Raw genomic sequence first — 57,671 nt, forward strand, 5'->3', positions numbered from 1 at the left:
ATGGGGAATGCAGGAGAAAATTCTTTTCCGCGGACGACGGAGCTGATGGAAGGGATTGATTATCTCATCCGGCAGGCAGTCAGAATGGGTAGACCGATTGCGATAAATATCAGTTTTGGGAATAATTATGGGTCACATGAACCTTATAATTAAGGGAAAACATAAGAAAACACTGATATTTCCTGTGTTTTCAGGCAATTCAGTGTTTTACTCGGATTCATGTTTGGTTGTTGTTTGAGTCTTATAATACTCGGTCAGGATCATGTTAATCTGCTGGGAACGTGTACGATAGTTCGCTTTTGCATCCTTATCAATCTCAGCAACCAGTTCTTTGGACAAAGTAGTATAGACCTGAATATTGTTGGAACTGATAGCCATGTGGCACCTCCGATTCAATTTAATAGAATTATTCTATCATACTTCTTCGGGAGGGGCAATGTGAACTGAAAATTGAAGAATTATTGTTACTGTAAAATTGGAACGGTCGTAAAGAAAATCTATGAATAGAGAACGATAAGAAAGGTAGAACAGACAATGAAGAAAACAATTTTTGAAGAGATGGGCGGTACTTATATCAGACATGGGGATTATCTTATCCCTGCTCTTACCTTACCGAAGGAAGAAGAACAAAGGGTTGTCGGTGTATGGGGACAAAGACATTTGCGGTATTTGAAGGAATACCGCAGATTGCTATATCTGAATATGCTTACAAGCGGCAGGCTGAATGGTTATTTGGCTGATATAGAAGAACAGGCACAGGAACGCTTTGAAAGACTTGTAGAACAGATGAAACAGGCACAAGGCATTACAGAACAGCTAAAGGTGGAAAATGTCTTGGAATGGATAGGAAGAATGAACAATATACAAGTATGTGCGAGGGAGATTGTGGATAAAGAGATAATTTATCAAGAATGAAATGTAAGATAAATAGTGTATAAAATGTAGCAGGGCATCATAAGATAAAATTGTAATTGCATTTTCCACATAGTTCGTGTAAAATGTAATTAGAAAAGCTGTGCATCAGCGGTGGGTTGACACCTAAAATCTGATACGTTTTCCGAACGAAGGTGTCGGAGGTTGGCAGGCAACGGAAAAACCTGATATTTTCCAGACGAAGGTGCTGGAGGTTGGCAGACAACGGAAAAATCAACCATGAGAAGGGAATGTTTAGTGCTGCGGCGTGAACATTCCCTTCTCTAAATTTTATGGGATAAGGATTAAGTTATGGACAAAAGACGTGCAATTCAGATTATGACAAAAGCGGCACAACTATATAAAGAACATCTTGAGGATCAGAAGGTTTTGTTCCTATATGGCTTACCGAAAGAGGTGAATAAGCAATTACAGGAAAGTAATAAGATTTTGTCATCTGTACAGGGATATGAAGTTGTTTTCCATAGATACAATTTTTTACATTTGACAGGAGTTCGATTGAATAAAAAAGAGACAGCTTCTGCAATTCATTTTTACCAGAAATGCCTGGATAAGCGATTAACAGAAAATGATTTTGTTTTTGCAAAAGATGGCTCTACGGGGCAAAAATTGGATATATTGGAACGTATGATGCTTATTAAGAAAAACGTAACAATGATAGGAGAATTTACAGATCGAGGACCGAAATTATATACAGAAAAAGCTGCCGGGAATATATGTGGTTGTATTGGCTTCGTAAAAGATAAAAATACGAAATTAAATGTACCGAACACATTGCTGAAAAAGGACATCAGAGATGTAACAGCACAGCCTACATATAAAGTATTTGCTGTAATATCAAAACACTATACAGATGAGAAATATACAAATCTTGTGAAGATGGACAAAAGTATTGATTTGAAAGAGTGTTGTTTCTCAGAAACAATAGAAAATATGATAGATAGAGAAAATCTATAATGAAATATAAAGAAACCATGCTACTGCTTTTTGTAACAGTATCATGGTTTTATTGTTTGTCGTCTATATTTTAAGTTGATTATTACTTTACAAAATTGGCAATGTTATAATTATCATTGATTTTAGAAGAAGGGAGTATCGAGGGAAATTAGTGGAACTGGTTTTGCAAGCATAGCGTTTGGATATCCAAACGCACTTTGGGAGCCCCCCAAACCCCATTTGTTGGCTTTACAAAGTAGGAATTTTTTGCTCAAGATAAAAAGAGAGTGCGTAAGCGGAAAGAAATCAAATTATGCTTACGCACTTTGTGCCTCACTTTTGCTCGGTGGTTAGCAGTTTGTGAATTATTGGGATGAAGCAATATAACTGTTTTGAGAAAACGGGATATTTTTTATATTAGTAGTTTAAACATTATAGTTCTGTGTTGTGCGATTTTTGCCTGGATTGAACAGGATGTTTTTTTTGCAATTCCTGTTTCCTCTGATATTCAAGTTCCCAGGTACGATGAGAGAAGCTATAGGGATCTTCCATATTGAGATCATCCACTTCATGGGTTGCGATATCACGATAGTGATAGTCATAATATTCACCAAAAGTACCTTTGAGCTGCTCAATCAGTTTCTCTCGGAAAGTAGGTCGTATCTGGATTCTGGCATCCAGTAATTCTGTATATTGCTCTGGTTTAGGCCGGAGTTTTTCCTCTTGGAAAGCGACAGCATCTTTTTCAAGCTGCTCTTTGAGAGCCATATCCTGAGAATCGAGAATATCCAGATTCTTATCCATCTGGTCGTATTTTCTGGAAAGGCTCGCCATATCTTTCTCTGTGGAGCATTCAGCCTGAAACAGCAGCTGTTCTTTGGCAGATTTCAGTTCCTCGATTTCTTCTGTTACGGTTGTAAGCTGCTGGTTTAACTTTATATGCTGGAAAGGATTTAGAATACTGGTTTTACTTTTTTGCACATTTAGTTCTTTCTTTTCAGTAACTTTCGCTTTGAGCTTTTTCTTAATGGTATCATATTTATTTAGGATAGGACGAAAATGCTGCATCCAGTCATGGATCACTTCTTTTTGCATTTCATTATGAAGTAAATGATATTGTGTAAAAATCATATGATTGCGGATTGCTTCTAATGTTTCTGCAATTACCGGAATAGATTTTTCGACAGCTTGAACCAATTTTTTTATCTGTGTTTTTAATTCCCGTAGTATTCTGTTATCCGCACGAACCCGACGGTTGATTTCACACCGGTCTGCTATCATGCCTTTCTTTTCCATATTCTGGGCAATGTAGCCTTCGTGGATGGTTGGCTGTTCAGTGATTCCCTGAGCTGCAAAACTGCGGTGATCAATGGCGGCATTTATCTGATTAAGGGCAAGCATTTTATTTACGGCATCTGCCCAGTTTGCTCTCCAGAGGCAGAGCTGTTCCTCACTGTTCCATTGTTCGGAAATCGGGTTTTGTCTGCCATACCGGGTGCTTTTTGGATGTTTGTCGATACGTTCATAACCTTTCTCCTGTGCTGCCGAGGGAGTCAGATATACTTTCTTTTTCCCAGCTTTATAACGATACTGTTTTTCCCAGCCCTCTTTCTGAGCATCCTTAAATTCAGAAGCAGTAAATCCCTTTTCCTCTCCATCTTTGATGCATAGATATTCTTTTTCGGTTTTATACTGCCATGTTCCGTTTTCGTTTAATGGACGGACAGTAAGTAGAATGTGTGCATGGGGATTGTGACCATCTGTATCGTGAATGGCGAAATCGGCACACATTCCCATATCTACAAAATTCTTTTGAATAAAATTCTGAAGAAGAGAAATATTGCTGTCTTTATCCAACTCAATAGGGAGTGCGACAACAAATTCTCTTGCCAGTCGGCTGTCTTTTGTTTTTTCAGCAGCTTCTACAGCATTCCAGAGTTGCTCCCGGTTTTTCCATTTAGGCGGAGCCATAGGGGGAAGCATTACTTCCTGATAGATCAGTCCATGTTTTCGGGTGTAGTCATGCTGGATGCCATCGTAATCATTGTATATGCGGCTACAGCTCATATAAGCAGATGCAGCGACAGCAGACCGCCCGGAACCACGGCTGACGACCTTGGCTTGCATATGATAAATTGCCATATCTGGCACCTCCTTTCGATGTTGCCTGCAACAGCGGATAGCCCTCGGCAGAGCGCACGAGCCCCGTAGGGGATACCACCGCCCGATTTATCGGGTGGTGAGTAAGTGCGCCCTTCGGGAGTAGAACTTGTGTATTTACATTCCTCTTAGCCGGAGCATCAGCTCCCGCTTTAGGGTATCTAAATCCATTTCTTTAATATGTGGAGCAATGCTTTCCAGAATCGCTCCTTCTTGAATCAATCTGCGTGTTCTGGCATTACGTTCCTTTTTACGGTTTCTTGCTTCGATTTCTTCCAGTCTGTGTTTTGCCTGTAAAAGCACTTTTTCTTCTGGTGTCATAATTCTTTTATTTGCCATATCTGGCACCTCCTTTTTATGCCCGTATCCGGGCGATTTAGTTTTAAAATCTTGTGGTTTAGTACTATAGTTTTAGATAACTGACAGTGGCATGTCTCTGGTGATAAATAAGAAAAGAAAGTAGTACTACTGTCAGTGAAAAATAGTTATTGTGCGATGCTGCTTTGTTTCAACTCTGGTTTGAAGTGTGATTATCTAACAGAATTTTTTTCGTTTTTTTTAAATTAGCTGTTGCATTGTCCTGACGGATATTCCGGTTATTGATACGGATGGGAACACATCTCTCCAGAATCCGGTCATAAATTCGCTTGTGTGCGATATCAGCGGCGTTATTCAGCTCTGATAAAGTGAGATTGGTTGTTATGATCAGGGGCTTTTTACTGCGGTAACGGCTGTCAATCACATTGAATACCTGTTCCAGTGCAAAGTCAGAGTTCCGTTCAATTCCGAGGTCATCAATGATCAGAAGGCTGTAGCGGTTTAAGCTGTGGATGAACTGATTCCTGTCTTCAAAATGCATTCCGGTAAGGGTATTCAGAATCCGGGAAAAGTTGGTCATCAGTACCGGGACGCCTTTTTCCAGAAGGGCATTGGCAATGCAGCCTGCAAAGAAAGATTTTCCAGTACCGACATCGCCCCAGATGAGAAGTCCGGAAGCGTTTGCTTTCATCTCTTCCCAGTTACTTACATAATTGTGTGCAAGTTTCATTTCCGGATTGCTGCCGTTATCTTTGGCAAAGGTGTAGTCATAAAGTGATTTGTCCTGTAAGCCGCTGGTTTTGAGATGCTCTATTTCCATTTGCTTTTCATGAAGTTTTCTCTGGGCTTCCTCCTGTTCAAAGATCTCCTGCTGGCACTTACAGCGGATGGAAGGAATAAGAACCTTTCCCTGTAATTCATGCCTGCACTGTCTTGGCGTATTGCATTTGGAACAGTAGATCAGGTGATTTGTTTCGTTAAAATATTCATCAGACTGAAGCTCTCTGTTTGGTGTGATAGCTGTTGGTTTTTCTGTAAATGTTGTCATAATGTTTCGTATTCCTCACTTTCATAATTTCGTTGCCGGGAAACAGGATGATCCTGTCTTGCCCAACGGATGATGGTAGCTGCATGGTTTTGGTATTGCTTTCCGGTAGAAGCCATATAACCGGATAAGCGTTCCATATAGTCCTGCCAGTCAGGGATTGTCTGCCGGATATTTTCCAGCTCCGTCTCTGACAGAAAAACATTTTGAAATGTTCCATAGGGTGAGCGTGGCTCTTTACTCCCTCTTATTGTTAAATGGTTCTTTTTTATCTCTTTCTTATTACTGGACAGTTTTCTGTCTGTATCAGGGAAAGAATCCTGTCTGTCAATAGGACAGTTTTCTGTCTGTCTTGAGGAAAGAATTCTGTCTGTATTGCTGAGGGTTTCTTTCGGGATTTTTACATAGATCCGATTAGGGTGTCCGGGTCCCTGCCGTTTTCGGAAGATAAGCTCTTGTTTTTCCAGTACTGCCAGAGCAGTTTTCACCGTCATCTGGCTTTTGTGGAGAACTTCTGCCAGTGCTTCAATCGTAAAGTAGAGGAACACATGACCATTTGTATCTGACCAGCCCTCATTTTTCTGGGAAAGCCTTGCACGGTCGAGCAGGATCATATAAAGCATTTTGGCAGTTTCGTTTATTTCCATGTCCAGAAGAAAACGGGGAAACATCATATAAGATGGCAGGCTTGTGTCTGCTGTCAGAAAGTCCGTCATGTGTTCACCTCCAATCACAATGGTTTATTCTCCAAGAAAATCCCAGTCTATATCACGATCCGGCTGTTCTTTTTCAGGAGCTGGAAAGGGCATCCTGATGGGGGATTCCCTTTCCAACATGCCTGCAGTCAGCCCGGACAGAAAAATCGGCAATGACTGTTTCAGGCTGTGTTCTACTGCTTCTACAATCTGTTTCACAAAAAGTTCTTCCCGTTCCCTTGTTTCCAGATAGGGATCAGCCTGAGTGCGGTAGTAGCGGTCAAAATAATCGACCAGTGCAAGGGAGATTACCTGGCTGTAAGATTTAAAATTCTGTCTGTCCATCGTCTGTAAATATTCCCAGGCTCTCCGCTGCTGGTCTTTGTCCAGATTAAATCGCAGGTTTGTGTTGCGGATATGGTTCTGCATGGCTTATCCCCTCCTTTTCAGGCTCATATAAGCCAGAGATTCATAACCTTTGGCAGTGGCACAGATATCATCAAGGATGGTAACTCGTGATTTGTCATACGCTCCAAAGTTACGGATCAGGCATCCACCGCCTCCGACCACATACAGGCGCATCAGGCCAGGATTGTATTCATATTTGCGGAGCGTGGCAAAAATATCTGTGACATACTGTCTGGCAACAGCAGTAATACAATCCAGATAAGACGCTGAAATGTCAGCGGTTCCAAACCGCAGAATCTGCTCTACGGTAGATTCTTCAATCTTTACTCCGAAGTTGTCCAGAACAGCGTTTTTAGCGGCAATCATGCATTGGTTTACGCCAAACTTTTCTGTCCAGCACCGGCTTTCCTGTGCTTTCTTATTATTGATATACAGAATGTTCATGGTTCCGTTGCCGATATCTGCAAGAAGATTTGTCCCCTTGAAATCTCCAAGTCGGTTTACGATAGCCGGATATCCCTGCGGGTAAAGGCTGCATCCCACAAAACGGAGATGATACTCTTTGCTGTTAAATCGGTAATGGACTTCTGGATTCTGGAGCAGATAGGAACGGAAATCTTCTCTCTGGTTTCTGATCCATGTCAGAGGAAGCCCGGCAGCCAGATGAACGTCTGCTTCACGGATGGAAAAGACATTCAGTTCCCTTGCAATCGCCATGAGAGTTAGAAGATAATATTCTTCGTCCATAGCTTTATCTGGGATAAATTCTTTGTGTCCTTCGCCAATCCGGTAGTAAATGCCGTTATATTCCAGAATATTCCCGGTGAAGATGGGTTCTGTTTCATAGGCTTTGATTCCGGTTGGTGTGACGGTATTTGCTGTTTTCATGTTGCCGTAGCCGTGATCTACAGCAATGATTTTTGTGTTTCTGAGTTCTCGCATAAAAAACACCTCCATTTTCGTATTGATTAATTCAGCAGGCTGTACCGGTGTGGTACTGCTTTGCTGTGAGATAAGCATACGAAAGTTGGAGGAAAAAGACATTGAGGGAAAATTGAGTTGGAATTGAAAAATAGGATATAATTTTGTAAAATAGAGCAATTTCTTTAGTTTTTTATAGCCCTGCATTTTTTTGTTATAAACGTTCATTAAATGTTGACATGTTATTATATAAATGATAAAATTGTACAATAAAATGTGGAAAGTTGGATGGAATTTATTGAATTATAATAAAACTAATCGTACTTAACTGGCGGCTTATGTATTTGTAGAACTTAGAATAATAGAAAATTTAAAATATTATCAATTTTTACAGCTGTTGCAATGCTTTCAGTAGGAACAACAGTTTTTGCAAGTCCTTAACTGTTGTTTGATAAGGAGTGTAGTTTTATACAAATAGTGATATTATTGCAAAAAACTAGGATTTTATAAAAATAAAAAAATCAAGTCTATAGCTGTTTGAAGTGAGGAGAAAAGCGTATGAGAAATGTGTTGGCAACGGACATAAAAAACAATATTCGAAGCATTCGCTTTATTTTGGGGATTTTTCTAATCGTTTCGGCTACCCTGATGTCTGAGCATGAGATGTTGCAGAAGATCATAAATGCAGGCGGATCTGCAGAAGGACCAGGCTGGTTCGTAGCATACACCTATTGTATGAACAGCGTTAATATGCTTCTGTTTGTTCCCATTGCCGTTGCTTTTGCGGGTGGAGAGAATACGGAGGCTGAGCTGCACAGTCGTTTTTTTCTGTTCAGTTATATCCGTTCAGGGAGAAAACAGTATCTCGTAGGAAAAGCAGCAGGATTGTTGGTCTCCGGAGGTTTGACAGCTTTTTTAGCCATGGTGTTCCTTCTTGTAATCTGTATACTGAGGTTCGGTCAGTATCCTTCTCTGATTGACGGAAATTATGAGATGGCAGTGCTTGTGGGCAGAACGGCGGTAAGCTTTCTGAGATTGTTTTTAAATGGCGCTTTTTGGGCGCTAATTGGCGGTACGTCGGCTGTCATAACAAAAAATCGCTATATGTCCTATGCCGTTCCTTTTATTCTTTATTATGTCCTGACCGTATTTCAGGAGCGTTACTATCAAAAAGCATTCTTTCTGAGTCCCCGCTATTGGGCGGCGTCTATTTACTACAATGATATCTTCTGCATTGCTATATTAGCGGTTGGAAGTTTTTTAACGGCACTGATCTTTATGTGCGCAATAGAAAGAAGGTTGCGGTATGCGTGATATTAAACAGGCTTTTTGGATTGCAGGCCAGAATTTCTATGGATGGAAAAAAAGTCCGAGGATCTGGATGACCTTTATTTTGGCAGCTATATTATGTCTGATGCTGTCGGATCAGATTATTTCCCATGCGATAAAATATGAGACAATCCTTCAGGTATTCGAGCCGTTTATTTGGACATATGGGGATGCATCCTCTGTTATGCTGTCCTCCCTGCTTTTAATCCTGCTCTTTGCGGACATGCCATTTATCAGTCAGGCAACTCCGTATTGGCTTGTACGCACAAAACGGAAGATATGGCTTGCGGGTCAGATTATCTATGTGATCCTGGCGACTGTGATCTATAATATTTTTTTGGCTGTGATGCTTGGAATTATGGGAGCTCCCTTTTCCTTTACGGGAAATGTGTGGAGCGAAACAGCGGCAATGTTGGGCTATGGCGGTGGGGAGAGCATAACCGTTCCTGTTTCCATAAAAACAATGGAAAGCTCAACTCCTTATATGTGCGCAGCAATAGTGTTTGGACTTGTACTTTTATATACTCTTTTTATCGCAGTTCTCATGTTGTTTTTAAATCTGGCTGCGGGAAATATGGCAGGGGTGATCGGTGCTTTTGCAGTCAGTCTGTATGGGCTCCTGCTGAACCCAGATGTTTTCCGGAAACTGTTTCATTTTACAGAAAGTCAGGAATATAGGGCGAACGTGTTCTGCGGCTGGCTGTCTCCGTTGAACCAAGCTACCTTTCCCATGCACAGCTTTGGTTATGATTACCTGCCAGGGATCGGGATGAGCATGTTCATATTTGCAATATTAATCATAGCGCTGATCGGCTTGTCAGCCGTCCGAATTAAGGGCTATAATTTCTCTTTTACGCAGACAAACGAATAAATGGAGGGCAAAATGGAATATGCAATCAGGTTGAAGGGACTGACAAAATCCTTTCAAAAAGAAAAAGTATTAAAGAACATTACCCATGATTTTGAAAAAGGGAAGATTCATGGGATTATGGGGTTTAACGGTTCAGGGAAAACCGTAATGTTTAAATGCATCTGTGGATTTTTACAACCTGAGAGCGGCACAGTGCTCGTAGGGGGAAAACAGATCGGAAAGGAGCTGGACTTTCCAGATTCCGTAGGCATTATCATTGAAAACCCTGGCTTCTTTCTGGATCTCAGCGGTTTTGCGAATTTAAAGAGACTGGCGTCTCTGAAACACCGTATTTCCGATGACGATGTGAGGGCGACGATGCGTGCCCTAGGGCTTGATCCTCTGTCTAAAAAGAAGGTAGGACAGTATTCTCTTGGAATGCGTGAACGTCTTGGTATCGCACAGGCAATCATGGAAGATCCGGAGCTTTTGATATTGGACGAGCCTTTTAATGGTCTGGACAAGCAGGGGGCAGGAGAGGTCTGCGAGCTTTTGCGGGGATTAAAGGAACGAGGGAAGACTATTCTTATCGCAGCACATAACATGCTGGAGATCGAATGGCTCTGCGATACGATCTGTGAGATGGATGCAGGTGTCCTGACGCAGATAAAATAAAAATACGGGGGAAAGAATATGGGAAAGGTATTAATTAAATGCATTCAAACACCAATGCAGAAATATTTTTATGATCGTTCTTTGGATTCTGTAGTTATGGTGAATGATGAAGAATATCAGATATTAAAAACTGTGGAAAAGACAAAATTGGTTCCTGATGGAGTGTTAAGACGGTTTGTGAAAAGCGGATTATTGCGTGAGACTGCGATAGAAGAAATTGAGCATCCTGAGACAGAAAACTTACATTTGTTGGCAGAACATTATATGTGCAATCTGATTTTGCAGGTAACTCAGCAGTGTAATTTGAGATGCAAATATTGTGCATATTCTGGAAACTACTATAATCGTTCCCATACGTCAAATAGGATGGATTTCGAGACAGCCAAAAAAGCAATAGACTTTTATTTGAAAAGAAGCGAAAAAGCGGATCAACTTGCATTATCATTTTATGGGGGTGAGCCTCTTCTGGAATTTGAATTGATTAAGAAATGTGTTTCCTATATTTTACAACGTAAAGGGGATAAAAAAATTCTTTTTACTATGACGACTAATGGGACTTTAATGACAGAAGATGTCATAGAATTTTTGGTAAAATATGAGTTTAATCTTATGATTAGCCTTGATGGTGATAAGAAAAGTCACGATATAAATCGAAGATTTAAAACAGGAAAAGGTTCATTTGACATTATTTTAGAAAATTTGAGTAGACTGAAAGCTTACAATGAAGAGTACTATTCAAAAGTTTTGTTTAATTGTGTTATTAGTTCTTCATCAGATCTTGAAAATATATATCGATTTTATTCGGAAGAAGAGCTGTTTGAAGCAGGGACAGTGAATTTCAATTATGTAAATCCAGTTGGTTTAAAAGATGAGACATTGTCGCGCATAACACAAAAAAATTTCAGAGTACATCGACTAGCATATATAAAGATGATTTTATCTGTATTAGAGAAGCGAAAATGGGATGCACAAAGTCGATTGTTGCGAAGAGAACTGCAAGATATTGAGTTATTATATGAACAGCTACATAGTCATGTTGCTGAAGGCAAAAAAACACATCATGGTGGTCCATGCATTCCTGCAGTTAGAAGACTATTTGTGGATACAAAAGGTGAATTTTTTCCATGTGAAAGAGTTTCGGAAGAAGATTCAGAAATGTGCATCGGAAGTTTGGATTCGGGATTTGATTTTGATAAAATGAGTTTCCTACTTAACCATGGTAAGATGATTAAAGAAAAATGTTTAGGATGTTGGAATTTGAGAATGTGTGCATATTGTTTGGCGCAAATTCCAAAAGATAATCAGATATTAACAGAAAATATGTTGCTACAGCAATGTGAAAACTCAAAAGAAAGTACACTTTTATTGCTATATAAATTGTGTATACTTGTTGAGTTTGGATATAAAGGAAATGAAAATTTGCAAGTATTAAAATAAAGGAGTGCATATGGAAAAATTAGTTGTGTTTCCATTAAATAATGACACAGAAATACTTATCAAGGGATTGAAAGAAAACAAATTATATCAGGTGGTTGCGGTATCCAGCTATATAGAAGATAGGAGTAGGCTTGAACTATTACAAAAGAAGAGTTCGATATATTGTAGTACAGAATTTGAAGAATGTCTTACTCGAGCTGATGCTATTGTTTTTTCAGAAAATACAATGGGATATAGTTATGACGGATACCAAAAAAGAGTGCAAATGGCATTAGACTCAGGGAAAAAGATTTATGCTGGTTTAGCACTGCTAGATAAGATTCAAATTGACAGAGATAAAGTATGTATATTACAGGAAAGTGAATTGTCAGATGAAGTTGTTTCGCCAAATAAAAAAGAAATAGATATTCCGGTAATATCAGTCATGGGATTGGGCGAAAATTGCGATAAATTCCAATTGCAAGTGAAGATTAAAAAGGTGATTGAAAAACAGGGGTATCGTGTACTGGCACTTTGCTCTAACGTTCTCGGTGGATTTTTAGGAATGGAAAATCTTCCTGGCTTTCTATATTCAAAATTCATGTCTTATCCAGAAAAGATTATTGCTTTAAATCATTGGATACATACAAAAGTAAAACAACAGGAGTACGATGTGATTCTTGTGGGTTGCCCTGGTGGTGTTTCGGAATTTGAAAAATATGAAACAAATTATTTTGGCGAGTTACCTCTGATTATTTCAAACGCATTGGATGTAGATATAGGCTTTTTGGCTTTGTATAGGTATACTGATTTGAATTATACTGTATTAAAAAATATAAGCGATTTTGTTCTAAGAAAATATAATACACCAGTGAAAGAATATATTCTTTCACGACAATTTTATAAGGCGGATCATGAATGGAAAAAGATACGGTATTATACCATGGAGGATATGAATGAAAAACCAGCGATACCTGAAAATTCTGAATATCAAGTCCTTGATATATTTGATGATACTAAAATTGAAAAAGAAATTTTGAAAATTTTGGAAGAACTTGCAAATAATATTTTTGTAATATAAGTGAGGAGATAGGATGGAAGAGCTAATTAAAAATGTGATATTGAAATACACAATGATAAAAGTAGAAAATTCAGAACAGAATCTATTGGATTTGCCTGTAGTAGAAGAGTGCTGGATATATGTGATAATGGAATTAGAGAATACATATAATTTGCCGATTATAAAATTGCTGGATGATATAAAAGTGGATGAGTTTAATTTGCAAACAATATGCGATAAATTAAATCACATACGAAAAGTAGCATTTTGAATTAGTTTATTCTATATCCGGAAATTATAATATGAAATATCATATATCTGTTTCTCTTGGCACCAATGAAGCGGAAATATTGATATTATTTTAACAGAAAGGAGGAGAACCGTATGAAGAAACTCAACAAAAATATGAAGAAAAACAGGAACACGATTGAGTCTTTTGGGTGCGTTTGTGGATGTGGTTGCCCATGTTCATATTGTGCTGCGACTTGGTTATCTCAGCATAATGCGGATGCTTCAAGAGTGGTTATTAGTAATGACAATAGCGTAATGTACTAACAAGTTATAGTTACTAGTACATAGAACAGACTGCCTTATACATTAAAATAAATAAGGTAGTCTGTTTCTAAAAAATATACGAAAACGTTAATAGTGTCAGGAAGGTATTTATAAGTTAAAGAGTTTATAATTGAAGTTTCGTGAAAAAGCGACAATTCTATAAGATATATGGAGAAAAAATGAAAAAAAGTGTTCTAGCAATTATGGTAGGTGCGTTGTGTATTATTCTTTCCAGCTGTCAGGAAACACCAGAGGAGAGTTCGGTAGTCAGCAAAGTGGATGGGATTAGCGAGGCGGCTGTCTGTGAACCTCTTAAAAAAGGAGAAAAGAGAGAGACAAATGTTCCAACGCATTGGAAATTTGAAGAAAAGAAAAGCAACGACCGTGTGGTTATCCAGGCAGATATTAAGTTGGGCGAACAAAGCATTGGCAATCTTCCAGTCATAGAGATGCAAAATCACGAGTTAACGCAGGAAGAACTGAATGGATTGATTGATTATTTTACGGACGGTGAGGAACTATATATGCCACAGATGGTGACAAAGGATGCGTATCAGGAAGTGTTAGACAGGATTTCCAGCAAGGAAGGAAGTTACTTGCAATCAGCATATTCTACATCGATTGCAGGGATTCAAAACGCAACCCGAGAGGGGATGGAGCTTGCACCGGATGAAGCGTCTGCACCGGAAAAGATGGAGATAAAATTTCAAAAAAAAACAGAGGATCACGGTGTGGAAGCGGCACGGAGTTGGATGAGTACTGAATTGGAAAACACAGATACAGAGGATTATTTTACTGCAGATGTGGGCGAGGACAGGAAGGCATATATAGAAGCAGAGCGGTATAATCAGGAAATTGACAATGACAGTAGTTTTCTCTGGATGGAGGGTTCTAATTTTATAGAAGAAGAAACAATAGAAACTGAGGAAATGCAGAGTGAGTATTACAGTAGCTTTGGCATGGATACCAACGGCTATACAGAGAAATTTCATGAACTGGCAGATGCGTATCGAAAGTGCATGGACAAGATCACCTTTACAGAGGAAGATGGAAAGGAACAGGCAGAACAAGTTTTAGAGGATTTAGGTATCGATGGAATGGGCCTTGTAGATTCTGATCGTACCGTGTGGTTCCCGAATGGCGCATGTTCAGAGCGCAATGGTCTGGGACTTGGTAGTGATGCTTTGTGGCAGGGAGATCTGGATAGAGGATTACCGGGATATCTGTATTGTTTTTCGAAAAGTGTAGAGGGTATTACTTCAGTTCCTGATGGCGTGGTTGCGGAAGAAACAGTGGATAGTTATGTGCCTCCGTTCCAGGTAGAAACAATCTCTATTCTGATAACAGAGGAAGGAATTAAATATTTTAAATGGGATGGGATATCGGAAGAAGTCTGTACGGTGACGGAAAATACAAAGCTTCTGCCTTTTGAAAAAATACAGGCAAAGCTGACAGATCAGATTTTTTATTGGTATTCCGGAAAAGGCCAGTCTGCCAACGACACTACCGCACTGGAGTATGATGTGGTAAACGCAAAATTGCAGTATACTTATACCACAGCCTATCAGGAGCCGAAACACGCATGGTTGGTTCCAGCATGGATTTTTACTGTCAGGGAAAGTATTGGTGGAAATTCTCTACAGGAGCTTTCTTATGTGATCAATGCTTATGATGGCAGTGTGATTGGAGAAGCATATTAGGGTTCAGCGACACTTGAATTTTTATTGACCATAGAATTACAAGGTTTATCATGAGAATAATAAATATGCGATATTTGGCTTGGATATATAACAGGTAAGAATAGGAATAGTGCAAATGATTAAGCTCGCATTGATTGATAACGGTATACCTTATCATATGAGAAATAACAGGAATCAAAGGATTGTTCATAAATCTTTTTTGGCTTCTAAATGCGATCCAAGTGAGTATAAAGACGATAAATCATTCCATGGCGCTGTATGCGTCGGAATTATCACAAGCATATGTAGTGATATAGAATTATGGGACTTGAATGTGACTGACTCTGCAGGAACAACACAGATCACAGTTTTGCTGGAAGCTTTGGAATGGTGTATTCAAAATAAAATAAAGTTAATTCACATGAGTCTTGGAACAATCAATTATTTTGATATTAAACCCTTATGGATTCAAATAAAAAGATTACTTGATGCTGATGCGATTATAGTAGCAGCATATCATAACAGAAATATAAAGACTTATCCAGCTGCATATCCAGGTGTTTTTGGTGTCAGGCAGGATCGTTATGGTCTTTTGGGAAATGGTCAAATTCTGTTTCAAGAACAAAAAGGTTATAATATTGAGAATTCTATTATAGCAAATTTTTCGTGGAATGGGATCGTAAATCAAGCCAATAGTTATGCGGCTCCTGTTGTCACTGGACATATTGCTACATATTTAAACAGAAAGCCCACAGCAGGATTTGATGATGTTATGGACTTTTTGATGACTATAGCAACGCATAAATCTGATTATCCGGATATACTAGAAAATGTAATAAGGGATAAAACCAATATAGAGATACCGGTAATTGCCGGTATTGATTTAGATTACGAGGAAATGATACAGCTAAAAGTGATGTTTAGTCAGAACGGTTATTACGCAATAAATCTGCAGAAAAATCCTTTAGATGAAAATGTAATTCCTTTAGAATATTATGACGATTCCAATGAGTCATTGAACGATATCCTTTATACAGTATATATAGCTTATGAACCTGATATTATTCTTTTGAATCAAGAGGAAGAAATATTTGAAAGTAGTAAGGCATCAGATATAGATATGTATATTGTGCGTAAAAATAATATGTATGAATTGTATGCAGAAGATCGAATAGGAATAACTTACAATATAGAGGATATATATGAGCTTGTTTGTCAATATTTTGCTTAACGAATAGTGAGGATGGCAATTGGATATGAGAGAAAATGGGAAAACATGGTATCGAATTTGTAAAATGTTGTGTGAATATAAAAAGTATTTTCCAGGGATTATCTGTTGCCTTTTGGGTTCATCATTCATAACGTTTATACACCCACTGCTTATAAGACAAATAACAGATTGTGGTATATTGCAGAAAAACATGAAATACATTCTTTTATTTTCTGTTATATTAATAATAATTTCTTTAACCCAGCAAGAGTTAAATATAATCCAAACAAAATTATTTTCAAATGTACATAATCAGTTTACACATTCTCTCTATAAAAAGACTTACTGGAAAATCAATAGGATGAAAATACAGTATTTTGCTGAAAGAGGAAGTGCAGAGATTATAAATACAATTGGTATGGATATTGATAATGTGTCATCTGTTGTGGATCAGATTACTCAGTTTTCTATATCATCAATTCTCCAAATAATAGGAGGAGTAGTTGGGCTGTCCTTATTAGACTGGAAATTAGCAATATTGATAGAAGCAATTATTCCACTGAAATTTATAATAGTGTCCTATTGTGCAAACAAGAAACGGGAAGTGTTTGAACAGTGGATTGAGGATAAACGAAAGTTTATGAGTTGGTTTGCCGAGTGTATAAATGGAATTCATGAAATGAAGCTCTGGAATCTGTTTCAGGTAAAAAAATCTCAATTTGAAGGTCTGCAAAAAGATTTGATGGATTCATATAAAAAGAACGCAATGCTAGATGAATATAGTACTGTCAGTGTTGTAGTAATAGACACGGTTGTAAATGCGTTATTATATATATTAAGTGGGCTTTTTATAATAAAAGGAGAATTCACTATAGGCGGAGCATTTGCTTTTATTACATATAGTGCATATGTTGTAAATCCAATTTCAGCATTGATAAACATTAAATATTATTTTGCGCAAATTGAGCCATCGGCAAAACGTCTTTTTGAGTTATGGGGACAACCGGAAGAATTGGAAATGAAATTATGTGAAATGAAACCTGAGAAAATTTATCAAGATAGGGATATGGTTTTTGAAGTAAAAAATCTTGTCTTTGGTTATGAACCAGGACACCCTATTTTAAATGGTATTTCACTATGTGTAAAAAAAGGGGAACGAATTGCGATCGTAGGAGAAAATGGAAGTGGCAAATCAACACTTTTGAACCTTTTGGCGGGATTCTACCGGCCACAAAAAGGAATAATAAAATTGTATGGAGCTCCTGTGGAATTGATGGATATACAAGATATGAGAAATAGAATTGCGGTTATAAGCCAAAGACCATATCTATTCCAAGGGACTATAGAGGAGAATGTTAATATCGATGGAAAGGCGTCAAGAGATGCAGTTGTTGAAGCATGTAGAAAAAGTGGTGCTTTAGGTTTTATTGAAAAATTGGATCATGGATTTGGACAAAAAATTGGACAAGATGGTGCAAAACTTTCTGGAGGAGAAAGACAAAAGATAGCTGTAGCTAGGGCTCTGCTGAAAAATGCAGACATTTTACTTATGGATGAGGCTACAGAAGGATTTGATGTTGAATCAAATGAAGCTTTACGTGAGTTATTACATAGTGAATTAAAAAATAAGACTATCGTTTTTATTACGCATAAGTATAAAGAACTGGAAAGTGTTGATAAAGTATATCGCCTTTCAAAAGGAATTTTAGAATTGGTGCGGAGTTAGAGATATAAATTTCTAATAGAACTGAGCCACTATGCATTTGACATATTGTATCAAACAGTAGGTTGATGACGAGATGATTGTAATGTATCGCAGATTGAACAAGCAGAGGAGCATATTTACAAGTTCTCAGGCATTGATGAAGGCAATATACCTAGACTATAAAAAATTTGAGATAGGAGGAGCGAAAAGTGTCAAAAAAAGAAAAGTGATCCTTATGTAAACGCTCCATGTCTAAGAAAAAATGGAAATGGACAAGCGCCTAGTCTTGGAGTGTATCTCAAAACTAGGCGTTTACATTATTGAGGCAATATATTTTACAAGTGTTTGTAGGAACCGTTAGTGCTTGGTGAGAAGAATACTTTTTGCCAGAGCAATTCCAGCTTGTGGATACAATTCTTGAATTGCTTGATATTTTTCTTCAATCAATTCGGGTTCGTCTGCCCATATATCCTCATAAATTTTCAAGGCTTTTTTAAAATGGGTTTTCGCTTGCGAAATATTTGCAGTGATCAGGCAGATACTTCCAAGGGATTCCTGTACCTGGGCATAATCCAAACAGTGGTTTGAATTATATTCTTTGATAATCTGTGCTAATTTCTGAAGAGCAGACAGGGCAAGGTCAGGTTCTTGTATTTCAATTAAGAGGACAGCATAATTATTAATCTGAGGAATACTGTCATTAGTATAAAGAAGCTGGTATTGTTGTAAAAGAGAGATACCCATTTTCATGTGCCTTTTAGCGAGATCAAGTTGTCCGTTGATTCGGTAAAGCCCTCCAAGATTGGAATGGAGGTTGGAAACCAGGTGGGCATTTTCTTTTGTGGTTTCTTTTATTTGAGCAAGTGCTTCTTTTTCTAATTTTATCGCTTTTTCTGTTTTGGGTTCCAGAGTTGCCTGATAATCCAATAGTAAGGCACGGTCAGATGCAGTCCCGTAAGTATTTGCTTTTATAAAATGCTGTAGTTCCTGGATGATTTTTTTCATACCCTTTTGATAGTGGTACTTCTCCATATATGGAAAAACATCTTCTAAAAATAACAGGTATTGGGGAATATCGTCCTTTTCAATGAAAAGCATGATGTTTTCTACTGTTTGAAATAATTTTTTATAATAGCTAACTTCAATGCCATGCATCAAACATATTTTTTGCAGAGAATCCAATAACGTGTGGCAGCTTGTAACAGAAGGTGCGGTCTCGGAAACTGCAATTTCCTGAATCATTGGATGCAGAGAAATAGTATGCCGGAGACTTGACTGTACAAAACCTGTCTCGATCAGATCATTCACGTCATTTAAAGTAGGCAGCTCCAGCCATTTGGAAAATATACGGGCAGAAATACCAGATGAAGGCATAAAACACATATTGCACATAATATCCTGCTGTTTCCGTGATAAGGAGTATAACGAAAACAGGGTATGGATATGGTTGTAATAGGTGGCTTTTTTGCTCTGACCATCTTTCATTACTTTAATCTTATCTTCATTATGAAGAGAAGCCTTTTCCTCTTGAAGTTTTATCAATAATTGCTCTGGAGTTAAAATTCCATTTTCCAGAAGTTTGGCTGCCAGTTCGACAGCAAAAGTATGGTAGTGTACAGTTTCTATGATTTTTTCTACGATTGCCCGGTTTTCCTCTGCTTCTGAATAAAATACAGATGTCAGTTGAAAAAGAGTGGGTATATCTTTCAGTTCTTTTAATTGAAAACTACAGTATTCAGACAGTTGGCTTCTGGTTGTAAATAAAACCCGGCAACGGTATTTTAATACGACTGACAGGCAACTGTCCTGTGTGGATGTGACATTAAAATTGTCTATGATCAGCAGTGTATCAGATTTCAAAGAGCGTAAGAAACGGTTATGTCTTTGAAAACGTTCCTGCTCACTGATTTCTGGTGGATCATCAATAAAATCCATGTCTACAATATCTTGATATAGATTACCGGTGTATTCCATATAGAGAATATTGGTGTACTGTTTTCTGTATTGCTTTGCATAGGCTTTAGCAAGCTCGCTTTTTCCAATTCCGGCAATTCCATAAAGAAATATATGTCGGTTCTCTTCAAACAAAGTATGGAGTTCATCCAGTTCTTCTTCTCTTCCTAGAAAATGACGGCATGGTTTTGGGACTTCGCTGTCCATAATGTAATCCAGAACAATCGGAGATAGAACACCTCCTGCAATCAGTTTTTGATTTCTTGTATCACGTTTAATAAATTGCCGTTCCATACCAAAAGAAAGTACTTTTGCTAAAAACAACAGCCTTGAATCAGAAGGTTTATATAGAGATACAAGTTCCTGCTTTTTTGTATCCGAAATCGTATCGTCCTGTATGAATAACGTGTAAATGTCCTGTATAACCATGTTGCAGTCTGCCATTAAGGGAAGTAAGTTCCGCTGAATGGTTGTTGCCAGTTTTTTCTGATTGCTGGGTTTTGCATAATATGAGGTTATTTTGGGACTGATTTTTGCTTGTCCGGTTATCCAGCGGCAAATTAGACCATTATCCATAGAAAAATCTTCATTTATCGGATCATTCATAAAATCTTCAAATAATTCGTATAAAAAATCAGGTTGGTTCATCTGATTGCTTTCACTGATTTGATTTTTTAGGCATGTGCTAATAGAAGAAAAATCACATCGTTCCAACAGAAATCCCTCCTTTGGTTTTCGTGTTTTATATTCTTAAAGTCTTTTTATTATAACACGAACAAATGTTCCGGACAATAGGAATTGATACTGTATAGGAAGAAAATGAATCTTAAAAACTCAATCTGCGGTCAATTTCAATTCAATGTGATTGGTGCAGAATAATTTTAGAATGTAATCAGGCTTTCGAAAGCCGAATTCAATTCATACAGAACTTTTGTACAATCCTGCCGGCATAGGATGTAGAGAGAACTGTATGCTGAAGGAGGCATATAGCATGAATACGTTATTTGATTCTGTAGAAGTTCTGGATACAAAAAAAGAAATCCAAAAAGAGAATGTAAGCTATGAACATGCAGGATATCAGATTCGAGTGCATTTTAATGGGGAAAAGACATTGATCCAGTGCATTCAGAATCTTACTGAACGAAAAATTGCAGGTTGATTTTCTTAAGTTCTTGTTGTAAAATAAAGACAATTAAAGACAATGACTACGCAAGACCGATGAAAAGAGGGATAGAATGTATCAGGCAGGAATTTATTGCCGAATTTCCATTGAAGAGCAAAATAAAGAGGGTGAATACAGCAATAGTATTCACTCTCAGATTCAGATGGCAAGAGATTATATTGCAGAGAATAAAGATATTGCAGAGAAAAAAGTTTATGTAGACGATGGGGCTTCTGGAAGTAATTTTGAAAGAACTGAATTTCGGAGGATGCTGGCAGATATTGAGCTTGGTGTTATCAATATGGTGATTTTTAAGGACGTATCTCGACTTGGAAGAGAACATATTGATACCAACTATTATCTAGGCAAATATTTCCCGGAGAAACAGATTCGGATTGTTTCGATTCTGGATAATTATGATTCAGCCGTTGGAACTTATGATGAAATGTTAGAAATAAAAACTTTGCTGAATGATATGTATTTGAGAGATACATCCAGAAAGATTAAGACAACGATTCAGACCAAAAGAAGTATGGGCGAATATACTCCGAAACAGCCCCCCTTTGGATATGTGAAAAGTAAAACAATTCATAATCATCTGGAAATTGATCCTTATGCAGCCGAGGTTGTTCGAAGAATTTACAGAATGTATCAAAATGGATTTGGCTGTACGGTTATTTGCAGGACTTTGAATGAAGATGAAATCCCTTGTCCCGCAAAATATAAAAAGGAAGTTTTAAAAACCAATTATGTATGGGATTCGGGAAAAGGTCTGTGGACATCGTCTACTGTAAGTGGAATTTTAAAGAATCCGGTCTATACTGGGGCGGTTGTGATTCGGAAACATGAAAGACCGTCTTATAAGCTGAAATACAAAAAGGCAATTCCCCTGGAAGAAATGGAGCTGGTGCCGGATGCACATGAGGCAATCATTTCTAAAGAAGAGTTTGATAGGGTTCAGCAAATAAGAAAGGGGCGCAGAGTTTCCTATTTTGATAAAAACAATGAACCACATAAATATGTGGGACTGCTCTTTTGTGGGAAATGTAAAACAGCCATGCGAAAACGTTATCTGGCATCTCATAAAGACTATGACGGATATATGTGTGGTTTTCATCAGAAGCAGGGGCAGAATTACTGTGAGCTGAATCATATTACATTTGAAAAGCTGGATGAACTGGTTGTATTTGCAATCAACCAGCAATTGAAACAGATGAAGATGGATATGAAGAATCTGGAAACTCAGATCAGACAGAAACAGCCGGAACTGGATGGTAAAATTGCAAAATTGCAGGCAAAAATAGAAAGAAATCTGGAATACCGGAAACGAGCATATGAACAGTTTATGGATGAAGTACTTTCCAAAGAGGAATATCTGGAATTAAAACAGATGTATGAAACAGAGAATCAGAAATATCAAAAAGAATTATCAGAACTGAACCATGAAGAGCAAAGGCAGCGGGCGGCGGTCAATGAAACAAAGATATGGTTGGAGCACTTTAATCGCAGAAGAATAACGGTAAAGCAGCTTACCAGAGAAGCGCTTGTGGAGTTAGTTGATAAAATTTATGTATATCCAGAGCAGAAAATAGATATATATTTTAAGTTTGCTTCAGTAGAGAGTTCACCAGATAGAATACTTGAGAAAGATGGGGTGATATGATGTATCAGATGGGTGTATATTGTCGTCTGTCGAAGGATGATGGAGAGAATAAAGTTAGTGAGAGTATTGAAAATCAGATGAAACTGATTCGTGAGTATGTGACTAAATCAGAGGATCTGGAAATCGCAGATATTTATATTGATGACGGTTATTCGGGGCTTTATTTTGCGAATAGACCGGAATTTCAGCGGATGATGGAGGATATCTACAAAGGGAAAATTCAAGGCGTTATTACGAAAGATATTTCCCGGCTTGGGCGTGAACATATTGAAACCAGTAACTATATTGAGCGTGTTTTTCCATCTTTGGGTGTGCGTTATATTGCAATTTTGGATGGCGTGGATTCTGTTCATCACAGTAATGAAGAATTGGCACAGTTTAAGACGTTGTTTAATGATATGTATAGTCGTGATATATCTAAGAAAATCAGAGGTGCATTGACCGCCCAGAAGAAACGGGGACAGTTTATGTCTGGGTTTGCCCCATATGGATATGTAAAAGATCCGGCAGATAAGCATCATTTTCTTGTAGATGAAGAAGCAGCTAAAGTGGTACGGAGAATCTTTTATATGAGTTTGGAAGGATATTCCAGGGATGGTATTGCAAAGAAACTGAATCAGGAAGGAATTCTGACACCGTCAGAGTATAAGAGAAAGGTGCAGGGATTGAAATATGCCAATGCATTAGAAAAAGCGGGTGCAAAGGGCTGGGCATATCCTACGATCAATGTAATTTTGCGAAACAGAGTTTATACAGGGGCTATGGTACAGCATAAATCAGAAAAGATATCCTATAAAGTGGAAAAGTATCAATATATTCCAGAGGAACAGCAGTATATTGTGGAAGGAATGCACGAAGCAATTATTAGCAAAGATACTTTTGAGCAGGTACAGGAACTTATGAAGAAAAGAACACGGACACCGGGATTTAATAGCGAAGTGAGAAAGGTAAATCCATACGCAGGAATTATTGTTTGTGGAGATTGCGGATATAATTTCCAGAGGGTTACTTGTCGGGACGGTTATGAGTGCGGTACCTATCACAAAAAAGGAAACACAGTTTGTTATTCTCATTTCATTAAAAAAGAAGTATTGGATTCTATTGTAAAAAATGAAATCCAAAGACAAGCGGAACTGGCACTGAAAGAAAGTGATAAGGATGAAATATTAAAAGTAGCAGATAGGAAGAAGGAGGTGCAGAGACGATGTGCAGAAGCAGACCAGCAGATTGAACGGTTACAAAAAGAACTTGCGGCTGTCCAAAAGTATAAAAAGAAAACTTACGAAAATTATGTAGATGGTGTTCTGGATAAAGAAGAATATCTCTCCTATAAGGCAGAATATGAAAAGCAGGATAAAGATATCAGGGCGAAGATTCAGTTGGCAGAACAAGAGAAAGACAGCTTTGGAGAGGCAGAAGAATCTTATGAAAACTGGATAGAGAAATTTATCAAGTATGGAACATTATCCGAAGTGACAAGAGAAATTGTGACAGAATTGATTGAAAAAATTGTTGTGAATGGAGATAAGAGCATTGATATTGTATTTAAGTATCAGTCGCCTTATCCGGTAGAAAAACAGGCAGTGTAAAGACTGCAAATTTTTTTACAGTAATTTTCCCCTAGTTATAATGAACACATCAGGGGGATTCGCTTCTGGAGACTTATATCAGCAACGTGGCAAATGTGGGGCGGTCTGTCATTTGCGTGGGAAGTGGAAACAATGGAAACGACCGTATCCATACCGCGGGAAGACTGCAGCAGGGACAGAGTGAGATTGTAGAAATGAGTGTTGGTGCTTATGAGACAACACTGAATCTGCAGTTGTGGAAAGCTTATGCAGATGAAATTGAAATTTTTCTTGAGACACCTTCGGGAGAAAATTTACCGGTTCTGTCGGAGAGAATCGGTACTCAGAGATATCGGGCAGGCGAGACGGAGCTGCTGGTTTATTATGGAAAACCGGGACCTTTTCAGGTGACACAGGAGATCTACGTTGATTTTCTCCCAACGGGAACATATCTTACTCCGGGTGTATGGAAAATTCATCTGCGGGGCAGGAGAATCAGAGAAGGAAATTATAATCTGTGGCTTCCGGGCGGAAATGTGCTGAATCCTGTGACAGGATTTTACCGGCCGGTTGCGGCAGAAACCCTGACGATTCCATCAACGGCAGCGAAGGTGATCACTGTGGGAGCGTATGATTCAAGGCTCAATGCATATGCGGATTTTTCCGGGAGAGGTGGCGGAAATCTATTTTATCCCAAACCGGATCTGGTCGCACCGGGGGTCGACATCCTTGCACCGTCGGCCGGAGGCGGCTACACAGGAGTGACAGGGACTTCTTTTGCAACACCGTTTGTGACAGGGGCCGCCGCCCTTATGATGGAATGGGGCATTATACGCAGAAACGATCCTTTTCTCTGGGGCGAAAAAGTGAAGGCATATCTCCGCCGTGGTGCCCAGCCCCTGCCCGGGTTTGACCGGTACCCGAATGAAAGTGTGGGGTGGGGAGCACTGTGTACAGCCGGAAGTATACCAAAATAAAGATGATAAACGTTGTGACTGATAAAAAAATATGTTACAATATATACACAATGTGTAAAAAGAAAAGGGAAAAGAAATGGAAATAAAAGATGAAATAAAAAGATTACGGGAAAGTACCGGAATGAACAGAAAAGAATTCTGTGAATATTTTGAAATCCCATACAGAACAGTAACAGAGTGGGAACGAGGAACCAGAAAGATGCCAGATTATGTGTTACGCTTATTAGCGTATAAAGCAAAGATGGAAAAACTCATCATAAAGGAAGATGTGAATGAAGAATAAAATAATTGAAGTGCAAAATGTGCATATTTCTATTTCGAAACAGGAGTTAGATGATTATATTTGTATTACAGATATTGCTAAGGCTAAATCAGATTCTGTCAGGGCAGCAGATGTGGTAAGAAATTGGTTAAGAAATCGTGGTACTTTGGAATATTTGTCTGTATGGGAACAGATATATAATCCCAATTTTAAAGTGTTCGAATCCGAACACTTTAAAAAGCAAGCAGGGTTATTGACCTTTACACCTAGTGTTTCGGAATGGGTAAATAAAACAAATGCCATTGGATTATATGTAAAGCGTGGGAAATATGGTGGTACATATGCACACAAAGATATTGCTTTTGAGTTTGCCTCTGCAATCAGTCCTGTGTTTAAGCTATATCTGATAAAGGAATTTCAGCGGTTGAAGGAAGAAGAAAACAACTCTGAACAAAAGGAATGGGATGCAAAACGTTTCTTAAGTAAAAATAATTATCTGATTCAGACGGATGCTGTAAAAAAATATTTGCTTCCTCAAATGAATTACAGGGAAAACCTTCAATGGCTGGCATATGCGGAAGAGGCGGATATATTAAATGTGGCATTATTTGGATTTACAGCGAAAGCATGGAGGGATGCAAATCCTGAACTTGCGAAGAAAAACAATGTCAGAGATTTTGCAACAATTAATGAATTAACAGTTCTATCCAATCTGGAATCACATAATGCACAGATGCTGCGAGAGGGAAAAGACAAAGGAGAAAGATTCAAAATATTACAAGAGATTGCTGAATATCAGCTGAATGTCTTGAATGCAGCTGAAGAGATCAAAATGATAAAGAGTGATTGAGCACTGTCAGAGGTATGAACCGGGTGAACAAATAACTATTCAGCAGTCTGCTGACTGTGAGGTAAACAGTTACAACGATCAAAACGAATGAGAGTATTAATGTTCGCCATCTAACAGTCTGTTTTTTTGCAGCCAAAGCATAAATCCTACACAGAGGATTAACTGTAATATAGAGGATATCGGTGTTGCCAGCCCGATATGGAACAGAGAAGTATTAGGCTGGATGCTCATAATGTAAGATACCGGCACTCTGACGCAGAAGGCACCGAGAATCCCCTGTATCATAACAAATCTTGTTCTGCCAATTCCATTATAGAATCCGGTGTAGCAGAAGAAGATAGCAGTGAACAGACAGTCAATGGCATAGGCTTTCAGGTAATCTGCGGCTGCTGCTATTACTTCCGAGTCGGAGGAGAAAATACCTGCCAGGATATCTCCATGGAAGAAGGTAATTGCGAACATTACAATACCGACGGTAAAGGAAACTGCGATGCCATAGTGCAATGCCTTTCTTGCTCTGGTAAGGCGTCCGGCACCATAATTTTGTGCTACGAAAGCAGACATGGACTGCATAAAAGCGGATGATATCAGCATAATAAAAGCACAGACTTTTTCCGCAACACCAACACCGGCGGAAGCAATCACACCCATATCATTTACGATTGCCAGAATGATCAGGAAAGAAATACTTACGAGAAGATCCTGCAGGGCAATCGGCGCGCCGAAAGCGGTCATCTTACGCAGGTAAGTTTTGTGAATCCGGATATTTTCTTTTTTTATTGTAAATGGCAGATCTTTTTTACTGATAAGAATAAAAGATACGATTACACTGACGATCTGTGCAAATACAGTAGCAATAGCGGCACCAGCTGTACCCATACCGAAAACGGCACATAAAAGCAAGTCTCCGGCAACATTGAATACACATGCGATGGCAACGGTGATCAATGGTGTCCGGGAGTCTCCAAGTCCGCGGAAAATACAGCCAATCAGGTTATAAGCGACAATGACTAGCATACCGCCGCCGCAGATCCGGATATAATTAACGGTCTTTTGAAAAGCTTCTTCCGGTGCGTTCATGAGACTGCTGACCTGAGGAGCAAAGACTACAAGAATGACTGACATGATCACAGCAATTCCGGCAAATAGCAGAATGGCTGTTCCTACGGTGCGACCGCCTTCTTCTTTCTTACCGCTTCCAATCTGCTGTCCAAGCAGAATCGTTGTTCCCATTGCAAAGCTGCTGACCAGATTTGTCAGTGTGGTCATGATCTGTGAACCGGTAGATACTGCAGATACATCAGCAGAAGAAGCAAACTTACCAACAATAAGTAAATCTACTGCACCGTACATAGCCTGTAGAAACAGTGCCAGCAATACAGGAACCGCAAACAGAAGTAAAGGCTGCATGATTTTTCCTTCGGTAAATGATGTGTTTTTTCCATGTGCTGTGATTCCTCCTTGTGAAATTGATTTTGTTGAAAATTCAGTCGAATCAGGAAGATAACAAAAAAGCTGAATAAGAAAGCGGACATTTCAGTCTGCCATCTTATCCAGCTATTGTTTCTGATCGAACAAATCACCCTCCGATGAACAAAACGATTATATACTACATATTTTTGAATGTCAATTATGATTTTTATAGGATCATCTGATGTTCATAAAATTATCCCCTGCATTTCTGTAAAATTAACTTGGCTGGCAGATGTCTGTTTCCTGGAATTGCTATAGCTGAAAATCTGCCAACGGTCGAAGATATTATAGAACTCCTATAAGACGATTGCAAGGTTTACAAACCACTTCTGTCAGGAAATGCAGAGGTGATATCTACTGCGTTCCGAAGCACACTGATCAGGAGATTAAAACTTTTCATATCCGGGTCAAAGTAATAGTAGTTTTGGTTTCTTCCCGTCTCATAGTCCTCTGGTGAACCAGTCAGTATTCTGATCCGTTTTGTTAAGTTTTGCTAAGCTTGATTTGATAGGCTGGCTATAGTGGCAAAAAAGCCGCATATTTTTTGTAGCAATGACTTGACATCCTCGGGACGTTTGTGTATTGAAAAAAGTATACCATAAGAAATAAGACAGAGATGTAGGTGACAGGATATAAGGCGAAGGTGCAAAAGGACATCGGTCTTGAAAAAATGATGGCGGAACAATACGACGCTGTGATATAATAAAATGAATAATTTGAGGTGTATATCAGGAATTTTTGGAAGAGAATGAAACGTGGATAAACTTTGGAAGTAAACCAGAAAACTTAAAGTCATTTAAGAATTATTTGGATGAGGGAACCGTATGGATGATTTTAAAAAACTCACAGAGCAACTTTTTAAAATATATATTAACGCTGAATCAGTAAATGATTTAGGAATTGAGAATTATTTTGATGAAAATATCAGTCTGATTGGAACTGGGAAACACGAGATTTTCAGGAATCTGCAAGAGTTTTTAGAATCATTTAAATTTGATGTAAAGCGAAGAGGTAAAATCAGACTTGAAGTAAGGAATTTACATCAGGAAGAAGAAAGACTTGATGAGAATCATGTTCTTGCACATGGAACAGTAGATTTTGTTGGTCTGTTTAAAGATGGTTCAATCTGTTTTAAAATGGAGACAAGATTTACGATTATCTATAAGTGGACAAATGGGAAATGGCTGGTTCAGCATCTGCATCAGTCGATACCAGATTTGGAACAGATGGACGGTGAAGAGTTCCCTGTTACATTGGGAAAGTAGGTGAAAAAAAACCGGCAGGCGATTCATGCATTAGGCACTGCCTATTATCATATCTCAAGGCTGAACTTGAAAACAAAGAAGATCGAACTAGTCAAAAAATCCCGGGAAATGTATTTGGATATTAAAGATAATACTGCAGATTGGAATCCTCAGTTCGAGATTATCGAAGATATTATAGCAGAGCCATTTGTACAGAAGTATATAGATTTTTTTGATATACAAACCATGGCGGCACGGCTTCATAATAAAGAATTTATGTCTTCGGAATTCAAAAAGAAGGATGGCTCATGGTTTCTTTCCATGATTGTACCTCAGAGCTATGATAAAAATGGAAATATTACATCTGTGCTGATTGCGAACCGAGATGTGACAGACGAAAAACTGCGCGAATTAAAACAAGAGGAAGAATTGCGGGAAGCTAAATTAAAAGCAGAATGTGCAAATAGAGCAAAATCATCATTTCTGTTTAATATGTCTCATGATATCAGAACTCCTATGAATGCAATCATTGGTTATGCAGAGCTGGCATCCAGACATTTGCAGGAAACAGATAAACTTGGCAGATATCTTGAAAAAATTCAAATATGCGGAAAAGAACTTTTAGCGATGCTTGGTAATGTTCTGGATCTTGCAAGAATTGAAAATAATAAGGTCGAAATGGAATACACTGTTTCGAATGTCCATGAGTGCTTTGAAAATTGTGTCATTATGTTCCAACAACAGGCAGAAAGTAAAGATCAGACTTTCTCTCTGACGGAACAGATTATGTATCCGTATGTATATATGGATGCACCGCACCTGTCAGAAATCTGTCTCAATATTATAAGCAATGCAATAAAGTATACAAATACAGGAGGTACAATATCCTGTAATGTCCTACAGAAATCCTGCGAAAAAGAAGACTGGTGCGATATAATCATTACTATTACCGATAATGGAATTGGTATGTCTGAAGAATTCCAAAAGCGTATTTTTGAAACTTTTGAAAGAGAACGCAACACTACATTAAGTCATATTGATGGTAGTGGCATTGGAATGGGAATTACGAAAAAGCTCGTAGAACTCATGGGTGGCACAATAGAAGTGAAAAGTAAGCAGGGAGAAGGTTCCACGTTTACAGTGACTATTCCTTGCAGAAAAGAGTCAGAAGAAGAAACCCTGGCGAAGAAAAATAGTAATCTGTGCAATAAGAATTGCCTGAACGGTGTTCGGATCCTACTGGTTGAAGATAATGAAATCAACACTGAAATCGCAACGGAACTATTGACAGAAGAAGGATGTATTGTTGAGACTGCCAATGATGGTGTTGCATGTATTGACATGATTGAAAAAGCTGATGCTGATTATTACAAGCTGATCCTTATGGATATTCAGATGCCGGTTATGAATGGATATGATGCTACATTAGCTATCCGAAAGATGAAGGATTCGAAAAAAGCCAGGATTCCAATTATTGCGATGACTGCCAATGCTTTCGCGGAAGATATACAAAAGGTTCTTTCTGTTGGCATGAATGCTCATGTTGCAAAGCCTGTTGATATGAACATTCTTGTGCCAACAATGATGAAATATTTATAATAGACAGTTTATTAAGGAGCGGAATTAAATTTCGCCGTTGTTTTTTATGTAGTCACGGTACCAGTAAGCGGAATCTTTCATGATCCGCTGCTGTGTACGGTAGTCTACATAGACAAGTCCGAAGCGTTCAGAGTAACCTTTTGACCATTCGAAATTATCCATCAGCGACCAGTGGAAATAACCACGGATATCGGCAGCAGTAGCTGCCTTTTTTAATTCACCGAGATATCTTGCGAGGAAGTCGATACGGTTTGGATCATGTACTTTGCCATCGAGAGAAACGACATCATGGCAGGACAGTCCGTTTTCGGTAATGTAGATCGGTGTTTGGTATCTTTCGTAGAGGAAGCGCGGTCCCCAGTTGAGGCATTCCGGTGTCACCGGCCAGTCGATAGCGGTTTTCGGGAATCCTTCATAGCGTTTTACAAACTCCGGTTTGCCGTCTTTACCCATGCGGACGCACTGACCGTTGTAGATGTTCTGTCCGTACATGTCAATTGGCTGGGAGATCAGCTTCATATCTTCATCCGTAATCTTTGGAAGATATTTTTCATATTTTACGAGGCCTTCTTTCGGATACTGACCGAAAAAGACCGGATCGGACCACCAGGAAACGTTCCAGGTCCAGTTCTGCTTATCAGCAGGAAGTGAGAATAAGGCGGTTCTTGCAGCTTCGATATCCTGTGCGGATTCTGTTGCAGGATAGCACATAGATGCAGTCGGGGCATAACCGATGCAAAGCTTCTGTTTGCCGTAGGCACGAAGCATCTGGACAGCTCTGCCGTGTGCTTTCAGAGCATTATGTGCCATCTCGAAAGTATCACGCAGCGGGGCCTGTACACCGGGAGCATGATCTCCGGTCAGGAAGCCGAGGCCGATGAAACACTGTGGTTCGTTTAAAGTGAAGATATTTTTTACACGGTCACTGAAACGTTCTGCAACGAGACGCGCATAATCACCGAACCATTCTACAATCTGCGGATTGAGCCAGCCGCCTCTTTTGTAGAGTTCATATGGCAGTTCCCAGTGGTATAAAGTGACGTAAGGTTCGATATCATTTTTCAGAAGTTCGTCGATGAGAGCGTTATAAAAAGCAATCCCTTTTTCATTGACGGTACCGAAGCCATTCGGAAGGACACGGCTCCAGTCTATGGAGAAACGATATGCACGGATTCCTATTTCCTTCATCAGTTTTACATCGTCTTTAAAGCGATGGTAATGGTCGCAGGCAATCTCACCGGTATGGTTTTCAAAGATCCTGCCTTCTTCTCTGGTAAAAATATCCCAGATGTGTGCGCCTTTGCCGTCTTCTGTTACAGCACCTTCAATCTGATAGGAACTGGTAGCTGCTCCCCATACAAAATCGGAAGGGAATTTTGCTTTATCAGAAGATGGGGATAATGATTCAGAAGAAAAATTTGTTATATTTGTATGATTCATTGTGGTCTCCTTTGATATCTATGTGATTTTTCTTACAGGGGGGTATTTCGTTTCTTTTTTGAGGATTGAATTGAACAGTGTCAGGAATGTGATCGTGGTCGCGGCGGCGGCAAGGATATCACTTACCGGCTCTGCGAGAAAGACTGCGAAAACTTTATCCGGCAGGAAGTGCGGCAGGACAAAAATCAGCGGGATCAGCAGGATGATCTTTCGCAGACAGGCAAGCAGCAGGCTGACCTTTGCCTGACCAAGAGCCATGAAACTCTGCTGGCAGCTTATCTGGAAGCCGGTAGAAAAGATGCCAGCCATATAGATGCGCAGCGCCCATGAAGAATACTCTACCAGTTCTTTGTTTGCAGTAAATATAGAAGCAAATACCTGAGGGAAGAGCATGATCACAGCCCAGAATGTAAAGGTATAAGCAACACATGCACAGAACTGCGTGAAAAAAGCCTTTTTGACACGTTCCGGCTTGTCCGCGCCATAGTTGTAACTGATAATCGGCTGCCCGCCCTGACAGATTCCCTGAGCCGGCATTGCTACAAGCTGGTTGATGCTTGTGATGATCGTCATGGCACCGACTGCTACATCCCCACCGTAGCGGGAAAGACTGTTTGTGAAACTGATCGACAGAAGACTTTCTGTGGACAGCATGACAAATGTTGAAATACCGAGTGCAAGGCACGGACCGAATACACGAACTTCGAGACGCATGTTTTCTTTCGTTAATCGTAAGATTGTTTTCTTTCCGGTCAGGAAGCGAAGAATCCAGATGGCGCCGACTGCCTGACTGAGTACCGTGGCAAGTGCGGCACCTCGTACTCCCATTCCCAGAACAAAGATAAAAACCGGATCAAGGATGATATTGATCACAGCACCTATGACGGTGGTCATCATGCTGATCTTTGCAAATCCCTGTGTAGTGATAAAAGGATTCATACCAAGTACGATCAGGACAAAGAAACTTCCGAGAATATAAATTCTTGCATAAGCTGTGGCATAGGACATGGTCGCACTGCTTGCACCGAAAAGTTTTAATAAGGTTGGTGCACTTATGTAAAAGAGAATCGTCAGAATAACGGCAAGCCCTGTCAGCAAAGTAAAACAGTTACCGACGATTTTTTCTGCCGTATCATGGTCTTTCTTTCCCATAGCGATTGCAGCACGCGGCGCACCGCCGGAACCGACCAGCATGGCAAAGGCATTTAACAGCATAAGGATTGGTGCAAAAAGCCCGACACCGGTGAGAGCAGCCGCGCCAATCCCCGGAATATGCCCGATATATATCCTGTCTACAATATTATAAAGCAGGTTGATGACCTGTGCGACAACGGCAGGGATCGCCAGCTGCGCCAGTAGTTTTGGGATGCTTCCCGTTTCCATGGGATTTGTATTGTTTTGATTCTGCATGATGATCGTCTCCTGAAAATGATATAAAACAATTATATATAAAAATCAGGTTCTTGACAATAAGGGGGCAAAATAGAAATAGTTTTCCGAATCTCAGAGGAAATAATGTCAAATATCGATCAACTATGTTAAAGTATAATTAAGGAATAAAAAAGAGAGGGACAGGAAACCAATGAAAGAATTACTGTACGGAGCAGCATATTACGATGAATATATGCCATATGACCGGCTTGAAAAAGATGTTGCCATGATGAAAAAGGCCGGAATCAACACCATTCGGATTGCAGAATCAACGTGGAGTACATGCGAGCCGCAGGAGGGTGTCTTTGATTTTTCACATGTGACCCGTGTGATGGATGCGATGGAAGAAGCGGGAATCAACGTCATCATTGGGACTCCGACTTATGCGGTGCCGACATGGATGGTGAAAGCTTATCCGGATGTGCTTGCAGAGACTGTCAAAGGACGGGGCATTTACGGTGCAAGACAGATTATGGATATCACACATCCGGTCTATCGCTATTATGCGGAACGCGTGATCCGTAAACTGATGGAAGTTTCGGCACACCGAAAATGTGTGATCGGATTCCAGCTTGACAATGAAACGAAATATTACGGAACTGCGGGCAAAAATGTTCAGCTTGGCTTTGTCAAATATCTCAGAGAAAAATTCAACAACGATCTTGATGCACTGAATCATGAGTTTGGGCTGGATTACTGGAGCAACCGGATCAATGCATGGGAAGATTTTCCGGATGTGCGTGGAACGATCAATGGAAGCCTTGGCGCAGAGTTTGAAAAATATCAGCGCAGCCTTGTTGAGGAGTTCCTTGGCTGGCAGGCAGAGATTGTTTCAGAATATAAGAGAGAAGATCAGTTTATCACTCACAATCTGGATTTTGAATGGCATGGCTATTCTTATGGTGTGCAGCCGGATGTAGATCATTTTAAATGTGCGAAGCACCTGACACTTGCCGGTGTGGATATTTATCATCCGACACAGGACGCACTTACAGGTGCTGAAATCGCTTTTGGAGGGGATCTGATTCGCTCTCTGAAAAACGATAACTACCTTGTGCTGGAGACGGAAGCACAGGGATATCCGGGATGGACTCCGTATGACGGGCAGCTCCGCCTGCAGGCATACAGCCATCTGGCGGCAGGAGCACTTGGCGTCATGTACTGGCACTGGCATTCCATTCATAATTCTTTTGAGACGTACTGGCGGGGACTTCTGAGCCATGATATGGAAGAAAATGCCGTTTACCGCGAGGCATGTATTATAGGAAATGAGTTTAAAAAATTATCTCCCGTTCTGTCTGGCTTTAAGAAAAATAATAAAGCTGCAATTATGGTGAATAATGAATCTCTGACCGCGCTCAAATGGTTCGGAATCGAAGCGGACGCTGCCGGAAATGATGGAATAAGATATAACGATGTGGTACGCTGGATCTATGATGCCCTCTATAAAATGAATATTGAGTGTGACATTATTTATTCAGAGAGTACGGATATCGAAAAATATAAGGCAGTCATCCTGCCGGCAATGTACGTGGCTGATGAAAAGCTCCTGAAGTGTCTGAAAGATTATACAATGCACGGAGGCACACTGATCGCTACATTCAAGACAGCCTTTGCCAATGAAAATGTGAAAGTATATCCGGACAGACAGCCACATATTTTAAACGAAGTGTTTGGCATATATTATCAACAGTTTACATTTCCGAAAAATGTGACTCTGACCGGATTTGAGAGTGGTGCGCCGGAGGCAGAACATTTTATGGAGCTTCTGATGTCGGAAGGTGCGGAAACTGTTTTGTCATATCAGCATCCAAACTGGAAAAAATATGCCGCGGTTACGCGTCATGCATATGGCAAAGGTGAAGCGTGGTATATCGGATGTATGTTTGAAGAAAAGTACCTGCAGCAGTTGTTTGTCCGGATTCTGGGAGAGAACGGAATCCATGCGGCAGCGCCGGAACAGTTTCCGGTGATCGTCCGCGAGGGCATAAATGAAAAAGGTGAAAATATTCGCTTTTACCTGAATTATGCATGGGAAGAGCAAATAATTAAAGTTTCAGAGAAATTCAGTACAGTACTCGGTACAGCAGATGAGGAACACCGGGATGTTTTTCTTGGCTCATGGGATGTCTGTATCATAAAAATCGGCTAATGATAAGAAAATAAAACAGAGTTACAGAAGAGAGGTTTTGTTCCATTTTGGGACAGAATCTCTTTTTTGTACCATGACCGTGGATGGAGACTCATGTTATAATCCTGACATTCAAAAGACGAAGATGTTATAATTGTGACAAAAATATTTTGAGGATGACAAAAATATTTGAATAAATTGTACAAATGCATTGAGCTTTTAATGTTGTTGTGGTAAAATTTGACTATGCGCAAAGGGAAAAATAGACAAATATTGGTAAAAAAGGAGAATAGTATTGAAACAGTGGTCGGAAATCATGCGTAATGTCACGATGCTGTCTCAGCTGGGGCTGTCGTTTATTACACCGCTTCTTTTGTGTCTGGCTCTCTGCTGGTTCATTATTTCAAAGACAGGTGTGGGCGGTTGGATCTATATTCCGGGATTTTTCTTCGGAATGGGCGGATCAGCTACTGTGGCATATAAATTTTATCTTTCTGTAAACAGACAGAACAAGAAAGAATCAAAAAGCAAAAAAATATATTTTAACAGACATTCATAAACATCTAAATGAAGGGCAGAATAAATGAAAGGAATGGAAAAAATATGAGTGGTTTACTGGAAAATGTGCAGCCGGCAGTAAAGAAGGAAACAAAGAGGGTCGTGATGATCACAGGAGCAGGACTGATCCTGATGTGGATCCTGTTTGCGATACTTCATTTCACAATGCCGGATAAAGTACCATTTGATTATACGGTAATTTTAGGCGGCATCGGCGGCGGCGTGATCGCAGTCCTGAATTTCTTCCTGATGGGGCTTGCAGTACAGAAAGCTGCGTCAGCCACAGATGAGGGGACAGCGAGGATGAAGCTCAAAGCCAGCTATTCGCAGCGTTTTATGATGATGATTCTGTGGGTGATCGTTGCAATCGTTGCTCCATGTTTTCAATTTGTAGCGGGAATTGCTCCACTTCTGTTTCCGGGAACGGGACTGAAATTTGTGGGGATATTTCATAAAGCAAACTAGGAGGGGACGAATTTAAAGAGACAGGAGGTGAGTGAACGTATGGAACTGGATATTAATGGGGCAAGGATATTTTTCACTTTACCCATTGACCTGCCGGTTCTGGGACAGTTAAAAATCAGCGAGACCATGATCGTAAGCTGGATTGTTATGCTTCTGATCACAGGTTTGTGTATCTGGCTGACACATGATCTTAAAGAAGAAAATATTTCCAAACGGCAGGCAGTAGCAGAACTTCTGGTTGAACAGGCGAACAAATTCGTTATAGGCAACATGGGAGAGAAATTCAGATACATGATTCCATTTGTTGCAGCACTTTTCGCAACAAGTGTTGTATCAAACCTGATCAGCCTTGTCGGACTTCGAAGCCCGACATCAGATCTGTCTACGGAAGCAGCGTGGGCGGTTGTGGTATTTATCATGATCACTGCGCAGAAGATCAAGACCAGCGGTTTTGGCGGTTACTTAAAGGGATTTACACAGCCGATTCCGGTTATGACACCATTTAATATTCTTTCCGAACTGGCAACACCGGTCAGCATGGCATGCCGTCATTTCGGAAATATTCTTTCCGGTGTTGTTATCAATGGCCTGATTTATGGGGCGCTGGCAGTGGCAAGTTCCGCACTTCTGGGGTTGATCCCGGGACTTGTGGGTGATGTTCTGTCACAGATACCTGTTCTTGATGTAGGTGTGCCGGCAATTTTATCTGTATATTTTGACTGGTTCTCAGGAATTATGCAGGCATTTATTTTCTGTATGCTGACAGTTATGTACATTGCGAATGCTGCAGAAGAAGGTTAGGGATTTTGAGTGCGGGGCACTCGCAGAAACAAGGGATAATTAATTTATTACAGGAGGATTTTACTATGGATTTTCAGTTATTGGCAAAAGGTATCGCATTAGCAGGTTGTGCAATTGGAGCTGGATGTGCGCTGATCGCAGGTATCGGCCCTGGTATTGGTGAAGGTAATGCTGTTGCAAGTGCTCTGGAAGCAATCGGACGTCAGCCGGAGTGCAAAGGAGATGTTACATCTACTATGCTTCTTGGTTGTGCAATCGCAGAGACAACCGGTATTTATGGTTTTGTAACCGGTCTTCTTCTTATCTTCGTAGCACCGGGCATGTTCATGAATTTCCTTGGATGATAGAGAATATAAGGTAAAGGCAGAAGGCTGCAGCGGACAGATCAGGCGGCAGCAATAGGAGGTTACAAACATGCAGGTACAGGAATTAGTAGGAATTGTGCCTTGGAATTTTATAGCGACGATCTGCAACCTTTTTATTCAGGTGTATCTCATCAAACGTTTCCTTTTCAAGCCGATCAACGAAATGCTGGACAAACGCAAGGCGAAAGCCGATGCCGAGATTCAGGATGCGGTGAAGGCCAAAGAAGAAGCTCAGGCCATGAAAGCTGAGTATGAAAAGAATATGCAGGAAGCAAAAGAACGGGCAAATGAAATCGTGATGACAGCACAGAAAACAGCGGCTGTTCAGAGTGAAGAGATGCTCAAAGAAGCTTCCAGTCAGGTAACAGCCATGAAAGAAAAGGCAGAGAAAGACATTGCACAGGAGAAACGTAAAGCTGTCAATGAGATCAAGGGAGAGATTGGCGGTATGGCTGTTGAGATCGCCGGCAAGGTAATCGAGCGCGAAATTAATGAAGAGGATCACACGAAACTGATTAATGATTTTATTGAGAATGTAGGTGAGGCATCATGACACAAGCTGCCAAAGTTTATGGTGGCAGTCTGTATGATCTTGCTGCCGAGGAAAAGCTCGCTGGACAGATCATGGAGCAGATGAATGAAATCAGACAGATCTTTCGGGAAAATCCAGAATATCTGAAATTACTGGGAGAGCCGGCAATTCCACAGGAGGAGCGGATAAAGATGCTGGACGAGGCATTTGGCGGACAGGTAGAACTGTATCTTTTGAATTTTCTGAAGCTTTTGTGCGAAAAGAAAATCTTAAGAGAATTTGCCGGATGTTGCGAGGAATTTACGCGGCGGTATAATACCGACCACGGAATTGTGGAAGCGGTAGTCACCGGCGCAGTGAAATTAAAAGACGACCAGATGGAAGCGCTGAGCGCCAAACTTGAAAAAGTCAGCGGTAAGAAGATACATCTGACACAGAAAACAGACCCGACCGTACTTGCCGGTCTTCGTGTAGAGATGGAAGGCAGACAGCTTGACGGAACGGTGCAGGGACGTATTTCAGATATTGAAAAACGATTGAACGAAGTAGTGGTGTAGTAAATAAGTAATAGCAAACGATAACAGGCTATGAAGCTATAAAATGTTAAAGGATGGAATGGACACATGCAATTAAAACCTGAAGAAATATCCAAAGTCATCCGAAGCCAGATAAAATATTATGAAAACGCCATTCAGCAGAATGAGACAGGTACGATCTTGATGGTTGGTGACGGAATTGCCCGGGCCAGTGGACTCGTAAACTGTATGGCGGGTGAACTGCTGGAATTCGAAGACGGAAATTTTGGCATGGCACAGAACCTTGAAGAAAACAGTGTTTCTATCGTAATATTTGGCTCTGATGAAAATATTGGTGAAGGTCAGACCGTAAAGCGTACAGGCAAGGTTGTGTCTGTACCGGTTGGTGAAGCAATGATCGGACGAGTAGTAAATGCTCTGGGACAGCCGATTGACGGTGCAGGACCTGTTGATACAAAAGAATTTCGACCGGTAGAGATGAAAGCACCGGGAATCTGCGAAAGACGTTCCGTATATCAGCCGCTCCAGACCGGTATCAAGGCAATCGACTCCATGATTCCGATCGGTCGTGGACAGCGTGAGCTGATCATTGGTGACCGTCAGACCGGTAAGACAACGATTGCGACAGATACGATCATCAACCAGAAAGGCAAAGATGTAATCTGTATCTACGTAGCCATCGGACAGAAACGTTCTACAGTTGCTTCACTGGTAGAAAATCTTACCAGAAACGGTGCGATGGACTATACCATCGTAGTCGCGGCAACGGCTTCTGAATCCAGTCCGATGCAGTATATTGCTCCGTACTCAGGATGTGCGATGGGTGAATACTTTATGAATAAAGGAAAAGATGTGCTGATCATTTACGATGATTTAAGTAAGCATGCGGTTGCTTACCGTGCACTTTCTCTTCTGATCCGTCGTCCACCGGGACGTGAGGCATACCCAGGTGATGTTTTCTATCTGCATTCCAGATTGCTGGAACGTGCAGCAAAACTTGACGACGAACATGGCGGCGGTTCACTTACAGCGCTGCCGATCATTGAAACACAGGCAGGCGATGTATCTGCCTATATTCCGACAAATGTAATTTCCATTACAGACGGACAGATTTTCCTGGAAACAGAGCTTTTCCATTCCGGTATCATGCCGGCGGTAAACCCTGGTATTTCCGTATCACGAGTTGGTGGAGATGCGCAGATCAAAGCAATGAAAAAAGTTGCAGGTACTCTGAAACTGATCTATTCCCAGTATCGTGAGCTGCAGAGTTTTGCTCAGTTCGGCTCTGATCTGGATGCTGATACCAAGGCACGTCTGGAACAGGGTGCACGTATCGTGGAAGTTCTGAAACAGAGCCAGAATGCACCGGTTCTGGTAGAAAAGCAGGTGGCGATCCTGTATGCAGTTACCAAAGGTATCCTTGAGAAAGTAAAGGTAGAGGATGTCAATGCATATGAAACAGGACTGTATACGTATCTTGATACAGATGCTGCCGGACTTGAAGTAATGCAGCTGATCAGCTCCACAGGCAAACTTGAGCCGGAGACTGAAGAAAAACTGCGTCAGGTACTGGAAGCATATACAGAGAATTTCCTGAATACAAGACCTGAAAAATAATGTGATTAGGAGGGTATGATCATATGGCTGGAAATATGAAAGCGGTAAAGCTGCGTATCAAAAGCGTACAGAGTACGATGCAGATTACCAAGGCCATGGAACTTGTAGCATCCTCCAAACTGCGTAAGGCAAAGGAACGTGCAGAAACCTGCCGTCCATACTTTACAGAGCTGCATGAGACACTAAAAGACATTGCAAGAGAAAATATTGATTTTTCCTCCGTATATGCCAGAGAGTCATCCAATCCCCGTTGCTGTTATGTGGTGATTGCCGGTGACAGAGGTCTGGCAGGCGGATATAATGCAAACCTTTTTAAATGTCTGGAATCAGCAGCGGAAGGTAAGGATTATATGGTTCTGCCGGTTGGCAAAAAGGCAGTTGAGTATTTCAGGCAGAGGGGCATTGAATGCCTGACAGACCGTTTTGCAGAGATTGCAGGTGTTTCTGTCGCAGACTGTTTTGAGATTGCGAATCTGCTTTGTGAAGAATTCCGAAAAGGAACGTTTGGGCATATTGAACTGTGTTACACAGTTTTCACATCAATGCTTTCCCAGCAGCCTGAGGTGTTTTCCATACTTCCGATGACTGATATCAGGGAAGAAAGCGGCGGCAAAGTAGATACAAAAAACCTGATACTCTACGAGCCGAATGCAGAAGTTGTGTTTGATGCCATCGTTCCGGAATATCTGGCAGGTCTGGTTTATGGCGGTGTTTGCGAAAGTACAGCCAGTGAACTTGCAGCCAGACGTATGGCTATGGACGCTGCGACCAGCAATGCAGAAGAGATGATTGATAAGCTCAATCTGTATTACAACAGGGCGCGACAGGCCAGCATCACGCAGGAGATCACGGAGATTGTTGCAGGTGCGGAAGGGCTTTAAAATATCATAGGAGACTTAAAACATGAGTGAAAAACACATTGGCGAAGTAGTACAGGTCATCGGTCCGGTTCTGGATATCCGCTTTGCGCACGATGAACTCCCGGCTCTTCTCAATGCCATAGAAATAGAATCAAACGGCGCAAAGCTGACAGCCGAGGTAGCGCAGCAGATTGGCGACGATGTCGTAAGATGTATTGCCATGAACTCTACCGACGGTCTTGTCCGGGGCACGAAGGCAGTGGATACCGGCGGCCCGATCACAGTTCCGGTAGGAGATGCCTGCCTGGGACGAGTATTTAACCTTCTCGGAGAGCCTGTAGACAATCAGCCGGCTCCGGAAGCAAAGGAACGCTGGTCTATTCATCGTCCGGCGCCTTCTTATGAAGAGCAGATGCCGGCAACGGAGATTCTTGAGACTGGCATCAAAGTTGTTGACCTGATCTGCCCTTATGCAAAGGGTGGTAAAATCGGTCTGTTCGGTGGTGCCGGTGTAGGTAAGACAGTCCTGATCATGGAATTAATCCACAACGTAGCAACTGCTCACGGTGGTCTGTCTGTATTTACCGGTGTTGGAGAGCGTACCCGTGAGGGTAATGACCTTTATAATGAAATGAAAGAAAGCGGAGTTATTGACAAAACAGCTCTGGTTTACGGTCAGATGAATGAACCGCCGGGAGCACGTATGCGTGTCGGACTTTCAGGACTTACCATGGCGGAGTATTTCCGTGATGAGAAGAATCAGGATGTGCTTCTTTTTATTGATAATATTTTCCGTTTTACACAGGCTGGTTCTGAGGTGTCTGCACTTCTCGGACGTATGCCGTCCGCAGTAGGATATCAGCCGACACTGGCAACAGAGATGGGCAATTTACAGGAGCGAATCACTTCTACACGTAAAGGCTCCATCACATCTGTACAGGCTGTCTATGTACCTGCCGATGATCTGACAGACCCTGCTCCGGCAACGACATTCTCACATCTTGATGCGACAACTGTACTTTCCCGTGAGATCTCCAGTCAGGGTATTTACCCGGCAGTAGATCCTCTGGATTCCACAAGCCGTATTCTTTCACCGGAAATTGTCGGAACCGAGCATTATGAGATCGCAAGATCTGTACAGAGAGTGCTTCAGCGTTACAAAGAACTTCAGGATATCATCGCTATCATGGGTATGGATGAGCTTTCTGAAGATGATAAACGTACGGTAAGCCGTGCACGTAAGGTACAGAGATATTTGTCTCAGAGCTTTTCTGTAGCAGAGCAGTTTACCGGTATGCCTGGTAAATATGTTCCGCTGAAAGAAACTTTAAGAGGATTCAAGATGATCCTTGACGGAGAATGTGACGACATTCCGGAGAGCTGTTTCCTGTTTGCCGGCACTATTGATGAAGTATTTGAAAAAGCTAAGAAGCAGTAAAGGAGGTGTCTTATGAGTACCTTCCCTTTACGGATCGGAACACCGGACGGTCTTCTTTTTGAAGGAGATGTGGAGCGCGTGGTCTGCAGAAGTGTAGGCGGTGATCTTGCCATTCTTGCAAGACACTGTAATTTCTGCACTGCCCTTGGTATGGGCGAAGCCAGCGTGGTCATGGAGGACGGAACCAGACGAACAGCGGCCTGCATCGGCGGAATGCTCTCCGTGATGAACGGAACCTGCCGCCTTCTTGCTACCACATGGGAATGGAAAGAAGATATCGACGCAGAGCGTGCGCAGGCAGCAAAAAAACGCGCTGAAGAAATGATAGCCAAAGGCGGTCTCACCGACCAGGAATATAAGATGGCATCTGCAAAACTGCAGAGAGCACTGGTGCGTCTGAGTGTAAAAGAATAAAATGAATTTTTTCAGGGAGGGCGCAGCTCTCCCTGAAGTTTTCTATGTTTACGATTCGCTTGTAAAGTGCTATGATGTGCATCACAATCATAAAAAGAATTGCCAGAGAAAAGGGAGTGGAGTTTATGAAGGTGGTATTTCCGATCATGGGACTTACATTGTATCTGATGGTTGGTCTGAACGGCGGCACGAGTAAGATGCGGAAACGTTATAAAGATATTGATGAACGGCTTTTACCGTTGCTTCCGGAGAATCATAAGATTCAGGAAAAATTACAGCATACAATCCCAAAAGCGGGAAATATTTCTTCATATATACAGAGAAATGCCCTTTACCCTGTGTATCAGAACACAGATGTAACTTATTATGACGAGGCTTTGAAGGGGCTGGAGGCACAGCTTGAAGAACTGGCTAAAGCAGAGCATTTTATTTTTATGGAATACCATGCAATCGAAGATGCCGAAGCCTGGCATCGAATCCAGAATGTGCTGGAAGAACGGGTAAGAGCCGGGGTGGAAGTTCGGGTATTTTATGATGATATGGGCTCGATTGGCTTTATTAATACAGATTTTATTAAGAAGCTGGAAGCGGTTGGAATCCGATGCCGTGTTTTCAATCCATTCATGCCGGGTCTGAATATGTTTCTGAACAACCGTGACCACCGTAAGATTACAGTTATTGATGGTAAAATTGGATTTACCGGAGGATATAATCTTGCAAATGAGTACTTTAACCTGACACATCCGTACGGTCAGTGGAAAGATACCGGTATCCGTCTGGAAGGAGACGCAGTGCGTTCTCTGACAGTGACTTTCCTTGAGATGTGGAATGCGGTCAGTGACAGGGATGAAAATGATACAGAGTTTTCAAGGTTTCTGACAGATTATCCGTATGAAGCACAGCAGACCGGATTTATTCAGCCATATGCAGACAGTCCGCTGGATAATGAGCAGGTGGGAGAGGAAATTTACATCAGCATGGTGAATAAGGCGGAAAAATATTGTTGGTTTATGACCCCATATCTGATCATTACTGATGAAATGGCGCACGCGCTGACACTTGCTGCCAAACGTGGCGTGGATGTCAGAATCATTACTCCGGGAATTCCGGACAAAAAAATGATCTACAGTGTCACCAGATCTTTTTATCATGAACTGGTAAAGGATGGTGTACGTATTTATGAATGGACACCTGGCTTCTGTCATGCCAAAATGAGCGTTGCAGATGACTGTATGGCAACCTGTGGAACCATCAATCTGGATTATCGAAGTCTGTATCATCATTTTGAAAACGGATGTTTTATGGCAGACTGTGATGTGGTTCTGAATATCAGAGATGACCTGCAGGAGACGATGAGAGAGTGCCGTGATGTTACCGAAAAATACCGCACCGGGCGCAGCGCATATCTTCGTCTGGGGCAGCTGTTGATGAGGTTGTTTGCCGGACTGTTATAATTGCAGGTTTGTATGAAAATAGAAAACTTATGAGTTACTGTTCACAGGTAATATCCCGCGAGGTGTTTTGCCATGAATATGGCAAAATCCCGAGACATACGGGTCAAAATCTCATCACCGAAGGTGATTTGGAATGGATTTTGACCAAGTTGCTGTGAACGGAGTGAACAGTAACACTTATTATAGTAAAACAGCAGGATATACATACCTGTTAGCATTGACTCACTACGCTTCTGTAAAGTACAATAAAGTCAGTTAAAAACGTAAAATAAGAAAGAAAAGAAAGAAAACAGAACAGACTCTGACGGCAAGGAATCATCCGAGCGGGAATAGTTGTTGATGTGAAATTTACAGGTTACTGCGAGCGAATCATACAGTGACATTTACAGGACTTCTCTACCCTGACGGTGGAGGAGTCTTTTTGTATATCAAAGAATGCAAGAGAGGATTTTTCGGGTGAAATCTGTAAGAACTGTTTTTTATGAGGAGGGTATTTACAAATGCTGAAAGTAGCGATTTATGGAAAAGGTGGCATCGGGAAATCAACCGTGACTTCCAATCTGGCGGCGGCTTTTGCATCCATGGGAAAGAAAGTCATCCAGATCGGATGTGATCCAAAGGCAGACTCAACAATTAATCTTCTGGGCGGAGAACCGCTTCGTCCGGTCATGAATTATATGCGTGAGGAGGACGAGGAACCGGAGACTCTGGAGAATATTTCGAAAGAAGGATTCGGTGGGGTACTCTGTATTGAAACAGGTGGACCGACACCGGGACTTGGCTGCGCTGGGAGAGGGATCATTGCAACTTTTCAGCTTCTGGAAGACCTGAGATTATTCGAAACATATCAGCCGGATGTCGTACTTTATGATGTCCTCGGTGATGTTGTCTGCGGTGGGTTTGCAGCTCCGATACGTGAAGGCTATGCAGAAAAAGTCCTCATCGTGACCTCAGGAGAAAAGATGGCACTGTATGCGGCAAATAACATTTCAAGTGCAGTACGGAACTTCGAAGACCGGAGCTATGCGCGGGTTTTCGGAATTGTTTTGAACCATCGAAACGTCGAAAATGAGACGGAAAAAGTGCAGGCATTTGCGCAGAAAAGTAATATCCCGATTGTGGGTGAAATCCCGAGAAGTGATGAGATCATCCGGTGGGAAGATCAGGGTAAGACCGTGATCGAGGGAGACAAAAATTCTGAAATCAGCCGGAGATTTTTTGATCTGGCAGAAATGCTTCTGAAAGCAGAGGAAGAAGAATGAGCAGAGCATATTATTGTACAGTAAAAGAATTAAATGAGCTTGGAAAAGAGAATATTCCGGATCAGTTTAAGTCCAATATGCATCTGATCTACAGTTCACCGGCAACGCTTGCGTTTAACTCGCCGGGCGCGGAGGGATTTGGTGTAAAACGCGCAGGACTTGCCATACCGGATTCGATCATGCTGATAGTAGCGCCTGGCTGCTGTGGGCGAAATACATCCCTGATCAGCTCCATGCGTGAATATGACAATCGATTTTTCTATCTGATGATGGATGAGACTGACATTGTGACCGGACGCCATCTCAAAAAAATCCCGAAAGCGGTCGAAGAAATCTGCGAAAGTCTTGAGAAAAAACCATCAGTCGTGATGATCTGTATTACCTGTGTGGATGCGCTTCTCGGTACGGATATGGAGCGTGTCTGCCGCAAAGCAGGGGAGCGTGCAGGGCTTCCGGTACGTCCGTGTTATATGTATGCACTGACTCGTGAAGGGCGAAAACCGCCGATGGTGCATGTACGGCAGTCATTATATTCTCTTCTCGAACCGGCAAAGAAAATGGGAAATGTCGTTAATCTTCTGGGATTTTTTTCGCCGCTTATAGATGACTGTGAGCTGTATGATATTCTGCACAGTGCGGGTATAAAAACAATCCATGAAATCTCCAGATGCAGGGATTTTGATGAATACAAAACTATGTCCGAAGCGAACTTCAATCTGGTACTTCACCAGGAAGCAAGAGCAGCGGCAGAGGACTTTCATGAGCGTTTGAAGATTCCGTTTATTGAGCTTCGACGCCTGTATCAGACAGATAAAATAGAGAATCAGTATCAGGCATTTGGTTCGGTGCTGGGAGTTACTTTTGATACAACTGCGTATCGAAAGGCGGCAGAACAGGCGGTAGAAAACTTCCGAAAAGTCTGTCCGGATGCTTCTTTCGCAGTTGGTGAATGCATGAACGGTGATCCGTTTGAACTGGCACTTGCCCTTTTGAAATATGGATTTAAAGTACCGGAGATCTATGGAACGATCACGGTAGAAAACTTTGTTTATATGAAACAGCTTGCTCTTTTAAGTCCGACAACAAAAGTATTTTCAAATATGGAACCTACCATGATCTATTATGAACCAAAGGAGAGCGGCGTAAACATCACCATAGGAAAAGATGCCCTTTATTACCATCAGGATTGCCCGGGACTGATGTGGAATCAGGATGAGCAGCCGTTTGGATTTGCCGGGGTGAGAAGACTGTTTGGGGCACTTAAGGAGGTGGCAGAATGAGAGGACTTCGGAAATATCTGACACCGTTTGCACCGGATCAGTCAGGTGCAGTATCAGTGCTTTTTGAATTGGGAGGCATTGTGGTGATCTGCGATGCGGGAGGCTGTACCGGCAATGTCTGTGGTTTCGACGAGCCGCGGTGGTTTGAGCAGAAAAGTGCGATTTTCAGTGCGGGACTTCGAGATATGGATGCGATTTTGGGGAGAGATGACCGACTGGTAGCGAAGCTTGCGGATGCGGCACGGAAGGTAGATGCGACGTTTGCGGCGGTGATCGGGACACCGGTTCCGGCAGTGATTGCAACGGATTATCTGGCTCTGAAACGCATGAGTGAAAAGAAAATAAATCTTCCGATTCTGACTGTGGATACGGATGGAATGGAGCTTTACGATAAGGGTGAAGAAAAAGCCTTTCTGGAACTTTTTAAGACCTTTGCAGTGGAAAAATATCCGATAGATGAGCAAAGAATCGGTATTATCGGAATGACTCCGCAGGATGTCAGCGACCTTGATGCGACAGATAAAATACGGGATTTGTTTCAGCAAAAATACGGACAGAAAGCAGTCTGTTACTGTATGGGAGATGGATTGCAAGAAGTAAAAAAATCCTCTTCCGTGAGCCGAAATATTGTGGTTTCTCCGGCTGCACTTGCGACAGCAAAATATCTGGAAAAAACATTCGGAACACCATATGAAATTTATTATCCGCTGGTGGAAGATTTGATTCCGGAGATGGATTATACGGGTAAAAGAATACTTGTCGTACACCAGCAGGTGATTGCCGATTCTATCCGAAAAGAACTGCTGAAACGAAGCGCAGGAACGGTTCAGACAGCGTGCTGGTTTATGATGAAAAAAGAACTTCAGACAGATGGAGATGTGATTCTTCGTGATGAAGATGCCTACATAGAACTGGTGCAAAACGGTGAGTTTGATATTATTTTTGCAGATGGATGCATGGAACGGATGACACCGGGATTTGAAGGAACATTTGTGAATACAAGGCATTTTGCGGTGTCCGGGAAATTAATTGAGAAATAAAAGAAAGCCTGATGTAGTCTGGAAAACCAGAATCATGATTTGAATGGAAGGACTAAAAACAGAGGGTGGGAGTGAGCATATGAACCAGGAAATCACCAGACAGATCCGTGTCTATGGAATCGTGCAGGGGGTGGGATTCCGGCCGACAGTCAGCCGTCATGCGACTGCGAGGGGAATCCGTGGAAATGTCTGTAACAAAGGGCCTTATGTCGAAATCTATGCGCAGGGGCCCGAAGAAGCTGTAGAAGAATTTATTTCAGATATACAGAACCGGCCGCCGAAACGGGCTGCAATTTTGAAAATAAATGTAGAAAATATAGAAGCGCCGGAGCAGTATACGCAGTTTGATATTATCGAAAGTGAGAAAACAAAAGGAGAGATTTTTGTTTCACCGGATATTGCAATCTGTGACGAATGTAAAGAAGAAATGTTTGATAAAAAGAATCGCAGATATCTGCATCCTTTTATCAACTGTACCTGCTGCGGGCCGCGCCTTACCATTCTGGATTCATTGCCATATGACAGGGAACGTACCAGTATGAAAGAGTTTCCGATGTGTCCGGAATGTGCGGCGGAGTACCATGATCCGGCAACGAGAAGGTATGATGCACAGCCGGTATGCTGCAATGAATGCGGGCCGGAAGTTTACCTGATCGGACGCAAAGAACGTGGCAGAGATGCAATCACTTTTGCGAGAAAAACAATTGCAGAAGGTGGCATTGTGGCAATCAAAGGAATCGGCGGTTTTCACCTCTGCTGCGATGCTTCAAATGAAGTGGCAGTCAGTCATCTTCGGGAGCTTAAACGTCGTCCGATGAAGCCTTTTGCAGTGATGGCAAAAAATCTGGAATCAGTAAAAAAAGAATGTGAAGTATCAGAAGAGCAGGCGAAAATTCTGGACGGACACCAAAAACCAATCCTTCTTCTGGATAAAAAGAAAACATCCGAAATTCTCTGTCCGTCGGTGGCTCCGGGGAACCCGAAAGTGGGTGTGATGCTTCCGTATGCACCGGTGCAGCTGCTGATTTTTACATATGATGACGGAATCGAAATGCCGGAATTTCTTGTGATGACAAGTGGCAATACTTCCGGTGCACCAATTTGCAGAGATGATCAGGAAGCAGAATCTGAACTGTCCGGTTTCTGTGACTGCATGTTATCTCATGACCGAAAAATTCGCATCCGGGCGGACGATTCCGTGATGGATTTTTATGGGGATAAACCATATATGATCCGTCGTTCCAGAGGATATGCACCACTTCCGTTCATGGTTTCCACACCATATCGGGGACAGGTGCTTGCCATCGGTGGAGAGCTTAAGAATTCTTTCTGCATAGGTGTGGATAACCGTTTTTATCCATCGCCATATGTGGGAGATCTGGAAGATCTGCGTACAGTCAAAGCACTTCGGGAGACGATTGGAAGACTTGAAACGCTTCTGGAAGTACAGCCGGAAATCGTCTGCTGTGACATGCATCCGAAGTACAATTCCGTGATGGTAGCGGAAGAACTTGGACTTCCGGTCGTAAAAGTGCAGCACCATTATGCGCACATTCTTTCCTGTATGGCGGAAAATGACTGTGCGGAGCAGGTGATAGGGGTATCTTTTGACGGAACAGGCTATGGAACAGACGGAACTGTCTGGGGCGGCGAGATTCTTCTGGCAGATCTGCATAAATTTAAGCGAGTCGGAAGTGTGGTGCCGTTTTTGCAGATTGGAGGAGATGCATCCTCGAAGGAAGGATGGCGAATTGCGGTTTCATTGATTTACGGAATGACCGGCGACAGAGAAAAGGCTGCCGAAATAATAGAAAAGTTAGCGCTTTGTACGAAGCAGGAGGCAAACGTACAGTTTACCATGGCAGACCGTAAGATCAATGCTGTGATGTCAACAAGTGCCGGACGGTTGTTTGACGGCGTGAGTGCGATACTTGGACTCTGCAGGAAATCCACATTCGAAGGAGAAGCTTCGATGGCACTGGAATTTGCAGCGGAAGAGTACCAGAAAACATTACTTGAAAAGAGTACGCAGCAAATTTTGGAAACTGAAAAATATAGTTATCATAAAAAGAATACAGGTGTTCTCGTTGAAAATAAAAATCAGCCGGATATAGCAGATGAAATGTATCGAAAACAGACTGGGGACAGGACGATTCTTAACGATGAGCGACGAATTGTGGAAAGTGACCGGCTGCTGCTCAATACAGAATCCTTAATAAAAGAACTCATGACTCGCTGTCTGAATGATGAAGATCCGGGCAGACTGGCATATTTTTTTCATCGGGAACTTGCTTATCAGATCATTGATGCATGCGTACAGATCAGGCAGCAGAGTGGATGCAATAAGGTGGCATTGAGCGGCGGTGTTTTTCAGAACCGGCTGCTTCTGGAGCTGACAGATCATGTACTTAAAGATCAGGGATTTGCGGTGCTGAAACATCAGCTTGTGCCGCCAAATGATGGCGGAATCGCACTCGGACAGGCGGTGTATGCGATGGAATATTTGGAGAAAAACAAAGGGAGGCTTTAACATGTGTGTTGGATTATCAGCAAAAGTTGTAAAAATAAGTGACGGAACAGCAGTAATAGATGCAGGCGGAGCAAAAAGAGAAGTTTCTGCACAGCTTCTCGAAGATCTGGAACCGGGTGATTATGTAATGGTTCATGCCGGCGTGGCAATCGCAAAAATCACAGAAGAAGATGATGACGAGACTGATCAGCTTATGGAGGATATGCTGTAATGAAAGAAGAAAAAAAGAAAACAGCGCGGGAGATCATAGAAAATTATGATGGCCCGAAAGTACGGATCATGGAAGTGTGCGGGACACATACACACGAAATTTTCCGACTTGGAATCCGTAAACTTCTGCCACCGCAGGTCGAACTGATCTCCGGACCGGGATGTCCCGTCTGCGTAACACCGGTCGGATTTATTGATGAAGCAATCTGGCTTGCACTGGAAAAAGGCGTAACGATCTGTACGTTTGGCGATCTGGTGCGTGTACCGGGAACGAAGATGAGCCTTGCGGGAGCAAGGGAAAAAGGAGCAAAAATCCGTATCGTATATTCTCCGGCAGACGCAGAAAAATATGCGTCAGAACATCAGGGGGAGCAGGTGGTTTTTCTTTCGGTGGGCTTTGAAACAACCACTCCGGCAGAGTGTCTTTCTGTAAAAAAGGCGAAGAAAGACGGTCTTATGAACTATTCACTATTGATGGCAAACAAGACCATGCCACAGGCATATGAAGCATTAAAAGGAAGTGCGGATATCTTCCTTTATCCGGGACATGTGAATGCAATCACAGGGACGAAGCTCTGTGAGAAACTGACAGAAGAAGGTGTCAGCGGTGTAGTTGCCGGATTTACAGCTAAGGAACTTCTTACTGCGCTGGCGGTTGCCCTGGTGAAATTTCAGGAGGGAAAACCGTTTTTTGTAAACTGTTATCCGAGAGTGGTAAAAGCAGAAGGAAGTCGGGAGGCACAGCAGCTTACCGACGAAATGACTGAAGCCTGTGACAGCGAATGGCGAGGACTGGGAGTGATTCCAGAATCCGGTGTTCGTCTGAAAAAAGAGTGGAGTGCATTTGACGCGAGAAAGAAATATGATATTCCACCGATTCAGGGCAAGGCAAATCCGGCCTGTCGGTGTGGAGATGTCCTGCAGGGAAAATGTAAACCTTCGGACTGCAAAGTATTCGGCAAGGTCTGTACCCCGCAGCATCCGGTAGGTGCATGCATGGTTTCAAATGAAGGTGCATGCGCAGCGTATTACGCATATGGTGATAATAAATAATATCAGCGGATTCCGAATGTTTGTAAGATTGCGGGAATTACGAAGTAATGAAGCACTCTGCAGATATGACAATATTACAAGAAAAGAGGATAATCCTATGAGCAGTTTAAAAGATAAAACAGTAACGATGGCACATGGAGCCGGTGGCCGTCAGACCTCCGAACTGATCGACAAGATTTTTGCAGCGCATTTTGCGAATCCGGATCTGACTGCAGATGATGCGGCGGTTTTGATACCTCCGGCTGGGAAAATGGCTGTTTCTACAGATGGATTTATTGTTTCACCGGCATTTTTTCCGGGTGGAAACATCGGCAAACTTTCTGTCTGCGGAACAGTAAATGACCTCGCATGTATGGGGGCAAAACCATTGTATCTGACCTGTGCATTTGTTATTGAAGAGGGCTTTCCAATGGAAAAACTGGAAGAAATTGCAGCCGCCATGGAAAAAACAGCCTCAGAGGCTGGTGTACATATCGTATCCGGCGACACAAAGGTTGCAGGTAAAGGACAGGTGGACGGTGTATTTATTACAACGACCGGAATGGGGCAGATTGAAGATGGTGTGAAAGTAGGCGGAACGCTTGCACAGCCGGGAGACGCGATTATCGTAACCGGCGATGTGGGAAGACATGGATGCACGATTCTTCTTGCAAGAGAGGATTTCGGTATCGAAGCGGATGTAACAAGTGACTGTGCACCACTCTGGAAGACAGTTGAAGCGGTAATGAATACGACACATAATCTGCATGTGATTCGTGATGCGACACGTGGCGGGGTCGGCACTGTTCTTTATGAGATTGCAGGACAGAGCAATGTCGGAATCCGACTGGATGCAGCGGCTGTACCTGTAGCACCGGAGGTAAAAGGTGTCTGTGGAATGCTCGGACTGGAACCGCTTTATCTTGCCTGCGAAGGCCGTATGGTGATCATGGCACCAAAAGCTGAAGCAGACAAAATCGTCGAAGCACTCCGCCAGTGTCCGTACTCCAAAGATGCTGCGATCATTGGTGAAGTCACTGCGGATCAGCCGGGAAAAGTGGTCATGACCACCGAGATCGGAACTCAGGCACTGCTCCCACAGCCGGGAGGAGAACTGTTACCGAGAATCTGTTGAGTTAGGGGAAAAAGATATATTTATAGAATATCTGCCCTGAGACAGCAAACAGGCGCACGGGACGAACAGAAATTGCAGTGTGTCAGGAAGACTGTCCTGTCCGGGCGTGAAGACATACAAGATATAAATTTTAAGGAGAGATAACATATGGATACACGAGTAGCAGTAATCTCCATTATCGTAGAGAACAGTGATTCCATCGAAACCCTCAACCAGCTTCTTTACGATGCCCGCGACCACATCATTGGCCGCATGGGCATCCCGTACCGCGAAAAAGGAATCAGCATCATCAGCATCGCCATTGATGCCTCACAGGATATCATCAGTGCTCTTTCCGGAAAAATCGGACGTCTGAAAGGCGTATCCACCAAGACCGCATATTCCAATGTGATCACACATACGGAGGAAAAACATGATTAAAATTGCAGTATACGGAAAAGGCGGAATCGGCAAATCTACCACTGTTTCCAACGTGGCAGCAGCCCTTGCCGAAAAAGGTCTCGCCGTAATGCAGATCGGGTGCGATCCAAAGGCAGATTCTACGATTCAGCTGCGTCATGGCAGAGAAATGCACACTGTACTTGATCTGTATAATGAAAAAAAACAGGACTTGAAATTAGAAGACATGACCACAACTGGGTATCAGGGAGTGATCTGCGTGGAAGCAGGCGGCCCGACACCGGGACTTGGCTGTGCAGGACGAGGTATCATCACAGCTCTCGAAAAACTGAAAGAAACAGGCGCTTACGAGATCTATAAACCGGATATTGTCCTCTATGATGTTCTTGGTGATGTTGTCTGTGGCGGTTTTTCCATGCCGATGCGAAAAGGCTATGCAGACAAAGTCTTTATCATCACTTCCGGAGAAAATATGGCGATTCATGCCGGAGCAAACATCGCCATGGCGGTGCAGAATTTCAAAAATCGCGGCTATGCATCTCTTGGCGGCATTATTCTGAACCGGCGGAATGTCAAACGGGAAGAAGAAAAAGTGCAGGAACTGGCAGATGATTTTGAGACAACTGTTGTCGGAAAACTTAACAGAAGCGAACTGGTCACGGATGCGGAAGAGCAGGGAAAAACCCTGATGGAATGCTATCCGGACAGTGAGATGGCAGAGGAGTACCGTACACTGACAGAAAATATTCTGAAAATCTGCAGGGAGGACGGGCTATGTTGAAACGAGTTGGCGGAGAAATAAATCCGGAAGGTGCAGTCACGACGATTGATGAGGCTGAATTTCCTGTGCCGTTTCCGCCTGGTCTGGAATTTAATTCCCCGGTACATGGTAACTGGAATATCGTACACACCGGGATGCTGATGCCCGAGGCCATACAGATCTATGTCTGTGCAGACAACTGTATGCGCGGAGTTGTGCTTACAGCGGCGGAAATGAACGCAGCAGACCGTTTTTCTTTTGTAATTGTAGAAGAAGAAAATCTTCTGAACGGAAACCTCGAAGATGTCACGATTGAGGGCGTGACTGATGTTTTAAATAAAACAGAAAAAAAACCGAAAGTGGTATTACTTTTTACAGTCTGTCTCCATCATTTTCTCGGATGTGATCTGGACAGGGTATACGAAGAACTGGAAAACCGTTTTCCGGAGATTATATTTGTACGTTGTTTTATGGACCCGATCATGCAGAAACATGGGCTGACACCGGATCAGAAACTGCGAAAAGCATTATATGATCCGCTGGAAAAAAGGTCATCGGATGAAAAAGTCGTCACCCTTGTCGGAAATGATTTTGCACTGGATGAAACCTGCGATATCAAACGTCTGCTGAGATCCGGCGGATATACATTAAAAGAACTTACGGCCTGTACAAACTGGGAAGAGTATCAGGAACTTGGCAGTGGAAAAATGTTGATTTCCTGCTATCCTCCGGCAAAGTACGGCGCAGAGATGCTGGCAGAACGATTACAGCGTACACATCTGTATCTGCCGGGAAGTTTTGATTATGAAGAAATTAAAGAAGAGATTCGGACATTTGCAGAGGCAGTGAAAAATTCAGTCAGTAATGTAGAAAAAAATGACAAAGGAGCGATCCTGCGGAATACAGAAAACAGTATGAGTTTTGAAGATCTTGAAGTATTTTTCCAACAGGAGATTGTTCTTTGCGAAGATGCCCTTAAACACGCAAAATCCATCATCGGCGACACCCCGGTCGCTCTGGATTATCTTTATCATCCGAGACCGCTCGGACTGGCAAAACTTCTTCTTACACATGATTTTAACGTGACTACGATCTATCTTGACAGTATCAGTGCGGAGGAAAAAGAAGCTTTTGACTGGCTGAAGACGTACTGTCCGAATCTCGAATTACGCGCTACGATTCATCCGAAGATGCGTGTTCTCCCGAGAGAAAATGAGGGAAAAATCCTTGCCATTGGACAGAAAGCAGCGTGGTTTACGGGGAGCAGAAATTTTGTCAATATGGTGCAGGGCGGCGGTCTCTGGGGATTTGACGGAATCCGCAGGACAGCGGAAATGATGACAGAAGCGTTTCTTGAAGAAAAAGATACGGAGGACCTGGTCGTACGTAAAGGATGGGGGTGTGAAAGCTGCATATGAGACAGTCATATCGAATCATACCGGTTTATACAGCGGATGTTTCCGGAGTGTGTTCCGCACTCTACGAGCTTGGTGGCATGGTAGTCATGCACGATCCGTCCGGATGTAATTCTACTTACAATACCCACGATGAGATCCGCTGGTACGAACAGGACAGCCTGATCTACATTTCCGGGCTGACTGAGATCGATGCTGTGATGGGGAACGATTCAAAATTTATCCACGATATCGAGGAGGCGGAAAAAGAACTGCATCCGAAATTTATAGCGCTGGCAGGTTCACCGATTCCGTTTATGAACGGTACGGATTTTCCGGCACTGGCACAGGTGATCGAGACAGAGACGGGTATTCCGGCATTTGCAATCCCGACAAATGGGATGCATGATTATACGTACGGCGCCGGACTTGCCCTTGCGAAAATCGCAGAACGTTTTGTACAGCCATTGAAGGAAACAAAAAATGCGGATGCTGATGTAACATCGATAACTACAATTCCTCATACACTCAACCTTCTCGGAGTCACACCTCTCGACTTCGGCCCGCAGCAAAACGCAGACTGCATGAAACAAAATCTCGCAAAGCACGGATGGCAGGTAATATCGACCTGGGCAATGGGAGATTCGCTGGAAAACATAAGTCATGCGGCAGAAGCAGAAGTTAATCTGGTCGTATCTTCCGTGGGACTTGAGACAGCAAAAGTACTAAAAGATAAATTCGGCACACCATATGTTATCGGAACCCCTGTTGGTGATTTTACAGAAGATATTGTAATGACACTGGATAAGGTAACAAAAAATACAGACCAACAGAAAAAATCATCCGCAAAAGAATCTATCTCAGTGGTTTCGGACAAACCGGAGATTCCATATCTTCAGAATCGTCTGTCCGAACCACAGGAAATCACGCTGATCGGAGAGGCAGTAACGATGGGATCACTGGCAGCTGCAATCGAAAAAAAATACCATAAGGCAGTCCGAGTACTGTGTCCGCTGGAGACAAATGCAGGACTTCTCGCTCTGAATGACCGCGTCGCAAAAGGGGAGGAAGAAGTACAGGAACTTTTAAAAGATGCAAGGATTATCATTGCGGATCCACTGTACAGACCAATCTGTCCGAAGAGCAGCAGTTTTTATGAACTTCCGCATATTGCTTTCTCGGGAAGAATTTTTTTGCGCGATATAAAAGAAGGAAAATATCTGTCAGAAATATAGTGTGAACAGTAACTGTGAAATCACGAAAAAACCATGAAAAACGTGATTGGCATTGACGCATTTTTCGTTCGGTGCTAAGATGAGAAAAACGAATAATGGAGGATTAATCATGAAAACTCTTGAAACTAAAAAGGCTCCGGCAGCAATCGGACCATATTCTCAGGCTAAAATGGTAGGAAACTTTGTATTTGCATCAGGACAGATCCCGGTTGATCCGGCAACAGGTGAAGTTGCAGGCGACAAGATCGAAACTCAGGCAGAGCAGTCCTGCAAGAATGTAGGCGCTATCCTCGAAGAAGCTGGCCTTACATTTGACAACGTTGTAAAGACAACATGTTTTCTTGCTGATATGGCTGATTTCGCAGCATTCAACGCAGTTTATGAAAAATACTTCACAAGCAAACCTGCTCGTTCCTGCGTTGCTGTTAAACAGCTTCCGAAGAACGTTCTGTGTGAAGTAGAAGCAATCGCAGTTGCTGAATAATTTTTATATTAAATAATGTAACGAAGAGAGGACCATTTCAGAGACGGAGTGGTCTTCTTTTGTATCGGAGGCAGCATGGCAAAAAAGAAATTTTATGCAGTTAGACAGGGCAGAAAGACCGGGATGTTCCTTACCTGGGATGAATGTAAGAATCAGGTGATGGGGTATCCCGGAGCAATATACAAGAGCTTCGGGACGGAAGCAGAGGCGAAGGAGTATCTG

Annotated in this window: 55 protein-coding genes and 1 pseudogene (1 of these 56 running past the window's edge); 45 read left to right on the top strand and 11 right to left on the bottom strand. The window is 41.8% G+C overall.

Going from position 1 to position 57,671, the window contains the following annotated elements; genetic code table 11:
* Nucleotides 1–207 precede the first annotated feature (207 nt).
* The gene (locus tag DWW86_RS17110) at nt 208–378 is read right to left on the bottom strand and encodes a hypothetical protein (protein WP_005428285.1); all 171 of its coding nucleotides are present in this window, start codon (nt 376–378) and stop codon (nt 208–210) included.
* A 156-nt stretch (nt 379–534) separates the two neighbouring features.
* Between DWW86_RS17110 and DWW86_RS05305 the strand changes: the two genes are divergently transcribed.
* Entirely contained in the window at nt 535–915 is a 381-nt protein-coding gene (locus DWW86_RS05305; protein ID WP_005428283.1) for a TnpV protein, read from the top strand.
* 309 nt (nt 916–1,224) lie between these two features.
* A complete protein-coding gene (locus tag DWW86_RS05310; RefSeq protein WP_005428282.1) occupies nt 1,225–1,890 on the top strand; it encodes a PBECR4 domain-containing protein in 666 nt (221 codons plus the stop codon).
* A gap of 411 nt (nt 1,891–2,301) precedes the next feature.
* On the opposite strand, the gene mobQ is transcribed toward DWW86_RS05310, so the two are convergent.
* The 6 genes from mobQ to DWW86_RS05340 form a co-directional block, all read right to left on the bottom strand.
* Nucleotides 2,302–4,011, bottom strand: coding sequence for a MobQ family relaxase (mobQ, locus tag DWW86_RS05315; RefSeq protein ID WP_023924145.1), 1,710 nt, complete (start codon nt 4,009–4,011; stop codon nt 2,302–2,304).
* A 135-nt stretch (nt 4,012–4,146) separates the two neighbouring features.
* Entirely contained in the window at nt 4,147–4,368 is a 222-nt protein-coding gene (locus DWW86_RS05320; protein ID WP_005428277.1) for a hypothetical protein, read from the bottom strand.
* Nucleotides 4,369–4,537: 169 nt separating this feature from the next.
* Nucleotides 4,538–5,395: an ATP-binding protein gene (locus DWW86_RS05325; protein ID WP_005428275.1), complete on the bottom strand. Its 858-nt coding sequence runs from the start codon at nt 5,393–5,395 to the stop codon at nt 4,538–4,540.
* Entirely contained in the window at nt 5,392–6,108 is a 717-nt protein-coding gene (locus DWW86_RS05330) for a replication initiator protein A (RefSeq protein ID WP_005428274.1), read from the bottom strand. Before DWW86_RS05330 ends, DWW86_RS05325 begins: the two co-directional genes overlap by 4 nt.
* Nucleotides 6,109–6,132: 24 nt before the next feature.
* Complete coding sequence (locus tag DWW86_RS05335) at nt 6,133–6,516, bottom strand: hypothetical protein (protein WP_005428271.1); 384 nt, start codon at nt 6,514–6,516, stop codon at nt 6,133–6,135.
* Nucleotides 6,517–6,519: 3 nt separating this feature from the next.
* On the bottom strand, nt 6,520–7,623 hold the full coding sequence (locus DWW86_RS05340; protein WP_436286257.1) for a ParM/StbA family protein: 1,104 nt from the start codon (nt 7,621–7,623) through the stop codon (nt 6,520–6,522).
* 351 nt (nt 7,624–7,974) lie between these two features.
* Here DWW86_RS05340 and DWW86_RS05345 point away from each other — a divergent pair, with 351 nt between their 5' ends.
* The 10 genes from DWW86_RS05345 (at nt 7,975) to DWW86_RS05385 (ending at nt 17,916) form a co-directional block, all read left to right on the top strand.
* The gene (locus DWW86_RS05345) at nt 7,975–8,730 is read left to right on the top strand and encodes a hypothetical protein (protein ID WP_005428267.1); all 756 of its coding nucleotides are present in this window, start codon (nt 7,975–7,977) and stop codon (nt 8,728–8,730) included.
* Nucleotides 8,723–9,616: a hypothetical protein gene (locus DWW86_RS05350; protein WP_005428264.1), complete on the top strand. Its 894-nt coding sequence runs from the start codon at nt 8,723–8,725 to the stop codon at nt 9,614–9,616. The genes DWW86_RS05345 and DWW86_RS05350 overlap by 8 nt, the downstream gene beginning before the upstream one ends.
* A gap of 12 nt (nt 9,617–9,628) precedes the next feature.
* Nucleotides 9,629–10,270, top strand: coding sequence for an ABC transporter ATP-binding protein (locus DWW86_RS05355; protein ID WP_009245407.1), 642 nt, complete (start codon nt 9,629–9,631; stop codon nt 10,268–10,270).
* Nucleotides 10,271–10,288: 18 nt separating this feature from the next.
* On the top strand, nt 10,289–11,707 hold the full coding sequence (gene ccpM / locus DWW86_RS05360) for a Cys-rich peptide radical SAM maturase CcpM (RefSeq protein ID WP_117942495.1): 1,419 nt from the start codon (nt 10,289–10,291) through the stop codon (nt 11,705–11,707).
* 10 nt (nt 11,708–11,717) lie between these two features.
* Nucleotides 11,718–12,767: a TIGR04066 family peptide maturation system protein gene (locus DWW86_RS05365; RefSeq protein WP_005428260.1), complete on the top strand. Its 1,050-nt coding sequence runs from the start codon at nt 11,718–11,720 to the stop codon at nt 12,765–12,767.
* Between the two features lie 13 nt (nt 12,768–12,780).
* A complete protein-coding gene (locus tag DWW86_RS05370; RefSeq protein ID WP_005428259.1) occupies nt 12,781–13,017 on the top strand; it encodes a hypothetical protein in 237 nt (78 codons plus the stop codon).
* 113 nt (nt 13,018–13,130) lie between these two features.
* Nucleotides 13,131–13,301, top strand: a complete 171-nt coding sequence (locus DWW86_RS17665; protein ID WP_009245401.1) for a hypothetical protein — start codon at nt 13,131–13,133, stop codon at nt 13,299–13,301.
* 179 nt (nt 13,302–13,480) lie between these two features.
* Nucleotides 13,481–15,001, top strand: coding sequence for a DUF6034 family protein (locus tag DWW86_RS05375; RefSeq protein WP_005428257.1), 1,521 nt, complete (start codon nt 13,481–13,483; stop codon nt 14,999–15,001).
* Between the two features lie 115 nt (nt 15,002–15,116).
* Nucleotides 15,117–16,211, top strand: coding sequence for a S8 family serine peptidase (locus DWW86_RS05380; protein WP_009245400.1), 1,095 nt, complete (start codon nt 15,117–15,119; stop codon nt 16,209–16,211).
* 25 nt (nt 16,212–16,236) lie between these two features.
* Complete coding sequence (locus DWW86_RS05385) at nt 16,237–17,916, top strand: ABC transporter ATP-binding protein (RefSeq protein WP_005428253.1); 1,680 nt, start codon at nt 16,237–16,239, stop codon at nt 17,914–17,916.
* A gap of 336 nt (nt 17,917–18,252) precedes the next feature.
* Here DWW86_RS05385 and DWW86_RS05390 read toward each other — a convergent pair whose 3' ends face one another.
* Nucleotides 18,253–20,562, bottom strand: a complete 2,310-nt coding sequence (locus tag DWW86_RS05390; protein WP_009245399.1) for a tetratricopeptide repeat protein — start codon at nt 20,560–20,562, stop codon at nt 18,253–18,255.
* Between the two features lie 277 nt (nt 20,563–20,839).
* Here DWW86_RS05390 and DWW86_RS05395 point away from each other — a divergent pair, with 277 nt between their 5' ends.
* From DWW86_RS05395 to DWW86_RS05420, 6 genes are all read left to right on the top strand, one after another.
* Nucleotides 20,840–21,007: a hypothetical protein gene (locus DWW86_RS05395; RefSeq protein WP_009245398.1), complete on the top strand. Its 168-nt coding sequence runs from the start codon at nt 20,840–20,842 to the stop codon at nt 21,005–21,007.
* A gap of 76 nt (nt 21,008–21,083) precedes the next feature.
* Nucleotides 21,084–22,673, top strand: coding sequence for a recombinase family protein (locus DWW86_RS05400; RefSeq protein ID WP_009245397.1), 1,590 nt, complete (start codon nt 21,084–21,086; stop codon nt 22,671–22,673).
* A complete protein-coding gene (locus DWW86_RS05405) occupies nt 22,670–24,262 on the top strand; it encodes a recombinase family protein (protein WP_005428244.1) in 1,593 nt (530 codons plus the stop codon). The genes DWW86_RS05400 and DWW86_RS05405 overlap by 4 nt, the downstream gene beginning before the upstream one ends.
* 86 nt (nt 24,263–24,348) lie before the next feature.
* Entirely contained in the window at nt 24,349–25,218 is an 870-nt protein-coding gene (locus DWW86_RS05410) for a S8 family serine peptidase (protein WP_286187651.1), read from the top strand.
* Between the two features lie 76 nt (nt 25,219–25,294).
* Nucleotides 25,295–25,501, top strand: coding sequence for a helix-turn-helix domain-containing protein (locus tag DWW86_RS05415; RefSeq protein ID WP_072522114.1), 207 nt, complete (start codon nt 25,295–25,297; stop codon nt 25,499–25,501).
* Nucleotides 25,491–26,330: a KilA-N domain-containing protein gene (locus DWW86_RS05420; RefSeq protein WP_072522113.1), complete on the top strand. Its 840-nt coding sequence runs from the start codon at nt 25,491–25,493 to the stop codon at nt 26,328–26,330. Before DWW86_RS05415 ends, DWW86_RS05420 begins: the two co-directional genes overlap by 11 nt.
* Nucleotides 26,331–26,426: 96 nt before the next feature.
* Here DWW86_RS05420 and DWW86_RS05425 read toward each other — a convergent pair whose 3' ends face one another.
* Nucleotides 26,427–27,740 carry an MATE family efflux transporter gene (locus DWW86_RS05425; RefSeq protein WP_117942496.1) on the bottom strand — a complete coding sequence of 438 codons (1,314 nt, stop codon included), beginning with the start codon at nt 27,738–27,740 and terminating at the stop codon, nt 26,427–26,429.
* 887 nt (nt 27,741–28,627) lie between these two features.
* Between DWW86_RS05425 and DWW86_RS17305 the strand changes: the two genes are divergently transcribed.
* Together DWW86_RS17305 and DWW86_RS05430 are read left to right on the top strand one after the other, a co-directional pair.
* Nucleotides 28,628–29,068, top strand: coding sequence for a nuclear transport factor 2 family protein (locus DWW86_RS17305; protein ID WP_286187652.1), 441 nt, complete (start codon nt 28,628–28,630; stop codon nt 29,066–29,068).
* 114 nt (nt 29,069–29,182) lie between these two features.
* A complete protein-coding gene (locus DWW86_RS05430; protein WP_286187653.1) occupies nt 29,183–30,646 on the top strand; it encodes a hybrid sensor histidine kinase/response regulator in 1,464 nt (487 codons plus the stop codon).
* Nucleotides 30,647–30,670: 24 nt separating this feature from the next.
* Here the strand turns inward: DWW86_RS05430 and DWW86_RS05435 are convergent, their stop codons facing one another.
* Together DWW86_RS05435 and DWW86_RS05440 are read right to left on the bottom strand one after the other, a co-directional pair.
* Nucleotides 30,671–32,086: a GH1 family beta-glucosidase gene (locus DWW86_RS05435; RefSeq protein WP_117942497.1), complete on the bottom strand. Its 1,416-nt coding sequence runs from the start codon at nt 32,084–32,086 to the stop codon at nt 30,671–30,673.
* An 18-nt stretch (nt 32,087–32,104) separates the two neighbouring features.
* Complete coding sequence (locus DWW86_RS05440; RefSeq protein ID WP_117942498.1) at nt 32,105–33,496, bottom strand: MATE family efflux transporter; 1,392 nt, start codon at nt 33,494–33,496, stop codon at nt 32,105–32,107.
* 172 nt (nt 33,497–33,668) lie between these two features.
* On the opposite strand from DWW86_RS05440, the gene DWW86_RS05445 reads away from it, so the two are divergent.
* From DWW86_RS05445 to DWW86_RS05565, 25 genes and pseudogenes are all read left to right on the top strand, one after another.
* A complete protein-coding gene (locus tag DWW86_RS05445; protein WP_117942499.1) occupies nt 33,669–35,669 on the top strand; it encodes a beta-galactosidase in 2,001 nt (666 codons plus the stop codon).
* A 274-nt stretch (nt 35,670–35,943) separates the two neighbouring features.
* Nucleotides 35,944–36,207: an AtpZ/AtpI family protein gene (locus DWW86_RS05450; RefSeq protein WP_117942500.1), complete on the top strand. Its 264-nt coding sequence runs from the start codon at nt 35,944–35,946 to the stop codon at nt 36,205–36,207.
* Between the two features lie 44 nt (nt 36,208–36,251).
* Entirely contained in the window at nt 36,252–36,671 is a 420-nt protein-coding gene (locus tag DWW86_RS05455) for a hypothetical protein (RefSeq protein WP_072523387.1), read from the top strand.
* Nucleotides 36,672–36,716: 45 nt separating this feature from the next.
* The gene (locus tag DWW86_RS05460; RefSeq protein WP_353652678.1) at nt 36,717–37,472 is read left to right on the top strand and encodes a F0F1 ATP synthase subunit A; all 756 of its coding nucleotides are present in this window, start codon (nt 36,717–36,719) and stop codon (nt 37,470–37,472) included.
* 65 nt (nt 37,473–37,537) lie between these two features.
* Nucleotides 37,538–37,816, top strand: a complete 279-nt coding sequence (gene atpE / locus DWW86_RS05465; protein ID WP_005428180.1) for an ATP synthase F0 subunit C — start codon at nt 37,538–37,540, stop codon at nt 37,814–37,816.
* A gap of 70 nt (nt 37,817–37,886) precedes the next feature.
* Entirely contained in the window at nt 37,887–38,390 is a 504-nt protein-coding gene (gene atpF, locus DWW86_RS05470; protein WP_015541873.1) for a F0F1 ATP synthase subunit B, read from the top strand.
* Nucleotides 38,387–38,926, top strand: a complete 540-nt coding sequence (atpH, locus tag DWW86_RS05475; protein WP_072522105.1) for an ATP synthase F1 subunit delta — start codon at nt 38,387–38,389, stop codon at nt 38,924–38,926. Before atpF ends, atpH begins: the two co-directional genes overlap by 4 nt.
* 66 nt (nt 38,927–38,992) lie before the next feature.
* Entirely contained in the window at nt 38,993–40,522 is a 1,530-nt protein-coding gene (atpA, locus tag DWW86_RS05480; protein ID WP_117942501.1) for a F0F1 ATP synthase subunit alpha, read from the top strand.
* Between the two features lie 23 nt (nt 40,523–40,545).
* Nucleotides 40,546–41,403, top strand: coding sequence for an ATP synthase F1 subunit gamma (gene atpG, locus DWW86_RS05485; protein ID WP_117942502.1), 858 nt, complete (start codon nt 40,546–40,548; stop codon nt 41,401–41,403).
* 22 nt (nt 41,404–41,425) lie between these two features.
* The gene (gene atpD, locus DWW86_RS05490; RefSeq protein ID WP_072522102.1) at nt 41,426–42,820 is read left to right on the top strand and encodes a F0F1 ATP synthase subunit beta; all 1,395 of its coding nucleotides are present in this window, start codon (nt 41,426–41,428) and stop codon (nt 42,818–42,820) included.
* Nucleotides 42,821–42,832: 12 nt separating this feature from the next.
* Entirely contained in the window at nt 42,833–43,234 is a 402-nt protein-coding gene (gene atpC, locus DWW86_RS05495; protein ID WP_015541878.1) for an ATP synthase F1 subunit epsilon, read from the top strand.
* Nucleotides 43,235–43,365: 131 nt separating this feature from the next.
* A pseudogene (gene cls, locus DWW86_RS05500) lies at nt 43,366–44,688 on the top strand (cardiolipin synthase); the annotation flags it as partial.
* Nucleotides 44,689–45,188: 500 nt separating this feature from the next.
* On the top strand, nt 45,189–45,950 hold the full coding sequence (locus tag DWW86_RS05505) for a nucleotide-binding protein (RefSeq protein ID WP_117942503.1): 762 nt from the start codon (nt 45,189–45,191) through the stop codon (nt 45,948–45,950).
* Nucleotides 45,947–47,230 (top strand): nitrogenase component 1, encoded by a 1,284-nt coding sequence (locus tag DWW86_RS05510; protein ID WP_117942504.1) that lies wholly within the window; start codon nt 45,947–45,949, stop codon nt 47,228–47,230. The genes DWW86_RS05505 and DWW86_RS05510 overlap by 4 nt, the downstream gene beginning before the upstream one ends.
* The gene (locus DWW86_RS05515; RefSeq protein ID WP_117942505.1) at nt 47,227–48,270 is read left to right on the top strand and encodes a nitrogenase component 1; all 1,044 of its coding nucleotides are present in this window, start codon (nt 47,227–47,229) and stop codon (nt 48,268–48,270) included. Before DWW86_RS05510 ends, DWW86_RS05515 begins: the two co-directional genes overlap by 4 nt.
* A 79-nt stretch (nt 48,271–48,349) precedes the next feature.
* On the top strand, nt 48,350–50,800 hold the full coding sequence (gene hypF, locus DWW86_RS05520; protein ID WP_117942506.1) for a carbamoyltransferase HypF: 2,451 nt from the start codon (nt 48,350–48,352) through the stop codon (nt 50,798–50,800).
* A 1-nt stretch (nt 50,801) separates the two neighbouring features.
* Nucleotides 50,802–51,011 carry a HypC/HybG/HupF family hydrogenase formation chaperone gene (locus tag DWW86_RS05525; RefSeq protein WP_072522096.1) on the top strand — a complete coding sequence of 70 codons (210 nt, stop codon included), beginning with the start codon at nt 50,802–50,804 and terminating at the stop codon, nt 51,009–51,011.
* On the top strand, nt 51,011–52,063 hold the full coding sequence (hypD, locus tag DWW86_RS05530; protein ID WP_117942507.1) for a hydrogenase formation protein HypD: 1,053 nt from the start codon (nt 51,011–51,013) through the stop codon (nt 52,061–52,063). Before DWW86_RS05525 ends, hypD begins: the two co-directional genes overlap by 1 nt.
* Before the next feature lie 97 nt (nt 52,064–52,160).
* Entirely contained in the window at nt 52,161–53,177 is a 1,017-nt protein-coding gene (gene hypE / locus DWW86_RS05535; protein ID WP_117942692.1) for a hydrogenase expression/formation protein HypE, read from the top strand.
* Between the two features lie 147 nt (nt 53,178–53,324).
* Nucleotides 53,325–53,597, top strand: coding sequence for a TM1266 family iron-only hydrogenase system putative regulator (locus DWW86_RS05540; protein WP_015541887.1), 273 nt, complete (start codon nt 53,325–53,327; stop codon nt 53,595–53,597).
* Nucleotides 53,590–54,357 carry a nucleotide-binding protein gene (locus DWW86_RS05545; RefSeq protein ID WP_072522094.1) on the top strand — a complete coding sequence of 256 codons (768 nt, stop codon included), beginning with the start codon at nt 53,590–53,592 and terminating at the stop codon, nt 54,355–54,357. The genes DWW86_RS05540 and DWW86_RS05545 overlap by 8 nt, the downstream gene beginning before the upstream one ends.
* Nucleotides 54,351–55,754 (top strand): nitrogenase component 1, encoded by a 1,404-nt coding sequence (locus tag DWW86_RS05550; RefSeq protein ID WP_117942508.1) that lies wholly within the window; start codon nt 54,351–54,353, stop codon nt 55,752–55,754. The genes DWW86_RS05545 and DWW86_RS05550 overlap by 7 nt, the downstream gene beginning before the upstream one ends.
* On the top strand, nt 55,751–56,965 hold the full coding sequence (locus DWW86_RS05555; protein WP_117942509.1) for a nitrogenase component 1: 1,215 nt from the start codon (nt 55,751–55,753) through the stop codon (nt 56,963–56,965). Before DWW86_RS05550 ends, DWW86_RS05555 begins: the two co-directional genes overlap by 4 nt.
* Before the next feature lie 109 nt (nt 56,966–57,074).
* Complete coding sequence (locus DWW86_RS05560; protein ID WP_072522091.1) at nt 57,075–57,449, top strand: RidA family protein; 375 nt, start codon at nt 57,075–57,077, stop codon at nt 57,447–57,449.
* Nucleotides 57,450–57,524: 75 nt separating this feature from the next.
* Nucleotides 57,525–57,671: the beginning of a ribonuclease H1 domain-containing protein gene (locus tag DWW86_RS05565; RefSeq protein WP_117942510.1), read on the top strand. The gene runs 522 nt beyond the window's last position; the window shows 147 of its 669 coding nt (coding positions 1–147); it begins with the start codon at nt 57,525–57,527; the stop codon falls past the right edge of the window.

The sequence above is a fragment of the Ruminococcus sp. AF17-22AC genome (genome assembly GCF_003460065.1).
Taxonomy (GTDB): Bacteria; Bacillota; Clostridia; order Lachnospirales; family Lachnospiraceae; genus Blautia_A.

What these genes read in the sequence shown, in the direction of transcription:
- DWW86_RS17110 (WP_005428285.1), bottom strand. Translation starts at nt 378, where the DNA reads ATGGCTATCAGTTCCAACAATATTCAGGTCTATACTACTTTGTCCAAA.
- DWW86_RS05305 (WP_005428283.1), top strand. Translation starts at nt 535, where the DNA reads ATGAAGAAAACAATTTTTGAAGAGATGGGCGGTACTTATATCAGACAT.
- DWW86_RS05310 (WP_005428282.1), top strand. Translation starts at nt 1,225, where the DNA reads ATGGACAAAAGACGTGCAATTCAGATTATGACAAAAGCGGCACAACTA.
- mobQ (WP_023924145.1), bottom strand. Translation starts at nt 4,011, where the DNA reads ATGGCAATTTATCATATGCAAGCCAAGGTCGTCAGCCGTGGTTCCGGG.
- DWW86_RS05320 (WP_005428277.1), bottom strand. Translation starts at nt 4,368, where the DNA reads ATGGCAAATAAAAGAATTATGACACCAGAAGAAAAAGTGCTTTTACAG.
- DWW86_RS05325 (WP_005428275.1), bottom strand. Translation starts at nt 5,395, where the DNA reads ATGACAACATTTACAGAAAAACCAACAGCTATCACACCAAACAGAGAG.
- DWW86_RS05330 (WP_005428274.1), bottom strand. Translation starts at nt 6,108, where the DNA reads ATGACGGACTTTCTGACAGCAGACACAAGCCTGCCATCTTATATGATG.
- DWW86_RS05335 (WP_005428271.1), bottom strand. Translation starts at nt 6,516, where the DNA reads ATGCAGAACCATATCCGCAACACAAACCTGCGATTTAATCTGGACAAA.
- DWW86_RS05340 (WP_436286257.1), bottom strand. Translation starts at nt 7,623, where the DNA reads ATGCAGGGCTATAAAAAACTAAAGAAATTGCTCTATTTTACAAAATTA.
- DWW86_RS05345 (WP_005428267.1), top strand. Translation starts at nt 7,975, where the DNA reads ATGAGAAATGTGTTGGCAACGGACATAAAAAACAATATTCGAAGCATT.
- DWW86_RS05350 (WP_005428264.1), top strand. Translation starts at nt 8,723, where the DNA reads ATGCGTGATATTAAACAGGCTTTTTGGATTGCAGGCCAGAATTTCTAT.
- DWW86_RS05355 (WP_009245407.1), top strand. Translation starts at nt 9,629, where the DNA reads ATGGAATATGCAATCAGGTTGAAGGGACTGACAAAATCCTTTCAAAAA.
- ccpM (WP_117942495.1), top strand. Translation starts at nt 10,289, where the DNA reads ATGGGAAAGGTATTAATTAAATGCATTCAAACACCAATGCAGAAATAT.
- DWW86_RS05365 (WP_005428260.1), top strand. Translation starts at nt 11,718, where the DNA reads ATGGAAAAATTAGTTGTGTTTCCATTAAATAATGACACAGAAATACTT.
- DWW86_RS05370 (WP_005428259.1), top strand. Translation starts at nt 12,781, where the DNA reads ATGGAAGAGCTAATTAAAAATGTGATATTGAAATACACAATGATAAAA.
- DWW86_RS17665 (WP_009245401.1), top strand. Translation starts at nt 13,131, where the DNA reads ATGAAGAAACTCAACAAAAATATGAAGAAAAACAGGAACACGATTGAG.
- DWW86_RS05375 (WP_005428257.1), top strand. Translation starts at nt 13,481, where the DNA reads ATGAAAAAAAGTGTTCTAGCAATTATGGTAGGTGCGTTGTGTATTATT.
- DWW86_RS05380 (WP_009245400.1), top strand. Translation starts at nt 15,117, where the DNA reads ATGATTAAGCTCGCATTGATTGATAACGGTATACCTTATCATATGAGA.
- DWW86_RS05385 (WP_005428253.1), top strand. Translation starts at nt 16,237, where the DNA reads ATGAGAGAAAATGGGAAAACATGGTATCGAATTTGTAAAATGTTGTGT.
- DWW86_RS05395 (WP_009245398.1), top strand. Translation starts at nt 20,840, where the DNA reads ATGAATACGTTATTTGATTCTGTAGAAGTTCTGGATACAAAAAAAGAA.
- DWW86_RS05400 (WP_009245397.1), top strand. Translation starts at nt 21,084, where the DNA reads ATGTATCAGGCAGGAATTTATTGCCGAATTTCCATTGAAGAGCAAAAT.
- DWW86_RS05405 (WP_005428244.1), top strand. Translation starts at nt 22,670, where the DNA reads ATGATGTATCAGATGGGTGTATATTGTCGTCTGTCGAAGGATGATGGA.
- DWW86_RS05415 (WP_072522114.1), top strand. Translation starts at nt 25,295, where the DNA reads ATGGAAATAAAAGATGAAATAAAAAGATTACGGGAAAGTACCGGAATG.
- DWW86_RS05420 (WP_072522113.1), top strand. Translation starts at nt 25,491, where the DNA reads ATGAAGAATAAAATAATTGAAGTGCAAAATGTGCATATTTCTATTTCG.
- DWW86_RS05425 (WP_117942496.1), bottom strand. Translation starts at nt 27,740, where the DNA reads ATGCAGCCTTTACTTCTGTTTGCGGTTCCTGTATTGCTGGCACTGTTT.
- DWW86_RS17305 (WP_286187652.1), top strand. Translation starts at nt 28,628, where the DNA reads ATGGATGATTTTAAAAAACTCACAGAGCAACTTTTTAAAATATATATT.
- DWW86_RS05435 (WP_117942497.1), bottom strand. Translation starts at nt 32,086, where the DNA reads ATGAATCATACAAATATAACAAATTTTTCTTCTGAATCATTATCCCCA.
- DWW86_RS05440 (WP_117942498.1), bottom strand. Translation starts at nt 33,496, where the DNA reads ATGCAGAATCAAAACAATACAAATCCCATGGAAACGGGAAGCATCCCA.
- DWW86_RS05445 (WP_117942499.1), top strand. Translation starts at nt 33,669, where the DNA reads ATGAAAGAATTACTGTACGGAGCAGCATATTACGATGAATATATGCCA.
- DWW86_RS05455 (WP_072523387.1), top strand. Translation starts at nt 36,252, where the DNA reads ATGAGTGGTTTACTGGAAAATGTGCAGCCGGCAGTAAAGAAGGAAACA.
- atpE (WP_005428180.1), top strand. Translation starts at nt 37,538, where the DNA reads ATGGATTTTCAGTTATTGGCAAAAGGTATCGCATTAGCAGGTTGTGCA.
- atpF (WP_015541873.1), top strand. Translation starts at nt 37,887, where the DNA reads ATGCAGGTACAGGAATTAGTAGGAATTGTGCCTTGGAATTTTATAGCG.
- atpH (WP_072522105.1), top strand. Translation starts at nt 38,387, where the DNA reads ATGACACAAGCTGCCAAAGTTTATGGTGGCAGTCTGTATGATCTTGCT.
- atpA (WP_117942501.1), top strand. Translation starts at nt 38,993, where the DNA reads ATGCAATTAAAACCTGAAGAAATATCCAAAGTCATCCGAAGCCAGATA.
- atpG (WP_117942502.1), top strand. Translation starts at nt 40,546, where the DNA reads ATGGCTGGAAATATGAAAGCGGTAAAGCTGCGTATCAAAAGCGTACAG.
- atpD (WP_072522102.1), top strand. Translation starts at nt 41,426, where the DNA reads ATGAGTGAAAAACACATTGGCGAAGTAGTACAGGTCATCGGTCCGGTT.
- atpC (WP_015541878.1), top strand. Translation starts at nt 42,833, where the DNA reads ATGAGTACCTTCCCTTTACGGATCGGAACACCGGACGGTCTTCTTTTT.
- DWW86_RS05505 (WP_117942503.1), top strand. Translation starts at nt 45,189, where the DNA reads ATGCTGAAAGTAGCGATTTATGGAAAAGGTGGCATCGGGAAATCAACC.
- DWW86_RS05510 (WP_117942504.1), top strand. Translation starts at nt 45,947, where the DNA reads ATGAGCAGAGCATATTATTGTACAGTAAAAGAATTAAATGAGCTTGGA.
- DWW86_RS05515 (WP_117942505.1), top strand. Translation starts at nt 47,227, where the DNA reads ATGAGAGGACTTCGGAAATATCTGACACCGTTTGCACCGGATCAGTCA.
- hypF (WP_117942506.1), top strand. Translation starts at nt 48,350, where the DNA reads ATGAACCAGGAAATCACCAGACAGATCCGTGTCTATGGAATCGTGCAG.
- DWW86_RS05525 (WP_072522096.1), top strand. Translation starts at nt 50,802, where the DNA reads ATGTGTGTTGGATTATCAGCAAAAGTTGTAAAAATAAGTGACGGAACA.
- hypD (WP_117942507.1), top strand. Translation starts at nt 51,011, where the DNA reads ATGAAAGAAGAAAAAAAGAAAACAGCGCGGGAGATCATAGAAAATTAT.
- hypE (WP_117942692.1), top strand. Translation starts at nt 52,161, where the DNA reads ATGAGCAGTTTAAAAGATAAAACAGTAACGATGGCACATGGAGCCGGT.
- DWW86_RS05540 (WP_015541887.1), top strand. Translation starts at nt 53,325, where the DNA reads ATGGATACACGAGTAGCAGTAATCTCCATTATCGTAGAGAACAGTGAT.
- DWW86_RS05545 (WP_072522094.1), top strand. Translation starts at nt 53,590, where the DNA reads ATGATTAAAATTGCAGTATACGGAAAAGGCGGAATCGGCAAATCTACC.
- DWW86_RS05550 (WP_117942508.1), top strand. Translation starts at nt 54,351, where the DNA reads ATGTTGAAACGAGTTGGCGGAGAAATAAATCCGGAAGGTGCAGTCACG.
- DWW86_RS05555 (WP_117942509.1), top strand. Translation starts at nt 55,751, where the DNA reads ATGAGACAGTCATATCGAATCATACCGGTTTATACAGCGGATGTTTCC.
- DWW86_RS05560 (WP_072522091.1), top strand. Translation starts at nt 57,075, where the DNA reads ATGAAAACTCTTGAAACTAAAAAGGCTCCGGCAGCAATCGGACCATAT.